Annotated in this window: 53 protein-coding genes and 1 riboswitch (1 of these 54 running past the window's edge); of the genes, 32 read left to right on the plus strand and 21 right to left on the minus strand. The window is 71.7% G+C overall.

Features of this window, described 5'->3' with window-relative positions; all coding sequences use genetic code 11:
- Positions 1-138: 138 nt before the first annotated feature.
- The gene (locus AB0F29_RS33275) at positions 139-564 is read right to left on the minus strand and encodes a secondary thiamine-phosphate synthase enzyme YjbQ (protein ID WP_361880106.1); all 426 of its coding nucleotides are present in this window, start codon (positions 562-564) and stop codon (positions 139-141) included.
- Between the two features lie 92 nt (positions 565-656).
- Here AB0F29_RS33275 and AB0F29_RS33280 point away from each other — a divergent pair, with 92 nt between their 5' ends.
- The 6 genes from AB0F29_RS33280 (at position 657) to AB0F29_RS33305 (ending at position 6,361) form a co-directional block, all read left to right on the plus strand.
- Entirely contained in the window at positions 657-740 is an 84-nt protein-coding gene (locus AB0F29_RS33280) for a putative leader peptide (RefSeq protein WP_311307964.1), read from the plus strand.
- Positions 741-1,086: 346 nt separating this feature from the next.
- Entirely contained in the window at positions 1,087-1,977 is an 891-nt protein-coding gene (locus tag AB0F29_RS33285) for an ABC transporter permease (RefSeq protein ID WP_361880108.1), read from the plus strand.
- Positions 1,950-2,870 carry an ABC transporter ATP-binding protein gene (locus AB0F29_RS33290; protein WP_361880111.1) on the plus strand — a complete coding sequence of 307 codons (921 nt, stop codon included), beginning with the start codon at positions 1,950-1,952 and terminating at the stop codon, positions 2,868-2,870. The genes AB0F29_RS33285 and AB0F29_RS33290 overlap by 28 nt, the downstream gene beginning before the upstream one ends.
- Positions 2,867-3,895, plus strand: coding sequence for an ABC transporter substrate-binding protein (locus AB0F29_RS33295; RefSeq protein WP_361880114.1), 1,029 nt, complete (start codon positions 2,867-2,869; stop codon positions 3,893-3,895). The genes AB0F29_RS33290 and AB0F29_RS33295 overlap by 4 nt, the downstream gene beginning before the upstream one ends.
- Positions 3,892-5,100, plus strand: coding sequence for an LLM class flavin-dependent oxidoreductase (locus tag AB0F29_RS33300; RefSeq protein ID WP_361880117.1), 1,209 nt, complete (start codon positions 3,892-3,894; stop codon positions 5,098-5,100). The genes AB0F29_RS33295 and AB0F29_RS33300 overlap by 4 nt, the downstream gene beginning before the upstream one ends.
- Before the next feature lie 79 nt (positions 5,101-5,179).
- The gene (locus tag AB0F29_RS33305; RefSeq protein WP_361880120.1) at positions 5,180-6,361 is read left to right on the plus strand and encodes an NAD(P)-binding domain-containing protein; all 1,182 of its coding nucleotides are present in this window, start codon (positions 5,180-5,182) and stop codon (positions 6,359-6,361) included.
- Between the two features lie 22 nt (positions 6,362-6,383).
- Here AB0F29_RS33305 and mltG read toward each other — a convergent pair whose 3' ends face one another.
- The 3 genes from mltG to AB0F29_RS33320 form a co-directional block, all read right to left on the minus strand.
- Positions 6,384-7,244: an endolytic transglycosylase MltG gene (gene mltG, locus AB0F29_RS33310; protein WP_361880123.1), complete on the minus strand. Its 861-nt coding sequence runs from the start codon at positions 7,242-7,244 to the stop codon at positions 6,384-6,386.
- A 406-nt stretch (positions 7,245-7,650) separates the two neighbouring features.
- On the minus strand, positions 7,651-8,262 hold the full coding sequence (locus tag AB0F29_RS33315) for a hypothetical protein (RefSeq protein WP_361880126.1): 612 nt from the start codon (positions 8,260-8,262) through the stop codon (positions 7,651-7,653).
- Positions 8,263-8,353: 91 nt separating this feature from the next.
- A complete protein-coding gene (locus AB0F29_RS33320; protein ID WP_361880129.1) occupies positions 8,354-10,189 on the minus strand; it encodes an ABC transporter ATP-binding protein in 1,836 nt (611 codons plus the stop codon).
- Positions 10,190-10,303: 114 nt separating this feature from the next.
- On the opposite strand from AB0F29_RS33320, the gene AB0F29_RS33325 reads away from it, so the two are divergent.
- The 5 genes from AB0F29_RS33325 to AB0F29_RS33345 all read left to right on the plus strand — a co-directional run bounded on the left by AB0F29_RS33325 (position 10,304) and on the right by AB0F29_RS33345 (position 19,305).
- Positions 10,304-10,801 carry a MarR family transcriptional regulator gene (locus tag AB0F29_RS33325; protein WP_361880132.1) on the plus strand — a complete coding sequence of 166 codons (498 nt, stop codon included), beginning with the start codon at positions 10,304-10,306 and terminating at the stop codon, positions 10,799-10,801.
- Positions 10,802-10,835: 34 nt separating this feature from the next.
- A complete protein-coding gene (locus AB0F29_RS33330) occupies positions 10,836-13,781 on the plus strand; it encodes an FAD-binding and (Fe-S)-binding domain-containing protein (RefSeq protein ID WP_361880424.1) in 2,946 nt (981 codons plus the stop codon).
- Between the two features lie 262 nt (positions 13,782-14,043).
- On the plus strand, positions 14,044-15,528 hold the full coding sequence (locus AB0F29_RS33335) for a Gfo/Idh/MocA family oxidoreductase (RefSeq protein WP_361880135.1): 1,485 nt from the start codon (positions 14,044-14,046) through the stop codon (positions 15,526-15,528).
- Positions 15,529-15,688: 160 nt separating this feature from the next.
- Positions 15,689-17,527, plus strand: a complete 1,839-nt coding sequence (locus tag AB0F29_RS33340; protein WP_361880138.1) for an ABC transporter ATP-binding protein — start codon at positions 15,689-15,691, stop codon at positions 17,525-17,527.
- Positions 17,524-19,305, plus strand: a complete 1,782-nt coding sequence (locus AB0F29_RS33345) for an ABC transporter ATP-binding protein (RefSeq protein ID WP_361880141.1) — start codon at positions 17,524-17,526, stop codon at positions 19,303-19,305. Before AB0F29_RS33340 ends, AB0F29_RS33345 begins: the two co-directional genes overlap by 4 nt.
- Positions 19,306-19,329: 24 nt before the next feature.
- On the opposite strand, the gene AB0F29_RS33350 is transcribed toward AB0F29_RS33345, so the two are convergent.
- Complete coding sequence (locus tag AB0F29_RS33350) at positions 19,330-20,892, minus strand: fused MFS/spermidine synthase (RefSeq protein ID WP_361880144.1); 1,563 nt, start codon at positions 20,890-20,892, stop codon at positions 19,330-19,332.
- Positions 20,893-21,075: 183 nt separating this feature from the next.
- On the opposite strand from AB0F29_RS33350, the gene AB0F29_RS33355 reads away from it, so the two are divergent.
- Positions 21,076-22,104, plus strand: coding sequence for a phosphotransferase (locus tag AB0F29_RS33355; protein ID WP_361880147.1), 1,029 nt, complete (start codon positions 21,076-21,078; stop codon positions 22,102-22,104).
- Positions 22,105-22,229: 125 nt separating this feature from the next.
- Positions 22,230-23,591, plus strand: a complete 1,362-nt coding sequence (locus AB0F29_RS33360; protein WP_361880150.1) for an NAD(P)/FAD-dependent oxidoreductase — start codon at positions 22,230-22,232, stop codon at positions 23,589-23,591.
- Between the two features lie 36 nt (positions 23,592-23,627).
- Here the strand turns inward: AB0F29_RS33360 and AB0F29_RS33365 are convergent, their stop codons facing one another.
- Together AB0F29_RS33365 and AB0F29_RS33370 are read right to left on the minus strand one after the other, a co-directional pair.
- Positions 23,628-25,163 (minus strand): ATP-dependent DNA ligase, encoded by a 1,536-nt coding sequence (locus AB0F29_RS33365; RefSeq protein ID WP_361880153.1) that lies wholly within the window; start codon positions 25,161-25,163, stop codon positions 23,628-23,630.
- A gap of 56 nt (positions 25,164-25,219) precedes the next feature.
- Entirely contained in the window at positions 25,220-26,011 is a 792-nt protein-coding gene (locus AB0F29_RS33370; RefSeq protein WP_361880155.1) for a metal-dependent hydrolase, read from the minus strand.
- A 138-nt stretch (positions 26,012-26,149) separates the two neighbouring features.
- Between AB0F29_RS33370 and AB0F29_RS33375 the strand changes: the two genes are divergently transcribed.
- Positions 26,150-28,663: a DUF3516 domain-containing protein gene (locus AB0F29_RS33375; protein ID WP_361880158.1), complete on the plus strand. Its 2,514-nt coding sequence runs from the start codon at positions 26,150-26,152 to the stop codon at positions 28,661-28,663.
- 46 nt (positions 28,664-28,709) lie between these two features.
- Positions 28,710-29,576, plus strand: a complete 867-nt coding sequence (locus tag AB0F29_RS33380) for an acyl-CoA thioesterase II (protein WP_361880161.1) — start codon at positions 28,710-28,712, stop codon at positions 29,574-29,576.
- Between the two features lie 11 nt (positions 29,577-29,587).
- Here AB0F29_RS33380 and AB0F29_RS33385 read toward each other — a convergent pair whose 3' ends face one another.
- The gene (locus AB0F29_RS33385; protein ID WP_361880164.1) at positions 29,588-29,842 is read right to left on the minus strand and encodes a DUF6011 domain-containing protein; all 255 of its coding nucleotides are present in this window, start codon (positions 29,840-29,842) and stop codon (positions 29,588-29,590) included.
- A 338-nt stretch (positions 29,843-30,180) separates the two neighbouring features.
- Between AB0F29_RS33385 and AB0F29_RS33390 the strand changes: the two genes are divergently transcribed.
- From AB0F29_RS33390 to AB0F29_RS33400, 3 genes are all read left to right on the plus strand, one after another.
- Complete coding sequence (locus tag AB0F29_RS33390) at positions 30,181-31,146, plus strand: DUF389 domain-containing protein (RefSeq protein ID WP_361880167.1); 966 nt, start codon at positions 30,181-30,183, stop codon at positions 31,144-31,146.
- 187 nt (positions 31,147-31,333) lie between these two features.
- The gene (locus AB0F29_RS33395) at positions 31,334-31,858 is read left to right on the plus strand and encodes a GNAT family N-acetyltransferase (RefSeq protein WP_361880170.1); all 525 of its coding nucleotides are present in this window, start codon (positions 31,334-31,336) and stop codon (positions 31,856-31,858) included.
- Between the two features lie 50 nt (positions 31,859-31,908).
- Positions 31,909-32,397 (plus strand): glutathione peroxidase, encoded by a 489-nt coding sequence (locus AB0F29_RS33400; RefSeq protein WP_361880173.1) that lies wholly within the window; start codon positions 31,909-31,911, stop codon positions 32,395-32,397.
- A 58-nt stretch (positions 32,398-32,455) separates the two neighbouring features.
- Here AB0F29_RS33400 and AB0F29_RS33405 read toward each other — a convergent pair whose 3' ends face one another.
- Positions 32,456-33,682, minus strand: a complete 1,227-nt coding sequence (locus AB0F29_RS33405; RefSeq protein WP_361880176.1) for an acyl-CoA dehydrogenase family protein — start codon at positions 33,680-33,682, stop codon at positions 32,456-32,458.
- A 192-nt stretch (positions 33,683-33,874) separates the two neighbouring features.
- Here AB0F29_RS33405 and AB0F29_RS33410 point away from each other — a divergent pair, with 192 nt between their 5' ends.
- Positions 33,875-34,537 carry a TetR family transcriptional regulator gene (locus AB0F29_RS33410; protein ID WP_361880179.1) on the plus strand — a complete coding sequence of 221 codons (663 nt, stop codon included), beginning with the start codon at positions 33,875-33,877 and terminating at the stop codon, positions 34,535-34,537.
- A 4-nt stretch (positions 34,538-34,541) separates the two neighbouring features.
- Here the strand turns inward: AB0F29_RS33410 and def are convergent, their stop codons facing one another.
- Entirely contained in the window at positions 34,542-35,090 is a 549-nt protein-coding gene (def, locus tag AB0F29_RS33415) for a peptide deformylase (protein ID WP_361880182.1), read from the minus strand.
- 114 nt (positions 35,091-35,204) lie between these two features.
- Here def and AB0F29_RS33420 point away from each other — a divergent pair, with 114 nt between their 5' ends.
- From AB0F29_RS33420 to AB0F29_RS33450, 7 genes are all read left to right on the plus strand, one after another.
- Entirely contained in the window at positions 35,205-36,443 is a 1,239-nt protein-coding gene (locus AB0F29_RS33420) for a MurT ligase domain-containing protein (protein WP_361880185.1), read from the plus strand.
- Positions 36,444-36,477: 34 nt separating this feature from the next.
- Complete coding sequence (locus AB0F29_RS33425) at positions 36,478-37,206, plus strand: glutamine amidotransferase (protein WP_097870965.1); 729 nt, start codon at positions 36,478-36,480, stop codon at positions 37,204-37,206.
- 175 nt (positions 37,207-37,381) lie between these two features.
- On the plus strand, positions 37,382-38,407 hold the full coding sequence (locus AB0F29_RS33430; RefSeq protein WP_361880188.1) for a 6-phosphofructokinase: 1,026 nt from the start codon (positions 37,382-37,384) through the stop codon (positions 38,405-38,407).
- 132 nt (positions 38,408-38,539) lie between these two features.
- Entirely contained in the window at positions 38,540-39,490 is a 951-nt protein-coding gene (locus AB0F29_RS33435) for a cytochrome c oxidase assembly protein (RefSeq protein WP_361880191.1), read from the plus strand.
- A gap of 66 nt (positions 39,491-39,556) precedes the next feature.
- Positions 39,557-39,715 (plus strand): hypothetical protein, encoded by a 159-nt coding sequence (locus AB0F29_RS33440; RefSeq protein WP_003970622.1) that lies wholly within the window; start codon positions 39,557-39,559, stop codon positions 39,713-39,715.
- A 205-nt stretch (positions 39,716-39,920) separates the two neighbouring features.
- The gene (locus AB0F29_RS33445) at positions 39,921-40,637 is read left to right on the plus strand and encodes a lysophospholipid acyltransferase family protein (RefSeq protein ID WP_361880194.1); all 717 of its coding nucleotides are present in this window, start codon (positions 39,921-39,923) and stop codon (positions 40,635-40,637) included.
- Between the two features lie 63 nt (positions 40,638-40,700).
- Complete coding sequence (locus AB0F29_RS33450) at positions 40,701-41,753, plus strand: NAD-dependent epimerase/dehydratase family protein (RefSeq protein WP_361880197.1); 1,053 nt, start codon at positions 40,701-40,703, stop codon at positions 41,751-41,753.
- A 34-nt stretch (positions 41,754-41,787) separates the two neighbouring features.
- Here the strand turns inward: AB0F29_RS33450 and AB0F29_RS33455 are convergent, their stop codons facing one another.
- From AB0F29_RS33455 to AB0F29_RS33490, 8 genes are all read right to left on the minus strand, one after another.
- Positions 41,788-43,305 (minus strand): alpha/beta hydrolase, encoded by a 1,518-nt coding sequence (locus tag AB0F29_RS33455; RefSeq protein WP_361880427.1) that lies wholly within the window; start codon positions 43,303-43,305, stop codon positions 41,788-41,790.
- 285 nt (positions 43,306-43,590) lie between these two features.
- Positions 43,591-44,379: an urease accessory protein UreD gene (locus AB0F29_RS33460; protein ID WP_361880200.1), complete on the minus strand. Its 789-nt coding sequence runs from the start codon at positions 44,377-44,379 to the stop codon at positions 43,591-43,593.
- Positions 44,376-45,053 (minus strand): urease accessory protein UreG, encoded by a 678-nt coding sequence (gene ureG / locus AB0F29_RS33465; protein ID WP_361880203.1) that lies wholly within the window; start codon positions 45,051-45,053, stop codon positions 44,376-44,378. The genes AB0F29_RS33460 and ureG overlap by 4 nt, the downstream gene beginning before the upstream one ends.
- 29 nt (positions 45,054-45,082) lie before the next feature.
- Entirely contained in the window at positions 45,083-45,745 is a 663-nt protein-coding gene (locus AB0F29_RS33470; protein WP_361880205.1) for an urease accessory UreF family protein, read from the minus strand.
- Positions 45,746-45,757: 12 nt separating this feature from the next.
- Entirely contained in the window at positions 45,758-47,479 is a 1,722-nt protein-coding gene (locus tag AB0F29_RS33475; protein ID WP_361880208.1) for an urease subunit alpha, read from the minus strand.
- A complete protein-coding gene (locus AB0F29_RS33480) occupies positions 47,472-47,783 on the minus strand; it encodes an urease subunit beta (protein ID WP_361880430.1) in 312 nt (103 codons plus the stop codon). The genes AB0F29_RS33475 and AB0F29_RS33480 overlap by 8 nt, the downstream gene beginning before the upstream one ends.
- Positions 47,784-47,796: 13 nt before the next feature.
- Positions 47,797-48,099 carry an urease subunit gamma gene (locus tag AB0F29_RS33485; RefSeq protein WP_361880211.1) on the minus strand — a complete coding sequence of 101 codons (303 nt, stop codon included), beginning with the start codon at positions 48,097-48,099 and terminating at the stop codon, positions 47,797-47,799.
- Positions 48,100-48,237: 138 nt separating this feature from the next.
- Positions 48,238-48,858, minus strand: a complete 621-nt coding sequence (locus AB0F29_RS33490; protein WP_361880214.1) for a TetR/AcrR family transcriptional regulator — start codon at positions 48,856-48,858, stop codon at positions 48,238-48,240.
- A 210-nt stretch (positions 48,859-49,068) separates the two neighbouring features.
- On the opposite strand from AB0F29_RS33490, the gene AB0F29_RS33495 reads away from it, so the two are divergent.
- A complete protein-coding gene (locus AB0F29_RS33495) occupies positions 49,069-50,052 on the plus strand; it encodes an ABC transporter permease (RefSeq protein ID WP_361880217.1) in 984 nt (327 codons plus the stop codon).
- A gap of 82 nt (positions 50,053-50,134) precedes the next feature.
- Here AB0F29_RS33495 and AB0F29_RS33500 read toward each other — a convergent pair whose 3' ends face one another.
- Positions 50,135-50,419, minus strand: a complete 285-nt coding sequence (locus AB0F29_RS33500) for a type II toxin-antitoxin system Phd/YefM family antitoxin (RefSeq protein WP_361880220.1) — start codon at positions 50,417-50,419, stop codon at positions 50,135-50,137.
- An 85-nt stretch (positions 50,420-50,504) separates the two neighbouring features.
- Here AB0F29_RS33500 and AB0F29_RS33505 point away from each other — a divergent pair, with 85 nt between their 5' ends.
- The 3 genes from AB0F29_RS33505 to AB0F29_RS33515 all read left to right on the plus strand — a co-directional run bounded on the left by AB0F29_RS33505 (position 50,505) and on the right by AB0F29_RS33515 (position 52,466).
- Entirely contained in the window at positions 50,505-51,110 is a 606-nt protein-coding gene (locus tag AB0F29_RS33505) for an ATP-dependent Clp protease proteolytic subunit (RefSeq protein ID WP_361880222.1), read from the plus strand.
- 37 nt (positions 51,111-51,147) lie between these two features.
- Positions 51,148-51,453 carry a hypothetical protein gene (locus AB0F29_RS33510; RefSeq protein ID WP_018957895.1) on the plus strand — a complete coding sequence of 102 codons (306 nt, stop codon included), beginning with the start codon at positions 51,148-51,150 and terminating at the stop codon, positions 51,451-51,453.
- A gap of 353 nt (positions 51,454-51,806) precedes the next feature.
- A riboswitch (cyclic di-AMP (ydaO/yuaA leader) is annotated at positions 51,807-51,992 on the plus strand.
- A gap of 3 nt (positions 51,993-51,995) precedes the next feature.
- Positions 51,996-52,466 (plus strand): C40 family peptidase, encoded by a 471-nt coding sequence (locus tag AB0F29_RS33515; RefSeq protein WP_361880225.1) that lies wholly within the window; start codon positions 51,996-51,998, stop codon positions 52,464-52,466.
- A gap of 63 nt (positions 52,467-52,529) precedes the next feature.
- Here the strand turns inward: AB0F29_RS33515 and AB0F29_RS33520 are convergent, their stop codons facing one another.
- The gene (locus AB0F29_RS33520) at positions 52,530-53,189 is read right to left on the minus strand and encodes a LysE family translocator (protein WP_361880228.1); all 660 of its coding nucleotides are present in this window, start codon (positions 53,187-53,189) and stop codon (positions 52,530-52,532) included.
- Positions 53,190-53,262: 73 nt separating this feature from the next.
- Between AB0F29_RS33520 and AB0F29_RS33525 the strand changes: the two genes are divergently transcribed.
- Positions 53,263-54,186 carry a LysR family transcriptional regulator gene (locus AB0F29_RS33525; RefSeq protein WP_361880230.1) on the plus strand — a complete coding sequence of 308 codons (924 nt, stop codon included), beginning with the start codon at positions 53,263-53,265 and terminating at the stop codon, positions 54,184-54,186.
- Positions 54,187-54,197: 11 nt separating this feature from the next.
- On the opposite strand, the gene AB0F29_RS33530 is transcribed toward AB0F29_RS33525, so the two are convergent.
- Positions 54,198-54,629, minus strand: coding sequence for an ATP-binding protein (locus tag AB0F29_RS33530; protein ID WP_361880232.1), 432 nt, complete (start codon positions 54,627-54,629; stop codon positions 54,198-54,200).
- Positions 54,630-54,864: 235 nt separating this feature from the next.
- Between AB0F29_RS33530 and AB0F29_RS33535 the strand changes: the two genes are divergently transcribed.
- Positions 54,865-55,328, plus strand: partial view of a helix-turn-helix transcriptional regulator gene (locus tag AB0F29_RS33535; RefSeq protein ID WP_361880235.1) — the 5' portion only. Its footprint extends 391 nt past the window's final position; only the first 464 of its 855 coding nucleotides appear in the window; its start codon is at positions 54,865-54,867; its stop codon lies off the right edge, out of view.

Genomic DNA, 55,328 nt, shown 5'->3' on the forward strand with positions numbered 1-55,328 from the left:
GCCACACACTTATGTGGTTCCTGGTCGCACAGTTCTCACGCCGCATGGACCCATCACACCACTGGCCGCTCACTGATCCGTAAGAAACGGCCTAGTTGGTACGGCCGGAGGATCCCTCTGCAGTCACATCAGAGCAGCTCACTGGCCGAGGAAGCTCAGACGGACGCTGCGGTTGGTGTTGCTCGTGTTTGTATCCACCAGACAGACCGACTGCCAGGTGCCCAGCTCCAGCCTGCCGCCGATCACCGGCAGCGTGGCATGGGGTGGGACCAGGGCGGGGAGCACGTGGTCGCGGCCGTGGCCCGGGCTGCCGTGGCGGTGTTGCCAGCGGTCGTCGGCGGGGAGCAGGTGGTGGAGGGCGGCCAGCAGGTCGTCGTCGCTGCCCGCGCCGGTCTCCAGTACGGCGATGCCGGCCGTGGCGTGGGGGACGAAGACGTTGAGCAGGCCGTCGCGGCCGGGCGCGGTGCGGGTGAGGAACTCTTCGCAGGCGCGCGTCAGGTCCGTGACGCTCTCGGCCGCACCCGTGGTGATGTTCAGGACCGTGGTGGTGAAGGAGGAGGACATGCCTCCATCTTCGCCCCACAGGAGTGAGACGACACGTCCACGCTCCGAGACACCATTGACCGTGTCCCTACCGGATGGCTACGTTCAGCGCCATGTTCCGATCAGCTCTGCTCACTTCGCGCGGTCACATCGACCTGCTGCGAGTGGCTTCCGCCGCGTGTTGTCGCGGCTGCTGACGTTCTCCCAGCGACTTCCGGAGCGTTTCCCACCGCGGTTTCCCACCGTACGGCTATGCCTGCGGTACTCCCTCGTTCGCCCTTCCGTAGTCGTGTCGTCGGTCGCCTAGGCGCATAGTCGCCTCCGGCTCCGTGCCGCCTCGCGTCCGCTGAGGGCGCCGTGGTTGCTCCTTCCTTCCGCCGCCACCGTCGGACCGCCTCCCGGTCGGTCGTGGCGCGTGGGCGCGTGGGTACGGGGTGTCCCGGCATGCCCGCGGCCGCCCCCGTCTCCTCACTTCTTCGCGCCGCTCCCCCTTCCCTCCTCGAACTTTCGCCGCGCATCCGTGCGCCCTTCCGTGGAGCCCTCATGACCGTCAGCCATGCGCCACCACCCCCAGGCCTGTCCGTTGCCCCAAAGAAATCCTCCGCGCCGAGCCGTACGCCGCCCGATCTGGAGGCGGTCGTTCCGGCGTCCGTCCGGCGGTCTCGGCTACGGGCCGCTCCGCGGTGGGTGCGGCGAGCGGTGGGGCCGTTGCTGCTGCTCGCGTTGTGGCAGGTGTCCAGCGCCACCGGGGTGCTGGAGCCCGATGTGCTCGCCTCGCCCGGGACCATCGCCCGGGCGGGCGCCGATCTGGTGGCCGACGGGACGCTCCCCGCCGCGATGGGGGTCTCGCTCCAGCGGGTCGTCGTGGGGCTCCTGCTCGGGGGAGTCGTCGGGACGCTGCTCGCGCTCGTGTCGGGGCTGTCACGGCTCGGTGAGGACCTGGTCGACGCGACCGTGCAGATGCTGCGCACGGTGCCCTGGGTGGGGCTGATCCCGCTGTTCATCATCTGGCTCGGGATCGGCGAGGCACCGAAGGTGGCCCTCATCGCGCTCGGGGTGGCCTTCCATCTGTATCTCAACGTCTATGCGGGAATCCGCGGCGTTGACGCCCAACTCATCGAAGCAGGCGAGTCGTTGGGGCTCGGCCGGTGGGGACTGGTGCGGCACGTGGTGCTGCCGGGTGCGCTGCCCGGGGCCATGACCGGGCTGCGGTATTCGCTGGCGACGGCCTGGCTCGCGCTCGTCTTCGGTGAGTCGATCAACGCCGATGCCGGGATCGGGTTCCTCATGAACCAGGCCCGCGAGTTCTTCCGGACCGACGTGATCGTCGTCTGTCTCGTCGTGTACGCCTTCCTCGGCCTTACCGCCGACGTCATCGTCCGGATCCTCGAAAGGCTGCTGCTGCAATGGCGACCGACCTTCACCGGCCAGTGAAAGACGACCTCGCCCCCGGCCCGCCGACCGCGGCGCCGGACGGCGCTCCGGAGGCCGCTGTGCGGGTCGAAGGGCTCACCCGGGCCTTCGACGGCCGTCCGGTCATCGATGACCTCGATCTCACCCTGAGGGAAGGCGAGTTCACCGCTCTGCTCGGGCGCAGCGGCTGCGGCAAGTCGACGCTGCTGCGGGTGCTCGCCGGGCTCGACCGGGAGATCTCGGGCACCGCCCTGGTGCCGCGCCGGCGCGCGGTCGCGTTCCAGGCCCCACGGTTGATGCCCTGGAAGAAGGTCTGGCGCAACGTACTGCTCGGTCTTCCGGGCAAGCCCGAACGCGGCGTTGCCGAGCGGGCGTTGGCGGAGGTCGGTCTGGCGGAGCGGGCCGGGGCGTGGCCCAGGACGCTGTCCGGCGGTGAGGCGCAGCGCGCTTCGCTGGCCAGAGCCCTGGTGCGCGAGCCCGATCTGCTGCTGCTCGACGAGCCCTTCGGCGCGCTGGACGCCCTGACCCGGATCAAGGCCCAGCAGCTCGTCGCGGAGCTCTGGCAGCGGCGCGGCTGCGCCGTACTGCTGGTCACCCATGACGTGGACGAGGCCCTGCTGCTGGCCGACCGGGCGCTGGTGATGCGGGACGGGCGGATCGCGTACGACACGCCTGTCGCGCTGGACCGGCCCCGCGGGGTCGGCTCCCCCGGCTTCACCGACCTGCGCTCCCGCCTGCTGACCGAACTGGGTGTCGGGAGCGGTGGCGGCGTCGAAGGGGAGGGCCCTGGCCGCGGTGAGCCGGACGCCACCGCCGGTGCGGAGCCGTCCGTGACCGCCGCCCCGCCCGGACCCGGACCGACGAAGCGCCCCGCCGCATCATCCGCGCATACCCGCCATGGAGAGGCCTCATGAAACGCCGTGCCCTGCCTGCCCTGCTCCTCCCGCTCGCCCTGCTCCTGTCCGCGTGCGGCGGTTCCTCCTCCGCGAACTCGGGTGGCAGCACGGACGGAACGGGCAGCCTTACGCTCAACGTCGGCGATCAGAAGGGTGGTTACGAGGCGATCCTGCGGGCCTCCGGGGAGCTCGACGACCTCGGCTACCGCATCGAGTGGTCCACCTTCACCTCGGGCCCGCCCCTGCTGGAGGCCGTGAGCGCCGGTGCGGTGGACATCGGGGGCGTCGGCAACACGCCGCCCGTCTTCGCCGCGGGGGCCGACTCGAACATCGCCGTCGTCGGCGCCACGCACGGCTCGTCGGCCGGTGAGGTCATCGTCGTGCCCGAGGACTCGCCGCTGGAGAGGCCCGCCCAGCTCAAGGGCGCGTCCATCGCCGTGGCACAGGGCAGTTCGGCCCACTTCCAGCTGGTCGCCTCGCTCAAGAAGGCCGGCCTCGGGATAGCGGACGTGAGGTTGAACTACCTTCAGCCCGCCGACGCACTCGCCGCGTTCAGCCGGGGCAAGGTCGACGCCTGGGCGATCTGGGACCCGTACACCTCGCAGGTCCTGCGCACGGCGGACGCCCGGGTCCTCACCACCGGCGAAGGCGTCGTCAACGGCCTCGGCTTTCAGGTCGCCTCACCCGTGTCGCTCAAGGACGGGAAGAAGTCGCAGGCCATCGGCGACCTGCTCGTCCGGCTGGAGCGGGCCCAGAAGTGGGTCTTCGAGCACCCGGAGGAGTGGGCGAAGGTCTGGGCGAAGGAGACCGGGCTGCCCTACGAGGTGGCGTTGGACGCCGTGAAGCTCAGTTACGGCACTCGTGTCCCGGTCGCGATCGACGCCGCGGCCATCGCCTCCGAGCAGGAGATCGCCGACACCTTCGCCGAGCTGAGGCTGATTCCCCGGCGGTTCGACTTCGAGGACTACGTCGACACCCGGTTCAACCGCGACCTCCCCGCTTCCTCCACCGCACCGCGCTCCTACGGAAAGGCCTCATCGTGAACGTCCATCTGCACTGGTTCCTGCCCACCGGTGGCGACGGCCGGACGCTCGTCGACCGGCACGCCTACACCGACGGCGGTATCAAACGTGACCGGATCACCCCGGTGAGCGGGGTGCGGGCCCCGGACATCGAGTATCTGGTCCAGATCGCCAAGGCGGCCGAGCAGTTGGGCTTCGAGGCCGTGCTGACGCCCACGGGCACCTGGTGCGAGGACGCCTGGCTGACCACGGTGGCGCTCGCCCAGCACACCGAGCGGCTGAAGTTCCTCGTGGCGTTCCGGCCGGGGGTCATCTCCCCGGTGCTCGCCGCTCAGATGGCCTCCACGTATCAGCGGATCACCCGGGGGCGGCTGCTGCTCAACGTGGTGACCGGGGGCGATTCCACGGAGCAGCGGCGGTTCGGGGACCACCTGGACCACGACCGGCGCTATGCGCGGACCGCGGAGTTCCTGTCGGTGGTGCGGGGCGTCTGGAGTGGGCAGCCGTACGACTTCGACGGTGCGCACTACCAGGTGGAGGGCGGTCTGACCGCGCTGCCGCCGGACCCGCTGCCGGAGATCTTCTTCGGCGGGTCCTCGGCCGCCGCGGGGCCGGTGGCCGCGGCCCATTCCGATGTCTACCTGACCTGGGGCGAGCCGCCGGCCGCGGTGAAGGAGAAGATCGACTGGATTCGCGACCTGGCGGAGGCGCAGGGTCGCACGGTCCGGTTCGGCATCCGGCTGCACACCATTTCGCGGGATTCGTCGGCCGAGGCGTGGGCCACCGCCGACCGGCTGCTGGGCGACCTCGACCCGGAGACGATCGCGGCGGCGCAGCAGGCGCTGGGGCGGAGCGAGTCGGTCGGTCAGCAGCGGATGCTGGCCCTGCACGGCGGTTCGCGGAACGACCTGGAGATCGCGCCGAATCTCTGGGCGGGGGTCGGTCTGGTGCGCGGCGGGGCCGGGACCGCACTGGTGGGCAGCCATGCCGAGGTCGCGGACCGGATCGAGGAGTACCACGCGCTGGGCGTGGAGCACTTCGTGCTCTCCGGGTATCCGCATCTGGAGGAGGCGTACTGGTTCGGCGAGGGGGTCACCCCCGAGCTGGCCCGGCGCGGACTGCTGTCGACCGTGCCCCCGTCCCCGCTGCTGAGTGCGAACGGCGCCGGGCCCCGGCCCGCCACGGCTTCGGGTGGAGCACCCCTGCTGGTCGCCGGGGGGCGCTGAGCCTCGCGGTGCTGCTGGTCGGGGGCCCGGGAAGATCCCGGACCCCCGACGAGTTAGTAGAAGCGTGAACATTTCTGGGGTGCGTGAGCTGGACGTGGTCGTGATCGGCGCGGGTCAGGCGGGGCTGTCCGCCGCCCACCACCTGCGCCGCGTCGGACTGGAGCCGGACGTCGGCTTCGTCGTGCTGGACCACGCGCCCCGGCCGGGCGGCGCGTGGCAGTTCCGCTGGCCCTCGCTGACGTACGGCAAGGTCCACGGGATGCACGCGCTGCCGGGCATGGAACTGACCGGAGCCGACCCCGACCGGCCCTCGTCGGAGGTGATCGGCGCGTATTTCGCCGCGTACGAGGAGCGCTTCGGCCTGCGGGTCCACCGCCCGGTGGAGGTGAGCGCCGTACGGGAGGGGAGCCGCGGGCGGCTGCTGGTGGAGACGTCCGAGGGGGCATACGCCCCGCGGGCCGTGATCAACGCGACCGGCACCTGGGACCGGCCTTTCTGGCCGCGCTACCCGGGCCAGGAGACCTTCCGGGGGCGGCAGTTGCACACGGCGAACTACCCGGGGCCGGAGGAGTTCGCGGGCCTGCGCGTCATCGTCGTCGGGGGCGGCGCCTCCGGTACGCAGCATCTGATGGAGATCGCCGGGCACGCGGCCGACACCTTCTGGGTGACCCGGAGCGAACCGGTCTTCCGCGAGGGGCCGTTCACCGAGGAGTGGGGGCGGGCGGCCGTGGCGATGGTGGAGGAGCGGGTGCGCAAGGGGCTGCCGCCTCGGAGCGTGGTCAGCGTGACCGGGCTGCCGATGACCGATGCGGTGCGGCGGGCCCGGGAGCAGGGGGTGCTGGACCGGCTGCCGATGTTCGACCGGATCACCCCGAGCGGCGTGGCCTGGGACGACGGTCGGGTCGTCGAGGCCGATGTGATCCTGTGGGCCACCGGGTTCCGGCCCGCCGTGGACCACCTGGCACCGCTGAAGCTGCGCGAGCCGGGCGGCGGCATCCGGGCTGAGGACACCCGCGCCGTACGCGACGGGCGCGTCCATCTCGTCGGGTACGGCCCGTCCGCCAGCACCATCGGCGCGAACCGCGCGGGGCGGGCGGCGGTCCGGTCGGTCATGCGGCTGCTGAAGGAGACGGGCGAGAAGAGCGGCGACGAGCGGCCGGGCCGGGAGGCCGACGGCGGGCAGACCGACCGGGAAGCCGACGGCGGACGGGCGGGCCGGGAAGCAGGGGCGGTCGTCGCCGTTCCGGTCTCCGGGGGCTGAGCGCTCCGCGGGCGGAGGCCCGTCAGCTCGTGGCGGCGGACGCGCGGGTGCGGTTGAACTCCTCGACGTTCTTCTGCTGTTCGTCGTAGCTGTCGGTGAACCGGGTGTCGCCGGGGCCGACCGTGACGAAGTACAGCCAGGGTCCGGGCGTGGGGCTGACGGCCGCGCGCAGGGCCTCCTCCCCCGGGTTGCCGATGGGCGTCGGCGGCAGCCCCTTGGTCCGGTAACTGTTGTACGGGCTGTCCAGCTGGGTGTCGGCGGTCGTCGTGTCCAGGGTGGAGCGCTTCAGGGCGTAGTTGATGGTGGAGTCCATCTGCAACGGCATGTCCTTGAGCAGCCGGTTGTAGACGACCCGGGCCACCTTGCCCATGTCGGACGCGGTGTCGGCCTCTGCCTGGACGATGCTGGCGATCGTGATCGTGTCGTAGACGGAGACGTTGTTGCGCTGGGCTCCCGCCGTGACATGGTCCGCTCCGAAGTGCTTGCGGGCGGTGTCCGCCATGTACCGCAGCAGGCCCGCGGGCTCGGTCGCGGCGTCGAGCGGATAGGTGGCCGGGAAGAGGTACCCCTCGGGGTTGCCCTCGGCCTGGGCCGGCAGAGCGAGGTCCACCGTCGTCGCGGCCTTCCGCGTGCTGCCGGGCTTCAGCCCGAGCGCCTGGTCGACGGCCTCGTACACCTGCGAGGCACGACGGCCCTCGGGGATCATCAAGGTGCCCCGCGGGCGCGCCTTCTCCGGCCCGCCCTCGTCCGATCCCGTCAGGGACAGCGGGATCAGGACGGCGGCCGACACGACGAGCAGGGCGACGGCGGCCAGGACGACCTTTCCGCGGCGGGTCGGGCGGAGTCTGCGACGGGGCCGGGCGTCCGGGGACTCGTTCACCATGCGGGCACGTTAACCCGGGGCGTCGGCCACGGCCGGTAGCTCGGCCACGGCGTCGGCTCCGGCGACACGAACGCCGTACCGGGCGGACCAGAACGCATGACACACAGAACACACGAACAGGGGATCGGGTGTTCGCTGGAACGTGTGACCGTCAGGGGATTCGTTGGCTTTCACCCGTCCGGGGGGTGAAGATTGCAGAGCGCAGTCAACGGGCTGCAGACCGCTACTGCGCAGTCCCACAGATGCACCACGCACAAGGAGAAAGACCAGATGAACTTCCTGACCAACCTGCTTGCCGGCGTCGTCCACTTCGTGGGTTGGCTCGTCTGACCATCGCTCCGCCCGGCGCCGTCGCTCCCCGTCCCACGGGAGCGGCGGCGCCGCCGTGTGTGCGGCGCCGGCCGGCTCAGCCGTTCGCCGCCGCCGGCCCGGTGAAGGGCGGCAGTGCGGTGAACCCGGGATCCACGGTCACCGCCGCCGCGAGGGTGTCGAGCGTCCGGCGGACCCGGGTGAGCGGATGGTCCGGGAATTCCGCGTCCCATCGGGCGTGGTCCGCCGCGTGGAAGGGCAGCCCGCCCTGGACCTCGGGGGCGTAGGGGTGCGGCCGGAAGTACTGGTCGGGGCCGAGCTTCGCCATGACCACGGCTTCCCGCATGCCCGTCATGCCGCGCTCCGCCGCCTGGATCTTCACCACGGTGCTGCACCCGGCGCGCGGCACGGTGAAACTGCCGATGAAAGCCTGTCCGCTGCGCTGTCCCGGCAGCGGCAGTTTGAGTATCTGGCGCAGGGCGGGCAGCTCACACAGCCGCTTCACCGACGCCTCGATGAGTCCGCCGCCCGCCCGGGCGGTGAAGTGGGTCAGACCGTGGCGCAGGGCGGGGCCGTCGTCCAGCGCGGCTGGCAGATCCGGCGGCAGGTCGAAGAAGTGCAGTGACAGCACATCACCGTGGTCGTTCAGCCAGGTGTCGGTGTCCACGGTTCGGTAGCCGGGGAGTTCCACCCCGAGGAGAGCTCTCATGCGCGGCGATCATGCCGTACGCGCGTCGCGCCGGTGGCCTCAGGGCTGTCTCATCGCCCTGACGCCGTGGCCCGCGGTCCTGTCCGGGCGGTCAGGACGCCGGAACCGGGGCCGGTTGGGTGTCCCGGCGGATCAGGGCGGCGTAGCGGCCGTCGCGGTCGAGCAGCTCCTCGTGCGTGCCGCGCTCGGCGGCCCGGCCGTTCTCCAGGACGACGATCTGGTCCGCGTCGCGGACGGTGGAGAGGCGGTGCGCGATGGTGAGCGTGGTGCGTCCGGCGGAGAGGGCGTCGATCGCTTGCTGCACGGCCTGTTCCGTACGGGTGTCCAGCGCGCTGGTCGCCTCGTCGAGGATCAGCACCGGCGGGTCGCGCAGGATCGTGCGGGCGATGGCGAGGCGCTGCTTCTCACCGCCCGAGAAGCGGTAGCCGCGCTCACCGACCAGGGTGTCGTAGCCGTCGGGCAGGGAGGCGATGTGGTCGTGGATCTGCGCCGCGCGGGCCGCGGCCTCGATCTCCGCCTCGGTGGCGTCCGGCTTGGCGAAGCGCAGGTTGTCGGCGACCGAGGCGTGGAAGAGATAGGTCTCCTGGGAGACGACGCCGACCGCTCGGGCGAGGGTGTCGAAGTCCAGATCGCGGACGTCGACACCGTCGAGCGTGACCCGGCCGCCGGTGACGTCGTACAGCCGGGGCACGAGGTAGCTCAGAGTGGACTTGCCGGAACCGGTGGATCCGACGACCGCGAGGCTGCCGCCGGCGGGAACGGTCACGTCGATGCCGGTCAGCGTCGGGCCATTCGTCTCGTCGTAGCTGAAGTCGACGTCCTCGAAGGCGATCTCGCCGCGGATCTTCTCCAGCCGGACCGGCTTCTCCGGTTCGGTGATGTCCACCGTGAGGTCGAGGTACTCGAAGATGCGCTGGAAGAGGGCGAGGGAGGTCTGCATCTGCACACCGGTGGAGAGCAGGCTGACCGCCGGGCGGAAGAGTCCCTGCTGAAGCGTGACGAAGGCGACCAGTGTGCCGATGGAGACGGCGGCCGCTCCGGACGCGAAGGTGAGACCTGCCGCCCAGTAGATGACGGCGGGCATGGCGGCCATCACGATGCCGATCGTCGACATCCGCCAGCGGCCGGCCATGCTGGAGCGCACTTCGAGGTCGACCAGGCGCTCGGACTCCTCGGCGAAGCCCCGGGTGAGGGAGTCGGAGCGGCCCATCGTGCGGCCGAGGAGGATGCCGCTGACCGAGAGGGACTCGGTGACCGTGGCGGCCATCGCGGCCATCTGCTTCTGGCGCTGGGTGGTAATCCTCTTCCGCTCCCGGCCGACACGCCGGCTGATCGCGACGAAGACCGGCAGCAGGAGCAGGGAGACGACGGTGAGCCGCCAGTCGAGGGCGAGCATGGCGACGACGGTCGCGATGACGGCCGTGAGGTTGGAGACCAGCGAGGTCGCGGTGGAGGTGACCGTCGCCTGCATACCGCCGATGTCATTGGCGATGCGGGACTGGACCTCGCCCGTGCGGGTGCGGGTGAAGAAGGCGAGCGGCATCCGCTGGAGCTGGGTGTAGACGGCGGTGCGCAGGTCATGCATGACGCGCTGACCGACGGTGGTCGAGATCAGGGTCTGGAGCACGCCGAAGACGCTGGTCATCACGGCGGTGAGGATCATGCCGAGCGCCAGCAGGGTCAGCAGGCCCGTGCGCCCCTGCGGGATCGCGGTGTCCAGGATCTCGCGCAGCAGGAACGGGGAGGCGACCGACACCAGGGAGGACGCGCCGACCAGCAGGCCGACGACGGCCAGGCGGCCGCGGTAGGGGTGGAAGAGGCGGAGGATGCGGCGCACCTCGGCGGGCGGCCGGTCGGCGGCGGCGGCGGTGTGTGCGGCGGTGTCGGCATCGGGTGGGGGCGCCCACGTGGGCTCGTCGTGCTTCATGGGCTCCTTCGTCGGGCGTGAGGCGTGACCGGGCGGACCCGGCCCTCGCACATGGAGAGCTTAGCTCATTGTTACCTATACTCACAATGAACAAGGTCCTGATATTGTTCCCGTATGGACGCCCCCGATTCCCCCGGTCCGCCCGGCTCCTCCCACTCCTCCCGCTCAACCGGCTCACCCGACACCGACGGCATGCTCGCCGAGCAGTTGCTGCGGCTGACCCGCCGGCTGCACCGCATCCAGAGCCGCCAGCTGGAGCCGATCGACATCACTCCGGCCCAGTTCCGGCTGCTGCGGACGGTCGCGAGCTACGAGGCGGCCCCCCGGATGGCGGATCTCGCCCGGCGCCTGGACGTCGTTCCGCGCGCCGTGACGACGCTGGTCGACGCCCTGGAGACGAGCGGCCGCGTGCGCCGCGCACCGGATCCCGACAGCCGCCGGGTGGTCCGCGTCGAGATCACGGACGAGGGGCGCGCCACGCTGCGGTCCCTGCGCAGCGCGCGCCGGGCCGCCGCAGAGGAGATCCTGGCCCCATTGACCGCCGATCAGCGCGAGGTCCTCGGCGGGCTGCTGTCCGCCCTGGTCGACGGCATGCCGGAACGCCACTGCTGAACACCGCGCCTTAGCCGCCGAGGAGATGGCCGACATGCCGCTGCTGGAGCCCGACCCGGAAGCCCTGCGCCCCGGAACCGCACGGGAACCCGCCCCCGACCGGGTCACCGACCGCAGTGCGGGCGGCACCCCGGAGCCGCTGCGCGGCGAGCTGACGGCCCTGCTCGGCGCCGACAAGGTGCTCTGGAAGATCTCCGACCTCGTGCGGTACGCCTCCGACGCCAGCCCCTACCGCTTCCTCCCCCGGGTCGTACTGGTCCCCGAGGACCTCGACGAAGTCTCCGCGATCCTGTCGTACGCCCACGGCAAGGGCCGTCACGTGGTCTTCCGGGCCGCGGGCACCAGCCTCAACGGCCAGGCGCAGGGCGAGGACATCCTCGTCGACGTACGCCGCCACTGGACCGGCGTCGAGGTGCTGGACGACGGGGCGCGGGCCCGGATCGGGCCGGGGACGACCGTGATGCGGGCCAACATCGCCCTCGCCCGGTACGGCAGGCTGCTGGGCCCCGACCCGGCCAGCGCCATCGCCTGCACCGTCGGCGGGGTCGTCGCCAACAACGCCTCGGGCATGACCGCGGGGACCACCCGCAACAGCTACCGGACGCTCGCCTCGCTCACGTTCGTCCTGCCGGGCGGCACCGTCGTCGACACCGCCGATCCGGCCGCCGACGAGGAGCTGGCCCGCGCCGAACCGGAGCTGTGCGCGGGGCTGATGGAGCTGAAGGCGGAGATCGAGGCGGCCGAGGAGCTGACCGCCCGCATCCGCGCCAAGTACACGATCAAGAACACCAACGGCTACCGCCTGGACTCCTTCCTCGACGGGGCGACGCCGGTGGAGATCCTGCGGGGGCTGATGGTCGGCTCCGAGGGCACGTTCGGCTTCATCTCCGAGGTCGTCTTCGACACCCTGCCGCTCGACCGGCGGATCTCCAGCGCCCTGCTGTTCTTCCCCTCCCTCACCGCCGCCGCGGCCGCCGTGCCCCGGTTCAACGAGGCGGGGGCCATCGCCGTGGAGCTGATGGACGGCAACACCCTGCGCGCCTCCGTCAGCGTGCCGGGCGTTCCGGCGGACTGGGCTGCGCTGCCCCGGACCACGACCGCGCTGCTGGTGGAGTTCCGTGCGGCCGACGAGGCGGGCCAGGAGGCGTTCGAGCGGGCGGCCGACGCCGTCGTCGCCGACCTGGACCTGGTCGTTCCGGCGGTGTCGGTGACCAACGCCTTCACCCGGGACGCCGGGACGATCGCCGGGTACTGGAAGGCGCGCAAGGCGTTCGTCACGGCGGTCGGCGGGTCCCGGCCCTCGGGCACCACCCTGATCACGGAGGACTTCGCGGTGCCGCCCGCACGGCTGGCCGACGCCTGCGAGGCGCTGCTGGAGCTCCAGTCGCGCCACGGCTTCGACGCCGCCGTGGCCGGTCACGCCGCGCACGGCAATCTGCACTTCCTGCTCGCGTTCGACGCGGCCAAGCCGGCCGACGTCGAGCGGTACGACGCCTTCATGCAGGAGTTCTGCGCGCTGGTGGTGGACCGCTTCGACGGGTCGCTCAAGGCGGAGCACGCCACCGGACGCAATATCGCGCCCTTCCTGGAGCGGGAGTGGGGGCCGCGCGCCACGGAATTGATGTGGCGGACGAAGCAGGTCATCGACCCCGCCGGGGTGCTCGCGCCGCGCATCGTCCTGGACCGGGATCCGCGGGCCCATCTGCGGGGTCTGAAGACCATTCCGAAGGTGGAGGCGGTCGCCGATCCGTGCATCGAGTGCGGCTTCTGCGAACCGACCTGTCCCAGCGAGGATCTGACGACCACTCCGCGTCAACGGATCGTGCTGCGCCGGGAGATGATGCGTCAGGCCGACGGCTCGCCGGTCGAGGCCGGTCTGCTGGACGCCTATGGGTACGACGCCGTGGACACCTGCGCCGGGGACTCCACCTGCAAGCTCGCCTGTCCGGTCGGCATCGACACCGGGGCGATGATGAAGGGCTTCCGGCACCGCAGGCACACGCCGCGTGAGGAGCGGATCGCCGCGCTGACCGCGAAGAACTTCCCGGTGGTGGAGGCCTCGGCGCGGCTGGCCGTGGCGGTGGCCGACGCCGTCGGCGACCGGGTGGGCGACGGCCCGCTCGGGGCCGTGACGCGGCTCGCCCGCAAGGCCGTCAGCCCCGATCTCGTACCGGAGTGGCTGCCCCAGATCCCCGGGGCGGCGGCCCGGCGGCTGCCGCGTACGGACCGGGTCGGGGCGAGCGCGGTCTACTACCCGGCCTGCGTCAACCGCATCTTCGCCGGCCCGGACGGCCGCCCGGGCCTCTCCCTCGCCGAGGCGGTGGTCGCCGTGTCGGGGCGGGCCGGCAAGCCGGTGTGGATCCCCGAGGACGTCGCGGGCACGTGCTGCGCGACGATCTGGCACTCCAAGGGGTACGACGCGGGCAACAGGATCATGGCGAACCGCATCGTGGAGGCCGCCTGGGGCTGGACGGCGGGCGGAAAGCTGCCGCTGGTCGTGGACGCTTCCTCGTGCACGCTCGGCATCGCCGAGGAGGTGGTGCCCTACCTCAGCGAGGACAACCGGGCCCTGCACCGTGAACTGACCGTCGTGGACTCACTGGTGTGGGCGGCCGACGAACTGCTGCCGGAGCTGACGGTGTTCCGCACCGTCGGGTCGGCCGTCGTGCATCCGACCTGTTCGATGGAACACCTGGGTGACGTGGGGCAGTTGCGCGCGCTGGCCGAGGCATGCGCGGACGAGGTCGTGGTGCCGGACGATGCGGGGTGCTGCGCGTTCGCGGGTGACCGCGGGATGCTGCACAAGGAGTTGACCGATTCGGCGACGGCCAAGGAGGCGGCCGAGGTCGGGCTCCGCGACTACGACACCTATCTGTCGGCGAACCGGATGTGCGAGATCGGCATGGAACGGGCCACCGGAAAACCCTACCGCTCGGCGCTGATCGAGCTGGAGCACGCCACCCGGCCGACCCTCGGCTGAGCATCCGACGTCGGGCCTCAACACCCCTCCCGACGTGCACATGTGAGCGTTTCCGGGCCCCGATTGGTTGCACCAGTCGGGGCTTCGGCGTGCCGTGAAGAAAGTCCATGGTTTGAGGACGAGAGTCCAAATACCTCTCTTGCGCACCATCAGCCTCACCCTCCAGGGTCCTTACCGAGACCCGGTCCCCGCACTCGTCATCCGTACGGGGACCGGACGCGCTCGCGCACCGTCTGAACCCCCAACCCCACCTGGAGGCTCGATGAACGACGACGCCCGGCCCGCACCGGAACCGCAGGACCTGCCCCCGCACGGCGGCGCGGCCGACGAGGCGGCGCGGCAGGATCCCAGCCGCCGGTCGGTGCTGTGGACCACGGCGGGTGTGGCCGGCGCCGGACTCGGCCTCGGCGCACTGGGCACGGGGAGCGCGTCGGCCACCGAGGCGACCGCCCCGCAGGCCCTCTCCGCCGCGGAGGCGGCCGCCGCCGCTCCCGCCCGGCAGGGCCGCACCATGGCGGGCGTCCGCTTCGAGGGGCGCTCCACGATCCGGGTCGGCATCGTGGGCCTCGGCAACCGGGGCGGCAGCATGATCGACCTGTTCCTCGCCGTACCGGGCGTCCAGGTGAAGGCGGTCTGCGACCCGGTCCGGGACAAGGCGGAGAAGGCCGCGGCCAAGGTGACGGCCGCCGGTCAGCCCGCACCCACCGTCTACGCCAAGGGCGAGGACGACTACGAGAACCTCTGCAAGCGCGGGGACCTCGACTTCGTCTATGTGGCGACGCCCTGGGAACTCCACTTCCCGATGGCGAAGGCGGCGATGCTGAACGGCAAGCACGTCGGCGTGGAGTGCCCGATCGCCATGCGGCTGGAAGAGCTCTGGCAGCTGGTGGACCTCTCCGAGCGCACCCGGCGGCACTGCATGCAGCTGGAGAACTGTTGCTACGGCAAGAACGAGATGCGGGTGCTGCGCATGGCGCACGCGGGTCTCTTCGGCGATCTGCTGCACGGGGCGGGCGCCTACAACCACGATCTGCGCGAGCTGATGTTCGACCCCGACTACTACGAGGGCCCCTGGCGCCGGCTGTGGCACACCCGGCTGCGCGGTGACCTCTACCCCAACCACGGTTTCGGTCCGGTCGCCAACTACATGGACGTCAACCGGGGCGACCGGGCCGTGAGCATCACGAGCATCGGCACCCCGGCCCTGTCGCTCGCCGAGTACCGAAAGGAGCACATGCCGGCCGGCGACCCCAGCTGGAAGGAGTCGTACATCGGGGCCGACCGGACGATCAGCCTCGTCCAGACGGCCAAGGGCCGGGTGATCCGGCTGGAGCACGACGTGTCGAGCCCGCACCCGTACTCCCGTATCAACAGCCTCGGCGGTACGCGGGGCGTGTTCGAGGACTACCCGGAGCGCATCTACCTGGAGCCCACGAACACGAACCACCGGTGGGACGACTTCAAGAAGTACGCCGAGTGGGACCACTGGCTCTGGAAGGAGCACGCGAACCCGCCGGGCGGGCACGGCGGCATGGACTACATGATGATTTTCCGCCTGATGCAGTGCATGCGGCTCGGTCTGGTCCCCGACTTCGACGTGTACGACGCGGCAACCTGGACGGCCCCCGTGCCGCTGAGCCATCTCTCCATCAAGGCCAAGGGCGCGCCGCTGCCGATCCCGGACTTCACCCGGGGCGAGTGGCGGAAGGCCCGGTCCGGCATGGACTCCGAGAAGCCCGCGGAGTGACCGCCCCCGGGGTCCCCGGCCGAGTCGGCCCGGGGCCCCGCAGGGCGGCGGAGAAGGCCGGAAAACCGGTTGCCCCGGACCGGGACGAACAGGGAACCTTGCACGTCACCCCGTTCTTCGAGGTCCGTCCGGATCTCCGTTTCACAAGCCCTGGGACCTCATGCAGATTCGCGACCTTCCGTATTCGGATCCCGGCGACCCCGATGTCCGTTCAGGCCCACGATTCCTGTACTGGCTCGGGCGCAACCAGCTCGCGGGACAGCTGAAGGCCCTCTCCTGGGGGCTGCTGCACCAGCTGGGCATCGCCGGTCTCCCGGTCACCGTGGGACTCGCCGTCCAGGCCGTCATCGACCGCTCCGGGGGGCGGCTCGCCCTGGCCGGCGGTCTCATCGTCGCCCTCGGCGTCCTGATCGCCGTCGGCGACACCATGCTCCACCGGGCCGCCGTGACCAACTGGATCACCGCCGCCGCCCGGGTCCAGCAACTGCTCGCCCGCAAGACCGCCGAGCTGGGCTCGGCGCTGACACGGCGGGTCGCGGCCGGTGAGGTCGTCGCCGTCTCGACCGGCGACGTGGAGAAGATCGGCTGGTTCGTCGAGGCGCTCTCCCGCTTCGCGGCCGCCGCCACCGCCCTCGTGGGGATCTGCGTCTGGCTGGCGTTCTACCTCCCGTCCCTCGGTCTGATGGTGGCGATCTCCATGCCGGTGCTCGCCCTGGCCGTGCTGCCGTTGCTGCCGCGCGCCACCCGGCGCGCGGACGAGCAGCGCGAGAAGGCGGGCAAGGCCACCGAGCTGGCCTCGGACACCGTCGCCGGGCTGCGCGTGCTGCGCGGTATCGGCGGTGAGGAGCTGTTCCTCGGCCGCTACCGCCGAGCCTCTCAGGAGGTTCGCGGGGCGGCGGTGCGCTCGGCCCGGATGTGGGCGCTGATCTCGGCGGTGCAGGTGCTGCTGCCGGGGATCCTGCTGATCTCCCTGGTCTGGTACGGGGCGACGCTGGCCCGGGACGGCCGTATCGACGTCGGCCAGCTGGTCACCGTCTACAGCGCGGTCACGCTGATGCTGTTCCCGCTGCGGCACTTCGAGGAGATCGCGATGGCGTACTCCTTCTCACGGCCGTCCGCCCAGCGTGCGGTGCGCGTGCTGTCGCTGCGCCGCAGCGCGCGGGAGGCCACCGTAAAGGGTGTGACGCCCTCCGGTGATCTGTACGACCCGGCGACCGGGCTGATGGCCCCTCGGGGGCAGTTCACCGCCGTCGTCTGCGGCGACCCGGACGAGGCCGGCCGGCTGGCGGAACGGCTCGGCGGGCACGCGGAGACCGGCGAGGAGGACACGGAGGCTTCGGCGAAGGCTCCGTCGGTGCTGCTCGGCGGAGTCGCCCTGGACGAGATCCCGCTGGACGCGGCACGGGCCGCGGTGCTGGTCCAGGACAAGGACCCGGTGCTGCTGTCCGGCACGCTCCAGGAGCTGCTGGACATTCCGGCATCGGGCCTGGTCACCGCCGAGACGGCGTTGGAGGCGGCCCAGTGCGGTGACGTGCTGAGCGCCTTGGCGCAGGCCTCCACCGACAACGGCGGGGACCCGATGCGGACCCGGATCACCGAGCGCGGCCGGTCCCTGTCCGGCGGTCAGCGCCAGCGTCTCGCGCTGGCCCGGTCGCTGGTCACCGACCCGGAGGCGCTGGTGCTGGACGAGCCGACCTCCGCGGTCGACTCGCACACCGAGGCCCGGGTCGCCGCCGGGATCGCGAAGCTGCGCCGGGGCCGTACGACGGTGGCGTTCGCCTCGTCCCCGCTGCTGCTCGACGCCGCCGACCGGGTGGTGCTCGTCCACGAGGGCACGGTCGTCGCCGTGGGAACCCACCGCGACCTGCTGCGCACCGAACCCCGCTACCGGGCGGTCGTCACCCGGGAGACCGACGAGGCGGCCGCCGCGAGCGTGCTGAACGGCGTCGGCGACGTCCCCGCCATGAAGAGCACCCAGGAAATCGAGGAGAGGGCATGATCGGCGTCGCACCCCCGGCGTACGACCCCGCGGCCCCGGAGTCGGCGACGACGCTGCCCGTGGGCACGCCGACGACCGTGCGGAGTTACGTACGGAGTCTGCTGCGCCGGCACCGCAGGGCGTTCGCCGTCCTGATCACGGTCAACGCGGTGGCGGTGGTCGCCTCGATCACCGGGCCGTATCTGCTGGGCGGGCTGGTGGAGGACCTGTCCAACGGCGTCACCGACCTGCACCTGGAGCGCACCGCCGCGATCTTCGCGGTCGCGCTGGTCATCCAGGTCCTGTTCACGCGCAGCATGCGGCTGCGCGGGGCGATGCTGGGCGAGGAGATGCTCGCCGACCTGCGCGAGGACTTCCTCGTACGGTCCGTCGGGCTGCCGCCCGGGGTGCTGGAGCGGGCCGGGACCGGCGATCTGCTGGCCCGGATCACCACGGACATCGACCGGCTGGCGAACGCGATGCGCGAGGCCGTGCCGCAGTTGGCGATCGGCGTCGTCTGGGCCGGTCTGCTGATCGGCGCGATGACCGTGACCGCTCCCCCGCTGGCGCTGGCCGTGCTGGTCGCGCTGCCGGTGCTGATCGTGGGCTGCCGCTGGTACTTCCGCCGTGCCCCCTCGGCGTACCGCTCGGAGGCCGCCGGTTACGCGGCTGTCGCCGGGATCCTCGCGGAGACCGTCGACGCCGGGCGGACGGTGGAGGCGCACCGCCTCGGCGACCGCCGGGTGGCGCTGTCGGACCGGCGGATCACGGAGTGGACGGCCTGGGAGCGGTACACGCTGTTCCTGCGTTCGGTGCTGTTCCCCGTCATCAACGCGACGTACGTGACGATCCTCGGCGCGGTGCTGCTGCTGGGCGGCTGGTTCGTGCTGGAGGGCTGGATCACGGTCGGGCAGCTGACGACGGGCGCGCTGCTGGCCCAGATGATGGTCGACCCGATCGGTCTGATCCTGCGCTGGTACGACGAGCTCCAGGTGGCCCAGGTGTCGCTGGCCCGGCTGGTCGGCGTCCGGGAGATCGAGCCGGACGCGGGCGACGCCGGAGTCGGTCCGGACGGCCGGGAGGTACGGGCGGACGACGTCCGCTTCGGGTACCGGGAGGGCGTCGACGTGCTGCACAAGGTGTCGCTCGACGTTGCTCCGGGCACCCGGATCGCCCTGGTCGGCCCGTCCGGCGCGGGCAAGTCCACGCTGGGCCGACTGCTGGCGGGGATCTACGCGCCGCGCACCGGGGAGGTGACGCTCGGCGGGGCGGAGCTGTCGCGGATGACGGCGGAGCGGGTCCGCGAGCATGTGGCCCTGGTCAACCAGGAGCACCATGTCTTCGTCGGCTCGCTCCGGGACAACCTCCTGCTGGCCCGCGACGGGGCGAAGGACGCGGAGCTGTGGGCGTCGCTGGCCGCGGTCGACGCGGACGGCTGGGCGAAGGCCCTGGAGAAGGGGCTGGACACCGAGGTCGGCTCGGGCGGGTTCGCGCTGACCCCGGCGCAGGCCCAGCAGATCGCGCTGGCCCGGCTCGTGCTGGCCGATCCGCACACGCTGGTGCTGGACGAGGCGACCTCGCTGCTGGACCCGCGGGCCGCCCGCCATCTGGAGCGTTCGCTGGCCCGGGTGCTGGAGGGCCGCACGGTGGTGGCGATCGCGCACCGGCTGCACACCGCGCACGACGCGGATGTGATCGCGGTGGTGGAGGAGGGCCGGATCAGCGAGCTGGGCAGCCACGACGAGCTGGTGGCGGCGGACGGCGCGTACGCGTCCCTGTGGCGGTCCTGGCACGGGTGAGCCGCCCGGCGGACGGCCCGGGGATCACCGGGCCGTCCGGGTGCGGTCGGGCTGGAGGAGCTGGTCGACGGGCGCGTGGTCGTCGGTGAGGATCCGGGCGTCCCCGGTCCAGGTGGCGAGGGCGTCGCCGGTGGTGATCTTCCAGCCGACGTCCCGGGCGTCCAGGGCTTCCTGGATCGCGGGGGCGTCGACGGGGCGGCCGGAGGCGACCACCACCAGGTTGCCGCCCACGGTGGACGCGGTCGGGTCCAGCCCGATGTCCGCGGGCTTCCCGAGAAGGGCGACGTGCTCGAAGGTCGCGGCGAGGGTGGCGGCCTCGGCGCGGGCGAAGGCCAGCTCGCCGTGGTCGATGAGGTTGGCGACGTACAGGCCGTCCTCGTCGAGCGCCCGGCGGACGTCTCCCAGGGCCTGCGACGTCGTGAGGTGCCACGGCACGCTGACGCCCCCGAAGGCGTCGCCCACCACCAGGTCGTGGCTGCCCTCCTCCAGCCTGCGCAGGCCCAGTCGGCCGTCCTCCACGGTCACGTCGATGCCGGTGGCGGTAGACGGCCCCAGGCCGAGCCGGTCACGGTCGATGCGCACGACTCCGCCGTCGATCTCGGAGACGGTGCTGCGGGTCCCGGGTCGTGAGGCGGCGAGGTAGCGGGGGAAGGTGAGGCCGCCGCCCCCGATGTGGTGGGCGGTCAGCGGCTCCCCCGCGGGGAAAGCCGTGTCGACCACCGACGCGATGGCGCGCACGTACGCGAACTTCAGGTGCGTCGGGTCCTCGACGTCGACGTAGGAGTGGCTCAGGCCGTCGAGGACGAGGGTGCGGCCGCTGTCCCGGTCGGGGTCCATGACGACCTGTGCGCAGTGGTAGCGGGTCTCCGCGTCGCAGCCGCCGGGGGCGAACGCGGTGGCGAGGGAGCCCGCGAGGACGGTGGCGAGCGCGACGGCCGAGGCGCGCCGCCGGCGGCGGGCCCGCCATCCGACCAGTGCGGCGCCGAGCACCAGCAGTGTGCCGAGGCCGATCAGGATGGAGCTGACGGGCAGCCGCGAGACCAGGACGAACCCGGTGAGGACGGTGCCGACGATGGCGCCGAAGGTGCCCACGCCCGACAGCCGCCCGACGACCGTGCCGGTCTCGGCGAGGCTGGTGAGCCGCAGTTTCGTCACGAACGGGGTCACAGCCGAGAGCAGGGCGCCGGGCACCAGGAGAGTCGCCGATGCGACCAGCAGGAGCAGCGCCGGCGACCACTGGGCGGTGGTACGCAGGAGGAGCGGGGTGAACGCGACGACCACGCCCGACACCCCGAGCGCCGGGGCGATGAGCCGGAGCGGGTCGACCTGGTCCGCGACGCGCCCGCCCAGCCAGGAGCCCAGCGCGATGGCGGTGAGGGCGATGCCGATCACCATCGTGCTGGTTTCCAGGGTGAGGCCGAGGTACGGGGCCAGCAGCCGCAGGGCGACGATCTCGACCACCAGGACCGCGGCCGACGATCCGAACACGAGGACCGAGGCGGCGCGGGGGCCCAGGCCGTGATCGTGGGGCGGGGCGTCCGCCGCAGGGGAGTCGTCGGCCACGGGCGAGGGGGGCGAGGTGGTCACCACAGCATCCTCGCACGGGGTGCGGCTGCACCGAACTCCCGCTGTTCCAGCGGGCGGAGGGACAGATCCACCGGTCGGGCGGGACGGGAACGGGTCTTCCCGGAAATCGCGGTACGTCCGCGCCGGGACGGATGGTCCCATGAACCGGTGCGCGGAGATGACGGAACCACGACCGACGAGACCATGACCGACGATGCCACGGCCGACGTGCCCACGGCCGTGGACCGGGGGCGCTTCCCGGACGCCGTGAGCCCCTGGGAGGACCCGGCCTGGCGGGCGGAGGCCCTCGCCTGGGTGACCGAGGGCCTCGCCGCCCACGGGCTGCGGGAGACCGGCCCGCGAACGGTGCGCCTGCGCCCCTGGTCGGTACTGGTACGGCTGACCGTCGCGGGGGCGGCGCCCGTGTGGTTCAAGGCCGTGCCGCCCACCGCGGCGTTCGAGGCCGGGCTCTCCGAGGCCCTGGCGCGCTGGGTCCCGGAGCGGGTGCTGACCCCGTTCGCCGTCGAGGCTGCACGCGGCTGGCTGCTCACCCCGGACGGCGGCCCGGTGCTGTGGGATGTGCTGGAAGGGCTCGAAGGAGGCGCCGTCGACCCCCGGTACTGGGAGGAGCCGCTGCGCCAGTACGCCTCGATGCAGCGGGCGCTGACCCCGTACGCGGACGCGATCGAGGCGCTCGGTGTGCCGGCGGCCCGGCCGCGCGCGCTGCCGGCGCTGTTCGACCGGCTGATCGCGGAGAACGCCGTGCTGACCCGGGAGGACCGGGCGGCGCTGGAGGCGCTGCGGCCCCGGGTGGCGGACTGGTGCGAGGAGCTGGCGTCGTCGGGGGTGGCGGACTCGCTGGACCACGCCGATCTGCACGAGAAGCAGCTGTTCGCGCCCGTGGGCGGCCGGTACGCGTTCTTCGACTGGGGCGACGCACTGGTCGGGCATCCGTTCTCCAGCCTGCTGGTGCCCGCCCTCGCGGCCCGTGAGCGCTGCGGCCCCGAGGTGCTGCCCCGGCTCCGGGACGCCTATCTGGAGCCGTGGACCGGCGGGGGCGTCACGACGGCCGGGCTGCGGCGTTCGGTGAGCCTGGCATGGCGGCTGGCGGCGCTCGGCCGGGCCGCGTCGTGGGGGCGGATGTTCCCCGTGCCGCAGGGTGGGCCGGCCGTGGCCGGGGGTGCCGAGGCCGCCCACTGGCTGCGGGAGCTGGCGGTCGCCCCACCCCTGTGAGCGGCCCCGTTCACCCCTGCCAGGAGGCGGACGCGGGGGCATCCGGTTAAGGATGAGAGGTGAATCACCCGGTAAACGGGGCAGGCGAGCGCAGAACCACGCAAGCCCGAGAAGGGACGCAGACCGTGGCACCACCCAGGATTCTCGTCGTCGGCGCCGGCTTCGCAGGCGTCGAGTGCGTACGCCGCCTGGAGCGCAGGCTCGCTCCGGGAGAGGCCCAGATCACGCTCGTCACACCGTTCTCCTACCAGCTGTATCTGCCGCTGCTCCCTCAGGTGGCCTCCGGGGTGCTCACACCTCAGTCCGTCGCGGTGTCGCTGCGCCGCAGCCGCCGACACCGGACCCGGATCGTGCCGGGCGGGGCGATCGGCGTGGACACGCAAGCGAAGGTCTGTGTGATCCGGAAGATCACGGACGAGATCGTGAACGAGCCGTACGACTACATCGTGCTGGCGGCGGGCAGCGTCACCCGGACCTTCGACATCCCGGGGCTGCTGGACAACGCCCGTGGGATGAAGACGCTGGCCGAGGCCGCGTACGTCCGGGACCACGTCATCGCCCAGCTGGATCTGGCGGACGCCAGTCACGACGAGGCCGAGCGGGCCTCCCGGCTCCAGTTCGTGGTGGTCGGCGGCGGCTACGCGGGCACCGAGACGGCCGCCTGCCTCCAGCGCCTGACCACCAGCGCGGTCCGGCACTACCCGCGGCTGGACCCGCGGCTGATCAAGTGGCATCTGATCGACATCGCGCCCAAGCTGATGCCGGAGCTGGGCGACAAGCTGGGGCAGGCCGCCCTGGAGGTGCTCCGCAAGCGGAACATCGAGGTGTCGCTCGGGGTCTCGATCGCGAAGGCGGGGCCGGAGGAGGTCACGTTCACCGACGGCCGGGTGCTGCCCTGCCGGACCCTGATCTGGACCGCCGGAGTGGCCGCCAGCCCGCTGATCGCCACCCTCGGCGCGGAGACCGTACGCGGTCGGCTCGCGGTGACCCCACAGCTGAACCTGCCGGGCGCGGAAGGGGTGTTCTCGCTCGGCGACGCGGCCGCGGTGCCCGACCTCGCGAAGGGCGACGGGGCGGTCTGCCCGCCCACCGCGCAGCACGCGATGCGGCAGGGAAAGGTGCTGGCGGACAACCTGATCGCCTCGCTTCGTCATCAGCCGCTGAGCGACTACGTGCACAAGGACCTGGGGCTCGTCGTGGACCTCGGCGGCAAGGACGCCGTGTCCAAGCCGCTGGGCATCGAGCTGCGCGGGCTGCCCGCGCAGGCGGTGGCGCGCGGCTACCACTGGTCGGCGCTGCGGACGAACGTCGCCAGGACCCGGGTGATGACGAACTGGATGCTGAACGCGGTCGCCGGCGACGACTTCGTACGGACCGGGTTCCAGTCCCGCAAGCCGGCGACTCTGCGGGACTTCGAGTACACGGATGTCTATCTGACGCCGGAGCAGATCAAGGAGCACACGGCGGCGACGGTCATCAAGCACTGAGCGGTCGACGGGCGCGCCCTGTTCGCACGGGCGCGCTCACGGCTGCCGGGACAGGACCGTCTCCACGGTGTCCGCCTCCCGCGCGGTCTTGTCCTCCCGGTAGCGCAGGACGCGGGCGAACCGGAGGGCGACCCCGGCGGGGTAGCGGGTGGAGCGCTGGAGTCCGTCGTAGGCGATCTCCACGACGAGTTCCGGGCGTACGGTGACGACGTGGCCGTCGTCGTCGGTCGCCAGCTCCCCCAGCCGCTCGGTCTGCCAGTCCAGCAGGGCGTCCGTGAGCCCTTTGAAGGTCTTGCCGAGCATCGCGAACGTACCGTCGGGTCGGCGGGCGCCCAGGTGCAGGTTGGAGAGCTTGCCGGTGCGCCGGCCGCTGCCCCACTCCACGGCCAGGACCACCAGGTCCAGGGTGTGCACGGGTTTCACCTTAAGCCAGGACGCGCCTCGGCGGCCCGCGCTGTAGACGGCGGTCAGGTCCTTGACGACGACGCCCTCGTGGCCGCGCTCCAGGGTCTCCGCCAAGAACGCGTCGGCCGCCGCGCGGGCCTCGGGCTCGTCCGGATCGGCGACGAGGGTGCGCCGGACCCGCAGGCTCTCGGGGAGCAGCCGGGCCAGGGCCGCGTGGCGGTCGGCGAAGGGCCGGTCGAGCAGGTCTTCGTCGTCGACGAGAAGGGCGTCGAAGAAGACGGGGACGACGGGCACATGCGACGCGGCTGTGGCCACGTCCCGCCGTGAACCCACCCGGGAGGCGATCTCCTGGAACGGCCGGGGCCTGCCGTCCTCCCCCAGGGCGATCAGCTCGCCGTCGAGGACGAAGCGGCGCGCTTCGAGCGCGGCGACGGCGGTGACCAGTTCGGGCAGCCGGTCGGTGATGTCGTCGAGGGTCCGGGTGTACGCGCGGATCCGGTCGCCGTCCCGGTGGACCTGCACCCGGATCCCGTCGAGCTTCTCCTCGACCGCGCACGGGCCCAGCTTGTCGATGGCCTCGCCCACCGAGGCGGCGCTCCGCGCGAGCATCGGCTGGACGGGCCGCCCGACGGTGAGACGGAAGCCGGCGAGCGCCCCGGGTCCGTCGGCGAGGAGGATTTCGGCGACCTCCTGGAGGGACCCGGCGAGCATCACGGCGCGCCGGACGTCGGCGGGCGGTGCTCCGGCGGCGTGGGCCAGGGCGTCGGCGGCGACGGCGTCCAGGGCCCCCTGGCGTACCTCGCCGGTGAGCAGGGCCCGCAGGAAGCGCTGCTCGTCGGCGGTGGCGGCGGCGAACAGGGCGCGCAGGCGTTCGCGGCGCAGGGTCTGGGAGCCGGGGCCGGAGGTGGCGGCCAGGGCGGTCAGCTCGGTGTCGACGCCGGTGACGGTGAGGGTCGGCCCGGAGGCCGGTTCCACCGGGTCCCCGAGGCTCCGCCAACCGACGCCGATGCGGCCCTGGGGCAGCCGTCCGGCGAGGTACGGGATGACGACGGGGACATCTTCGGGTGCGGCGTCCCGGAAGAGGCCGGCGAGGAGCGCCGTCTTGCGGGACCGGGCGGAGGTGGCGGCGACCTCCAGGGAGACCTGGGCGAGCTCGGCGAGCAGCATGCTGCCATGGTGCTACGGGGCGGAGCGCGTCGCCCGCCCGCGCGAGCGGCGACCGGTCATATGAAGTTGAGGGCGGCGGCCCCGCCCACTCCCCCGAGGACCATGAAGGCCGGCATCAGTACCTTGATCTCCACCCAGCTGCCGGCCCGGAACCGCATGAACTTCGGAGGGCCGAGCGGGTACCAGCGCTTCCCGGCGATCGGAAGCGGCCACAGGATCGGGCACCCCGAGACGGTCAGCGCGTCCCCGACGTCGTGGACCAGGGCGCCGAGCACGATGGGCAGGCCGAGCCACATGTACTCCTGGCCGGGGGCGTCGAAGAGCCAGCCGGCCCCGTTGCCCGGCTGGTCCACCACTCCGGCGAGAATCCAGGCGCTGGTGGCCCCGAGCAGCCAGACGAGGACGTCGCTGGAGACCCGGGCTGCCCGCCAGAGCAGGCCCTCGACGGCGAGCACCAGGTGGACGAAGAGAATCGCGAGGACCGCCCAGCGGCCGCCGGTGATCGCGGCGAAGGAGCAGCCGCCGCCCATCAGGACGGCGAAGAACCAGGTGTGGGTGAGGGTACGGTGCCCGCCGGTGCGACGGGGGTCGGCCTTGCTCTTGGTGGCCTTGTAGACGGCGTACGAGAGCTTGTCGGCTATCTCGCAGAGCCCCTTGGAGAGCGGGCCGAAGGCGCGCGAGATGGTCGCGGACTTGTGGTCGAGGTCGGGGGCGAGCGCGGCTCCCGCGCAGATCAGCGCCCCGACGACGAGGACGGGCCAGGGCATCGTGTGGCCCGCGGCGGCGGCCGCCGCGCCCACCCCCAGCCAGGCCGCTGCCCCCGACAGGGAGTGTGCCGGTCCCATCATGGTCTTTTCCCGCCCCCAGCGCTGCGTACGCCCATCACCGGTACGGCGCGGGCAGGTTGAGACCGCAGCGTATCGTCCGTGATCTTCGTGCCGTCCGCCGGTTCCCTCATCCGGGCCGAAGACAGGCAAGATGGGGGCGTGACCCTCATCGACCAGCTGCCCAAGACACCCGACCCGGACGCCCTCTTCGAGGCCTTCTCCTCATGGACCGAGACCCAGGGCATCACCCTTTATCCGGCTCAGGAGGAGGCGCTGATCGAGGTGGTCTCCGGGGCGAACGTGATCCTTTCCACCCCGACCGGCTCGGGTAAGAGCCTGGTGGCGGCGGCCGCGCACTTCACGGCGCTGGCGCAGGACAAGGTCACCTTCTACACGGCGCCGATCAAGGCGCTGGTGTCGGAGAAGTTCTTCGACCTGTGCAAGCTCTTCGGCACCGAGAACGTCGGCATGCTCACCGGCGACGCCTCGGTCAACGCGGACGCCCCGGTGATCTGCTGTACGGCCGAGGTGCTGGCCTCCATCGCGCTGCGCGACGGCAAGTACGCCGACATCGGCCAGGTCGTGATGGACGAGTTCCACTTCTACGCCGAGCCGGACCGGGGCTGGGCGTGGCAGATCCCGCTGCTGGAGCTTCCGCAGGCCCAGTTCGTGCTGATGTCGGCGACGCTCGGCGACGTCGCGATGTTCGAGAAGGACCTGACCCGGCGTACCGGCCGGCCCACCTCCGTGGTGCGCTCCGCGACCCGTCCGGTGCCGCTCAGCTACGAGTACCGCTTCACGCCGATCACCGAGACGCTGACCGAGCTGCTGGACACCCGGCAGTCGCCGGTCTACATCGTGCACTTCACGCAGGCGGCGGCCGTCGAGCGGGCACAGTCGCTGATGAGCATCAACATGTGCACGAAGGAGGAGAAGGAGAAGATCGCCGACATGATCGGCGGCTTCCGCTTCACCACCAAGTTCGGCCAGAACCTCTCCCGGTACGTACGCCACGGCATCGGGGTGCACCACGCGGGGATGCTGCCGAAGTACCGCCGCCTGGTGGAGAAGCTGGCCCAGGCGGGTCTGCTGAAGGTGATCTGCGGGACGGACACGCTCGGCGTCGGGGTCAACGTGCCCATCCGCACAGTGCTGTTCACGGCGCTCACCAAGTACGACGGCACCCGGGTGCGGACCCTGCGCGCGCGGGAGTTCCACCAGATCGCGGGGCGGGCCGGCCGGGCCGGTTTCGACACGGCCGGCTTCGTCGTGGCGCAGGCCCCCGAGCACGTCATCGAGAACGAGAAGGCCGTCAAGAAGGCGGGCGACGACCCGAAGAAGAAGCGCAAGGTGGTGCGCAAGAAGGCCCCGGAGGGCTTCGTCGCCTGGTCGGAGACCACCTTCGACAAGCTGATCACCTCCGATCCCGAGCCGCTGAGCTCCCGCTTCCGGGTGACCCACACGATGCTGCTCGCGGTCATCGCCCGGCCGGGCAACGCGTTCGCGGCGATGCGGCATCTGCTGGAGGACAACCACGAGCCGCGCCGGGCGCAGCTGCGGCACATCCGGCGGGCCATCGCCATCTACCGCTCGCTGCTGGACGGCGGGGTGGTGGAGCGGTTGGAGACGCCGGACGCAGAGGGCCGGATCGTCCGGCTGACGGTCGATCTCCAGCAGGACTTCGCGCTGAACCAGCCGCTCTCGACGTTCGCGCTGGCCGCGTTCGACCTGCTGGACGCCGAGTCCCCCTCGTACGCGCTGGACATGGTCTCGGTCGTCGAGTCGACGCTGGACGATCCGCGCCAGATCCTGGCCGCCCAGCAGAACAAGGCGCGCGGCGAGGCCGTGGGGCAGATGAAGGCGGACGGGGTCGAGTACGAGGAGCGGATGGAGCGGCTCCAGGACGTCACGTACCCGAAGCCGCTGAGCGAGCTGCTGTGGCACGCCTACGACGTGTACCGCACGAGCCACCCGTGGGTGAACGACCACCCGGTGTCGCCGAAGTCGGTGATCCGGGACATGTACGAACGCGCCATGACCTTCACGGAGTTCACCTCGCACTACGAGCTGGCCCGGACCGAGGGCATCGTGCTGCGGTATCTGGCGAGCGCGTACAAGGCGCTGGAGCACACGATCCCCGACGACGTGAAGTCGGAGGACCTCCAGGACCTGATCTCCTGGCTCGGCGAGATGGTGCGTCAGGTGGACTCCAGTCTGCTGGACGAGTGGGAGCAGCTGGCCAACCCCGAGGTGGAGACAGCCGAGCAGGCCCAGGAGAAGGCGGACGAGGTCAAGCCGGTCACGGCCAACACCCGCGCCTTCCGGGTGCTGGTGCGCAACGCGATGTTCCGCCGGGTGGAGCTGGCCGCGCTGGACCGGGTACGGGACCTGGGCGAGCTGGACGGCGACGCCGGGTGGGACGAGGACGCCTGGGGCGAGGCGATGGACGCCTACTGGGACGCGCACGAAGAGATCGGGACCGGTCCGGACGCGCGCGGTCCGAAGCTGCTGAAGGTCGAGGAGGAACCCGAGCACGGGCTGTGGCGGGTCTGGCAGGCGTTCGCCGACCCGGCGGGCGATCACGACTGGGGCATCAAGGCCGAGGTGGATCTCGCGGCGTCCGACGAGGAGGGCCGGGCGGTCGTCCGGGTCACCGAGGTCGGGCAGCTGTGAGGAGTTCTCCGGCGAGCAAGCGGACACCCGAGTGGAGAGGTACGGCATGACGAACCCGGCCGAGCACCTGGTCGGTCTTCTCGACCTGGAGCGGATCGAGGTCAACATCTTCCGTGGCCGCAGCCCCGAGGAGTCCCTGCAACGGGTCTTCGGCGGGCAGGTCGCGGGCCAGGCGCTGGTGGCGGCGGGCCGGACCACCGACGGGGACCGGCCGGTGCACTCGCTGCACGCCTATTTCCTGCGGCCGGGCCGTCCCGGAGTGCCGATCGTGTACCAGGTGGAGCGGGTGCGGGACGGCCGGTCGTTCACCACCCGGCGGGTGACGGCGGTCCAGGAGGGCCGGACGATCTTCAACCTGACGGCGTCGTTCCACCGCCCCGAGGAGGCGGGCTTCGAGCACCAGCTGCCGCCGGCCCGGATCGTCCCGGACCCCGAGGAGCTGCCGACGGTGGCCGAGGAGGTGCGCGAGCACCTGGGCGTGCTGCCGGAGGCGCTGGAGCGGATGGCCCGGCGGCAGCCCTTCGACATCCGTTACGTCGACCGGCTGCGCTGGACGAAGGACGACATCAAGGACGCGGACCCGCGGAGCGCGGTGTGGATGCGGGCGGTGGGCCCGTTGGGCGACGACCCGCTGGTGCACACCTGCGCGCTGACGTACGCGAGCGACATGACGCTGCTGGACGCGGTCCGCATCCCGGTGGAGCCGCTGTGGGGTCCGCGCGGTTTCGACATGGCCTCGCTCGACCACGCGATGTGGTTCCACCGGCCGTTCCGGGCGGACGAGTGGTTCCTGTACGACCAGGAGTCGCCGATCGCCACGGGCGGCCGGGGACTGGCACGGGGCCGGATCTACGACCGTTCGGGTCAGCTGCTGGTGTCGGTGGTGCAGGAGGGGCTGTTCCGGCGGCTCTAGCCGGGCCCGTGTCAGATGCCGGGCAGCGGGTCCTGGTCGACCTCGTGGCGGCGGGTGCGGATGTCCGGCGGCGCCGGGTGCAGCTTGGCGTCGCAGGACGGTCCGAGGCCGGCCCGGCGCGAGCCGGTCCCGGTGAGGGGGCGGCCGCAGAGGCGGCAGCGGACGAGACGGCGGCCCCGGTGCTGCTCGCCTTCGGCGGCGGGGTCCCGGGCGACGGCTCCGGCGGCTCCGGGCAGCGGTTCGGGAAGGGCATCGGGAATCTCCACACGCCGATCCTGCCAGTACGGCGGCCTCGGCCGCCGCGAGGGCCCCTCGTGTGGATCATGCCGGGCTCGCGGGGTCCGACCTGATCCGAAGGGAAGACCCCAGGAGCCCGTGGTCGGCGATCGGCGGGTACCGGTCCAGGCGCCTTCCTCCCGGTCGGGCCCCGTCCCCTCGCTGTCCGGCACTGCCGCCCGGGTGCGCGGCACACGTCCGGGCGCCGGGGCCGGGACAGCGCCCCGTTTGCCGAACGGGGGCGGGGCCGCGTTACTGGAGTGAGCCCCGGGGCTACCGGCCTGGTGGCGCGCCGTGCGAGGGGGCCGGGAGCCGCGGAGGTGCCGGGATGGACCTGATCCACATCCGAGCGGTGAGCCCGCCGGACCTGACGGAGGAGGTCGTCGGCCTGCTCTCGGGTGACCCCTGCGTGCTCAACCTCATCGTGCAGCGCGACGCCGCGCGCCGTCCCGACGGCGACTCCATCGCCTGTGACGTGCTGACGGGGGCGGCGAACGACGTACTGCGCCGCTTGCGCGCCGTCCGGCTGGACCAGCGTGGGTCCCTCGTCATCGAACCGGTCGACATGGCCTTCTCCGGCGCCGCCACCGAAGGGGGACAGCGCGAGCTGGGGCCGCTGAGCCGGGCTCCGGTCTGGGAGCAGGTCGAGGCGCGCATCAGATCCGGCGGGCGGTACCCGCCGAGCTTCTTCCTCTATCTGGTCGTCGCCGGGCTGATCGGTTCGGTCGGCATCGTCACCAACTCGCAGATCCTGATCGTGGCGGCGATGGTCGTCGGGCCGGAGTACGGCGCCATCGTCAGCGTGGCGCTGGGGATCGACCGGGGCCGTCGGGCCATGGTGCGCGCCGGGCTGGCCGCCATGGGGACCGGTTTCCTCCTCACTGTCGTCGTCACGTTCCTCTTCGCCCTCCTCATCCGCGGTTTCGGGTTGCAGTCGGAGGCCTTCGACCGGGGGTTGCGCCCCGTTGCCAATCTCATCAACACGCCGAACTTCTTCTCGGTCGCCGTCGCGACCCTGGCCGGGATCGTCGGGATCGTGTCGCTCACCGAGGCCAGGACCAGCGCTCTGCTCGGCGTGTTCATCTCCGTGACGACGATCCCGGCCGCGGCGGACATCGCCGTCTCCACGGCGTTCACCAGCTGGTCCGACGTGCGGGGATCCGCCATCCAGCTCGTGGTGAACATCCTGGTGCTGATCGTGGTGGGCACGGCCACGCTCAAGGCCCAGCGGGCGATCTGGCGACGGGTCGGACTCCGGCGTGACCGTGACCGCCGGATCGCCGAAGAGGCCTGACGGACCGGTGAAGAGGCGGGTGACCTCACGCGCGCCCGGTGCCGGGCGGCGCATCCGGGTAGGGGATGGGCGGCACCGTGGGGAATGACGTCGCCGGGGTGGAGCACCCGTGCACCCTGGAGGAGAGAGCCTCCGCCGCGGGCCGTACGGTTCCTTGCGACCCTGCCCTGTGAAAGGACCCCCGCGCATGACCGAGATCGTCCACGTGTCCGCTCCCGAGTTGGTGACGTACGCCGACGAGCTGGCCGGCCTCCTGGCCGAGACCGTCGCCGAGGGGTCCTCGGTGGGCTTCCTAGCCCCGTTGGACCGGGAGACGGCCGCCGCCTGGTGGCGTGAGCGGGCCGCCGACGTGGAGGCGGGGCGGATCGGCACCTGGATCGCCCGTGAGGGCGGGCGGGTCTCGGGGACGATCGCCCTGGTCCGTGCTCCGCTGCCGAACGCCCGGCACCGCGCGGAGGTCGCCAAGCTGATGGTCCGGCCCTCGGCGCGCGGCCAGGGGCTCGGCGGGGCTCTGCTGGCAGCGGTCGAGGCGTACGCGGCGACCGAGGGCATCACGCTGCTGATCCTGGACACCGAGAGCGGCAGCCTGGCCGAGCAGGTCTACCGCAAGGCGGGCTGGACGAAGGTCGGGAGCGTACCGGGATACGCGGCGGATCCGGCGGGCAGCCTCAAGCCGACCACTTTCTACTACAGGGAGCTCGCCGCTCCGTGAGCGGCGGGCGGCACCATGGGCACCACCACGCAACGATCAGGGAGAGTTTCATGACGCTGCACGACATTCCGCTGCGCACCCTCGCGGGCGAGCCGACCACGCTGGGCGCGTACAGCGGCCGGGCCGTCCTCTTGGTGAACGTGGCCTCCAAGTGCGGGCTCACCCCGCAGTACGAGGGCCTGGAGCGGCTGCAGCAGAACTACGGGGACCGGGGCCTGACCGTGCTCGGTGTCCCGTGCAACCAGTTCGCCGGGCAGGAGCCGGGCAGCGCGGAGGAGATCCAGAGCTTCTGCTCGACGACGTACGGGGTCACCTTCCCCCTGTTGGAGAAGATCGACGTCAACGGCGCGGACCGGCATCCGCTGTACGTGGAGCTGACGAAGCTGGCGGACGCGGAGGGAGAGGCCGGGGACGTCCAGTGGAACTTCGAGAAGTTCCTCATCTCGCCGGCCGGTGAGCCCGTCGCGCGGCTCCGGCCGCGCGCCGAGCCCGAGGCCACGGAGGTCGTGGCGGCGATCGAGGCGCAGCTGCCCGGCTGAGTACGCCGGAAGGGGGCGGTCCGGTACGCGTGTCCCGGACCGCCCCCTTCTGTCGCCGTCAGCGGATCGGCATGCCCGACAGCGTGCGGGCGATCACCAGGCGCTGGATCTCGCTGGTGCCCTCGAAGATGGTGTAGATGGCCGCGTCGCGGTGCATGCGCTCGACCGGGTACTCCCGGGTGAAGCCGTTGCCGCCGAGGATCTGGATCGCCTGCGCGGTGACGTCCCGGGCGGTCTCGCTCGCGTACAGCTTGGACATGGAGCCCTCGGCCGAGGTGAACGGCTTGCCGGTGGTGGCCATCCAGGAGGCGCGCCAGACCAGGAGCCGGGCGGCGTCGATCCGGGTGCGCATGTCGGCGAGCTGGAAGGCGATGCCCTGGTTGTCGATGATCGGGCGGCCGAACTGGCTGCGGGTCTTCGCATAGTCGAGGGCGACCTCGTAGGCGGCGCGGGCGGTGCCCACGGCCATCGCGCCGACGGCCGGGCGGGACGCCTCGAAGGTGGCCATCGCCGCGTTCTTGACCCTCTCGCCGCCGGACTTGGCGCGCTCCCGGGCGCGGGCGAGGCGCTCGTCGAGCTTCTCCTTACCGCCGAGCAGGCAGTGTCCGGGGACGCGGACGTCCTCCAGGACCACCTCGGCGGTGTGCGAGGCGCGGATGCCGTGCTTCTTGAACTTCTGGCCCTGGGAGAGGCCGGGGGTGTTCGGCGGCACGATGAAGGAGGCGTGTCCCTTGGAGCCGATGTCGGGGTCGACGACGGCGACGACCACATGCACGTTGGCTATGCCACCGTTGGTCGCCCAGGTCTTGGTGCCGTTGAGTACCCACTCGTCCTTGGCCTCGTCGTAGACGGCCCGGGTGCGCATCGAGGCGACGTCCGATCCGGCGTCGGGCTCGGACGAGCAGAAGGCGGCGACCTTCACGTCGGCGGCGTCGCCGTACATCTGCGGGATCCAGGTGCCGATCTGCTTCTCGGTGCCGTTGGCGAGGACGCCGACGGCCGCCAGACCCGTACCGACGATCGACAGGGCGATGCCCGCGTCGCCCCAGAAGAGCTCTTCCATGGCCATGGGGATGCCGAGACCCGTAGGGTCGAAGAACTGCTGGGCGTAGAAGTCCAGGGAGTAGATGCCGATCTTGGCCGCTTCCTGGATGACAGGCCAGGGCGTTTCCTCACGCTCGTCCCACTCCGAGGCGGCGGGGCGGATGACATCCGCCGCGAAGCCGTGGAGCCACTCCTTGACCTGCTTCTGGTCGTCGTTGAGATCGAGCGTGAACTCGGCCATGTTCTGTTCCCCTCCAGGCACTGCGGCGAAAACCTTGTGTTACTTCCGGTAACCACAGTCTGTTACCGGCAAGTAGGCACTGTCAACCGCCACGGAGCCGATCAGGCGCCCGCCCTGCGGAGTGTTACGTTGCGCGGGCGTGCAGAGGCGATGCGACGGCATCGCGTGGCCAGGGGTGGGAGAAGAGACGACATGGAGACCGCACGAAGCGCCGAGCGACAGCGGACCGCGGCCGAGCGCCGTCGCCGCGAGTTGCTGGAAGCGGCGGACCGGGTGGTGCTCAGGGACGGACCGCAGGCCTCGATGAACGCCATCGCCGCCGAGGCCGGGATCACCAAACCCATCCTCTACCGCCACTTCGGGGACAAGGGCGGCCTCTACCGCGCCCTCGCCAAGCGCCACACCGACGCGCTGCTCAGCGCCCTGCGGGCCGCCCTGGACGCACCCGCCGACCGGCGTGAGCGGGTGGAGTCGACGCTCGACACCTATCTCGCCGCGATCGAGGCCCGCCCCCAGGTCTATCGCTTCCTGATGCATCCCGCCGACGGTGCCGCCACCGACACCGCCCCCTCCCCCGAGCAGGGCTTCGACGTCGGCCGGCACTCCGCCCCGCTGCTGCGCCGCCTCGGCGAGGAGCTGGGCCAGGTGATCGCCGAGCGCGTCGACCTGGGCCCGGACAGCGAGCAGATGGCCCGCATCTGGGGACACGGGATCGTCGGCATGATGCACGCGGCGGGCGACTGGTGGCTCGGCGACCGGCCCTGCTCCCGCGAACGGCTGGTGAGCAGCCTCGCCGATCTGCTGTGGGGCAGGCTCGCGGAGGCGGGCGACCTCCAGGGCGGCCCGGGGTTCTGACCGCTCAGCCCTTCCGCGCCGCCCAGGGCGCGCGGCGCGCCGCACGCAGCGCCCGGGTGCGCCGCAGCCCGGTCAGCCGGTCAGTGTAGACCGTGCCCTCCAGGTGGTCGCACTCGTGCTGGAGGCACCGGGCGAACCATCCCGTCCCGGCGATCCGGACCGGCTCGCCCGTCATCGTGAGGCCCTCGACGACCGCGTGGTCGAAGCGATCCGTGCCCGCTTCCAGACCGGGAAGTGACAGACAGCCCTCCGGTCCGCGTACGGTGAGTCCGTCCGCCTCGACCAGTTCGGGATTGACCACGTGTCCCAGATGGCGGACATCGTCGTCGTCCGGGCAGTCGTAGACGAACACCTTGAGCGGGACGCCGACCTGATTGGCGGCGAGCCCGACACCCTGCGCGGCGTACATCGTCGCGAACATGTCCTCGACCAGCCGCGCCAGCGACGGGCCGAAGTCCGTGACGTCCTCGCAGGCGCGGTGGAGCAACGGGTCGCCGAGCAGACTCATCTCACGGACCAGTCCGGAGCTGCCGGGGATCGGGCGGTTTCGCATGGCGGCAAGGTTACGTTCCGCCGGGGGCGGGGAGTTCCCGTGGTGCCGCGGTGCGGTCGCCGCGCCGGACATCGATAGGCTGGGCGCGGACCGATGCAAGGAGGATCTAGGACGATGGCAGGCAACACGGAGCCGTTGTCGCCGCGGGCCAAACTGGCCGTGACGGCGGGCAAGGCCGCGGCGGCGGTGTCACGCGCCGCGGGGCGGGGCAGCGGATCGGTGATCGGCGGCCGGGTGGCGCTCAAACTCGACCCCGACCTGCTGGGGCGGCTGGCGCAGCACCTGGACGTGATCCTCGTGTCGGCGACGAACGGCAAGACGACCACCACACGGCTGATCGCCGAGGCGCTGCGGGCCGCCGGGCCCGTCGTGTCGAACGCTCTCGGCGCGAACATGCCCGCGGGCATCACCTCGGCGCTGGCCGGCGGATCGGACGCGAAGTTCGGTGTGATCGAGGTCGACGAGAAGTATCTGGCGGGTGTCGCGCGCGACACCACGCCCAAGGCGATCGCCCTGCTCAACCTCTCGCGCGACCAGCTGGACCGCGCGGCGGAGACCCGGATGATGGCCGAGCACTGGCGCGAGGGCCTCTCCGGCTCGAAGGCCGTGGTCATCGCGAACGCGGACGACCCGCTGGTCGTCTGGGCGGCCTCCTCCTCGGCCAACGTGGTCTGGGTGGCGGCCGGCCAGGCGTGGAAGGACGACGCGTGGTCCTGCCCGTCCTGCGGCGGTGTGATGCAGCGCCCGGGCGACGACTGGTTCTGCGGGCAGTGCGGCTTCCGCCGCCCCGCCCCGAGCTGGGCGCTGAACGGCGACTACGTCCTGGACCCGCACGGTTCGGCCTGGCCGATCCACCTCCAGCTGCCGGGCCGGGCGAACAAGGCGAACGCCACCAGTTCCGCCGCCGTCGCCGCCGTCTTCGGCGTGCCGCCGCAGGTCGCGCTGGAGCGGATGTACCAGGTGCAGGCGGTGGCCGGACGCTATGACGTCGTCACCTTCCAGAACCGTGAGCTGCGTCTGCTGCTGGCGAAGAACCCGGCCGGCTGGCTGGAGACCTTCTCGCTGATCGACCCGCCGCCGACGCCCGTGATCCTCTCGGTGAACGCGCGCGGCGCGGACGGCACGGACACCTCCTGGCTGTGGGACGTGGACTACACGCAGCTGGCGGGTCACCCGATCTTCGTGCTCGGCGACCGGAAGCTGGACCTCGCGGTCCGCCTCGAAGTGGCCGGTCTCGACTTCCGGGTCTGCGAGACGCTCGACGAGGCCGTGCAGTACGCACCCCCCGGCCGCATCGAGGTCATCGCCAACTACACCGCCTTCCAGGATCTGCGCCGTCGTGTCGGCAACTGACCCCGGCCCCGGCCACCTCCGGAGAGGACGAAGCATGAGCAACAACGGTCTGCGTCTGGTCTGGGTCTACCCCGACCTGCTCAGCACCTACGGCGACCAGGGCAACGCCCTGGTCGTGGAGCGGCGTGCCCGACAGCGCGGTCTGGACGTGCAGCGCGTCGACGTGCGCAGCGACCAGCCGGTGCCGACGTCCGGCGACATCTATCTGATCGGCGGCGGTGAGGACCGGCCCCAGCGCCTGGCGGCCGAGCGGCTGCGCCGCGACGGCGGGCTGAGCCGGGCCGCGTCCAACGGCGCGATCATCTTCTCGGTCTGCGCGGGCTACCAGATCCTCGGGCACGAGTTCGTCAACGACCTCGGAGAGCGCGAGGCCGGTCTCGGGCTGCTCGACGTGGTCTCCACCCGCGGCGAGGGCGCGCGGTGCGTCGGCGACGTACTGGCGGACATCGACCCGCACCTCGGGCTGCCGCCGCTGACCGGGTTCGAGAACCACCAGGGCGTCACCCATCTCGGCCCGACGGCACGGCCGCTGGCCCGGGTGCAGTTCGGGCGGGGCAACGGCACCGGGGACGGCACGGAGGGCGCGTACAACGACACGGTCTTCGGGACGTACATGCACGGCCCCGTGATGGCCCGCAACCCGCAGATCGCCGATCTGCTGCTGAAGCTGGCCCTCGACGTGAACGCGCTGCCGCCCACCGACGACCGCTGGTACGACGCGCTGCGAGCCGAGCGGATCGCCTCGGCGACCCAGCCCGCCTGAGACACTTTCCGCTCGCCTGAGCAGTGTCCGCCTGAGGCGTTTTCCGCTCGGTTGAGCGGAGTCCAGCAGGCGGACGGCCGGTTCGGTCCCGCCACCCTGCGCCGGTAGGGTGGCGGGGATCCAACCGGACGACGTGGTCCGGTCGTCGACTCAACGTTGCAAAGGTTCCCGGGCCATGCGCATTGGCGTACTCACCTCCGGCGGCGACTGCCCCGGCCTCAACGCCGTCATCCGTTCCGTCGTGCACCGCGCGGTGGTGGACCACGGCGACGAGGTCATCGGCTTCCACGACGGCTGGAAGGGCCTGCTGGAGTGCGACTACCGCACGCTCGACCTTGACGCGGTGGGCGGCATCCTGGCCCGCGGCGGCACGATCCTCGGTTCCTCCCGGGTCCAGCCCGCGCATCTGCGCGACGGCGTGGAGCGCGCCCGCGGCCACGTCGCGGACCTCGGCCTGGACGCCATCATCCCGATCGGCGGCGAGGGCACCCTCAAGGCCGCGAACCTCCTCTCCGAGGCCGGTCTCCCGATCGTCGGCGTCCCCAAGACCATCGACAACGACATCGCCTCCACCGATGTCACCTTCGGCTTCGACACCGCCGTCGGCGTCGCCACCGAGGCCCTGGACCGGCTGAAGACCACCGCCGAGTCGCACCAGCGAGTGCTGATCGTCGAGGTCATGGGCCGTCACACCGGCTGGATCGCGCTGCACTCGGGCATGGCCGCCGGCGCCCACGCCATCGTGGTGCCCGAGCGCCCCTTCGACATCGACGAGCTGACCGAGCTGGTCGGCAAGCGCTTCTCGGCGGGCAAGAAGTTCGCCATCGTGGTGGTCGCCGAGGGCGCCAAGCCCCGTGAGGGCTCCATGCAGTTCGAGCAGGGCGTCAAGGACATCTACGGTCACGAGCGGTTCGCCGGGGTGGCCACCCAGCTCTCCGGGGAGCTGGAGCAGCGGCTCGGCAAGGAGGCCCGCCCGGTCATCCTCGGCCACGTCCAGCGCGGCGGCACGCCCACCGCGTACGACCGGGTCCTGGCGACCCGGTTCGGCTGGCACGCGGTGGAAGCGGCACACCGGGGCGAGTTCGGGATGCTGACGGCGCTGCGCGGCACCGACATCGTGATGGTCCCGCTGGGCGAGGCCGTCGAGACGCTGAAGACGGTGCCCGCCGAGCGGTACGCCGAGGCGGAGTGCGTGCTCTAGAACACCCCGTCCACCGCGTCAGGACACGTGGTCCCAGAACTGCCCCCGGCCGCAACCGCGACCGGGGGCAGTTCTACTCTGGACCGGACAACCGGCACGAAACGGGGACGTGTCCCCATCGGGAGTGAACAGATGGATCACAGCGGGCACGGCATGAACATGGATCTGCCGCCGTTCACGCTGGGGCGGGGGCTGGAACTCTCCGTCGACCCGTTCTTCCTGACCGGCTGCGTCCTGGCGCTCGCCCTGTACGGGTACGGCGTGGTGCGGCTGCGTCGGCGCGGGGACGGCTGGCCGGTGAACCGGATCGTGTTCTTCACCGTGGGCGTGCTGAGCATCGCGCTGGTGATGTGCACCAAGCTCAACGACTACGGCATGGTCATGTTCAGCGTGCACATGGTGCAGCACATGGTGATCAGCATGCTGTCGCCGATCCTTCTGCTGCTGGGCGCCCCGGTGACGCTGGCACTGCGCGCGCTGCCGCCGGCCGGGCGGGGGCGGACCGGGCCGCGCGAGTTGCTGCTGAAGCTGCTGCACAGCCGGTACATGAAGATCATCTCGCATCCGGTGTTCACGATCCCGCTGTTCATCGCGAGCCTCTACGCGCTGTACTTCACGCCGATCTTCGACTTCCTGATGAGCTCGAAGCCCGGCCACATCGGGATGATGGTGCACTTCCTCGCGGTCGGCCTGGTCTTCTTCTGGCCGATCATGGGCGTGGACCCGGGCCCGCACCGGCCCGGCTATCTGATGCGGATGCTGGAGCTGTTCGCCGGGATGCCGTTCCACGCGTTCTTCGGCATCGCGCTGATGATGGCATCGACGCCGATGGTCAAGACGTACGAGAACCCGCCGGCCTCGCTCGGCATCGACGCCCTGAGCGACCAGAACTGGGCGGGCGGCATCGCCTGGGCGTTCAGCGAGATCCCCTCCGTGCTGGTGCTGATCGCGCTCGTCTTCCAGTGGTACCGCTCCGAGCAGCGCACCGCGCGGCGCACCGACCGGGCGGCGGACCGCGACGGTGACAAGGAGCTGGCGGCGTACAACGCCTATCTCGCGTCTTTGCAGGCGCGCGGACAGTAGCGCGGAGGGCGCATACGGGGTGACCATGGGGACAACGGCCGCGCGGCCGACGAGGAGCGTGCGCGCATGTCCGGATCGACGAAGACCATGGGATACATGACCGGCGGGGCCCTGATCGCGGTGACCGCGTACACGGTGGCGCTGGGCAGCAGTGGCTGGCTCTGGTTCGGCTGGGTCGTGCTGGGTCTGTGCACCCTCGGCATGCTGGCCACGCAGGACACCTGAGCCCGCGGGACGGTCTCAGCAGCGGGTGAGCATGCCTGACGGACCCCGAGGCGGGTACGAGCCGGGAGACCGGTTCGCTACGGTCGCACGGTGGTGCCGGGGCCTACGCTTTGGTCGCGGCACCACCGTGACCTGGTAGTACGCAGCCCTGAACCCGGCAGTACAGCCCTGACGCCGACCCGGCAGAGCGAGGTGCACCCGCAAGGTGTTCTATTACGTCCTGAAATATGTCGTGCTGGGGCCCGTACTGCGGCTGTTGTTCCGGCCCCGGATCGAGGGTCTGGAGCACCTTCCCGAGGACGGCGCGGCGATCGTCGCGGGCAACCACCTCTCCTTCTCCGACCATTTCCTGATGCCGGCGATCATCAAGCGCCGCATCACCTTCCTGGCGAAGGCCGAGTACTTCACGGGCCCGGGCATCAAGGGACGGCTCACCGCGGCCTTCTTCCGCAGCGCGGGCCAGATCCCGGTGGACCGGTCCGGCAAGGACGCCGGGCAGGCTGCCATCCGTGAAGGGCTCGGCGTGCTGAGCAAGGGCGAGCTGCTGGGGATCTACCCGGAGGGCACCCGCTCGCACGACGGCCGGCTCTACAAGGGCAAGGTCGGGGTCGCGGTGATGGCGATCACCGCGCAGGTGCCGGTGATTCCCTGCGCCATGGTCGGCACCTTCGAGATCCAGCCGCCCGGCCAGGTCATGCCGAAGATCAAACGGGTCGCGATCCGCTTCGGCGAACCGCTGGACTTCTCCCGCTACGCGGGCATGGAGAACCAGAAGGCCGCGATCCGGGCCGTGACGGACGAGATCATGTACGCGATCCTCGTACTCTCCGGCCAGGAGTACGTGGACGAGTACGCGGCCAAGGTGAAGGCCGCCGAGCAGGAGGCCGCGCCGCCGAGGAAGTTCCCCAAGCTGCGACGCTGAGCGCGAATACGCCACCGGCAGAGCGCCCTCGCCCCGGTGGGTCGGCTCCCCTAGCGTCGGGTCATGAGCAGAGGACACGCATGGGTGCTGGGAGCGACGGGCCAGATCGGGCGGGCCGCGGTGCGGGCGCTGACCGGGGACGGCTGGGAGGTCACCGCGGCCTCGCGGGGTGGCGGCCGGGACGAGGGATGGGACGCCGGGGTCCGGGCGGTGGCGCTCGACCGTGACGAGGAGGGGGCGCTGGAGAAGGCGCTGGGCGAGAGCTGCGACGTACTGGTCGACATGGTGGCGTTCGACGGGGCGCACGCCCGGCAGCTGACGGGGCTGGCCGGCCGGATCGGATCGGCCGTCGTGATCTCCAGCGGGGCGGTGTACGAGGACGAGCAGGGCCGCAGCTTCGACACGCAGGCTTCGGTCGACGGATTCCCCCGCTTCCCGGTGCCGCTGCCGGAGACCTGGCGCACGGTGGCACCGGGTGACGCCTCGTACGCGACGCGGAAGGTCCTGCTGGAGCGGGAGCTGCTGGCGGCGGGCGAGGAGCTGCCGGTGACGCTGTTGCGCGCGGGCGCGGTCCACGGCCCGTACTGCCGCACACCGCGCGAGCTGTATGTGGTGAAGCGGCTGCTCGACGGGCGTCGGCGCCGGGTGTTCGTGTACGGCGGGGAGAGCCGCTTCCATCCGGTCCATGTGTCCAACGCGGCGGAGTTGATCCGGCTGGCTGCCGGGCAGCCGGAATCCCGTGTGCTGAACGCGGCGGACCCCGATGCGCCCACGGTCGCGGAGATCGCGTCGGCCATCGACGACGTGCTCGGGCGGGAGACGGAGACGGTGCTGGTCGACGGCGCTTCCCCGGAGGGGCATGTCGGGGTGACACCGTGGAGCGGCGCCCACCCCGTGGTCTACGACATGACGGCCGCCGAGGAACAGCTCGGGTACCGCCCGGTGACCGGGTACGTGGAGTCGCTGCCGGAGACGGTCGAGTGGCTCGCCGGGGAGCTGGCGGAGTGCGACTGGCGCGAGGCGTTCCCGAAGATGCTCGCCAACTACGGTGCCTGGCTCTTCGACTACGCGGCGGAGGACGCCTGGCTGGAGGCGTACGACCGGGGACCGCGCTGAGCGGTCCCCGGTCGTACGCCTCCTGGGCGATCTACTACGGCTTCGGTGTGGCGTGCGGGGCGCACGTCACATCGCGCCGGTCGGTCTTCCCGGTGAGCAGGTAGGTGTCCACCCGCTCGTTGACGCAGGGGTTGACCAGTCCGGTGACGCCGTGGGATCCGGCGTCCTTCTCGGTGATGAGCCGTGAGCCCTTGAACCGCTTGTGCAGCTCGACGGCGCCCTGGTAGGGGGTGGCCGCGTCGCGGGTGGACTGCACGATGAGAACCGGCGGCAGGCCCTTGCCGGTCTTCACGTCCAGCGAGGTCTGCTGCTTGGCCGGCCAGGTGGCGCAGGGCAGGTTCATCCAGGCGTTGGCCCACGTCATGAACGGGTACTTCTCGTGCAGCCGGGTGTTGTCCCGGTCCCAGGTGCGCCAGTCGGTGGGCCACTCGGCGTCGGCGCATTCGACGGCGTTGTAGACCGCGTTGCCGTTCTCGGCGGCGGCGTTGCCCGCGAGGTCGCTCATGTCGGGGGCGGCGGCGTCGACCAGGGCCTGGGTGTCACCGGCCCGGTAGGCACTCCAGGTCTTGGCGGTGGGGGCCCAGGCTGAGTCGTAGTACGGCGCGCCCTGGAAGAAGCCGATGAGCTCGGCGGGCCCGACGACGCCCCCGATGGGCTCCTTCTTGGCGGCGGTCCGCAGCTCCAGCCAGGCCTTCTCGACCTTCTGCGGGGTGTCGCCGATGCCGTAGACGGAGTCGTGCCTCGCGACCCAGGCCTTCCAGTCGTCCCAGCGCGTCTGGAAGGCGATGTCCTGGTTGAGGTTCGCCCGGTACCAGATGTTCTTCCGCGACGGGTCGACCACACTGTCGACGACCATGCGCCGGACGTGGGTCGGGAAGAGCGTGCCGTAGACGGCGCCCAGGTAGGTGCCGTAGGAGACGCCGAGGAAGTTGAGCTTCTTCTCGCCGAGCGCGGCCCGGATGACGTCCAGGTCGCGTGCGGTGTTGGGCGTCGTCATGTGCGGCAGCATCGCGCCGCTGCGCTCGCCGCATCCTTCGGCGTACTCGCGGGCCAGCTTGCGCTGGGCGCGCTTGTCGGCCTCGCTGTCGGGGACCGGGTCGGCCTTGGGGGCCTTGACGAACTCCTGCGGGTCGGCGCAGGAGATGGGGGCCGAGTGGCCGACGCCGCGCGGGTCGAAGCCGACGAAGTCGTACGCCTTCGCCGTCTTCGTCCAGAGCGGGTTCTTCGCGGTGATCCGGGCGGGGAAGCGCAGTCCCGAACCGCCGGGTCCGCCCGGGTTGTAGAGCAGTGCGCCCTGGCGCTCGCTCTTCGTGCCGGTGCTGACGTGCCGGTCGACGGCGAGCTGGATCTTCTTGCCGTTCGGCCTGGCGTAGTCGAGCGGCACGGTCACCCAGCCGCACTGGATGGGGGCGGTCAGACCCCAGTCCTCCGGGCAGTCCTTCCAGTCGATCCCGGCGTTCGCCGCCCGGTGCGCCGCGACGGCGACCCCGCGCGCCTCCGCGTCGCCCCGGCCGTGCCGGCTGCCGTCGGCATTGGCGGCGGGTGCGGCCATCGCCGCCGCTATGAGCGTGCCCGCGACGAGAGCCCCGGCAGAACCGAGCACCTTGGTACGTCTCACGTGGAACCTCCCCCTTCATCCGATCCGCCGCCGGAGGCGGCGTGGTCATCGGTACGTCGCGGGGATCCTTTCGCCTGTGGGGCACCCGGGGCCAGGGCGTACACCTGTTTCTTTACCGAACCCATAACCGGTGAAGAAGGTTCGCTGAGCGGACTCCGTCGGCCGGGCGGCCTTCAGCCCGTGTCGTGGTCCGCCTTCAGATCGTGTCGTGGTCCGCCTTCAGCCCGTGTCGTGGTCCGCCTTCAGGCCGTCCAGCAGCTCGCGCATCACCTCGTCCAGGAGCTCGCGCAGCAGGCGGGCGTCGGGGGCCACGGCGGTCACCAGGACGGCGGGGCCGGCGAGCGGGGTGAGGGCGGCGGTGGGCCCGAGGAGGCGTGCGGGGAGCGGGGCGTCCTCGAAGGCCGGGTCGGCGAGGAGGAGTTGGCCGACGGCCCGGTGGCCGCCGAGGACGGCGGGGCCGTCCCAGCCGCCGGGGGCGCCGGGCCCGTAGGTCAGTTGCTGGTCCAGGAGCGGGCGGCCCGCGCGGTGGACGGTGAGCCGGGTAGTGAGCGCGCCGGTGGGCTCGCCGTGCCGGCCGAGGATCTGTTCCTCGCGCAGCAGTAGGCGGGCGGTGGGGGCGAGTCGGACCCGGGTGGTCTGGTGCAGGTCGCTGCCGCGGGCGGAGACCAGCTGTTCGGGCAGCCAGTGCAGCATGGCCCCCTCCCCCACGCTCAGGTCCACGGTGTACGTGGACGGGCCGGTGTCCGCCCGTGGGCCCGGGAGGGCGACGGTGGCCGCCGCCGCGTCCACGGTGAGGCGCGCCCCGTCCGCGATGTCCGCCTCGATCGCCAGCCGGTCGCCGTTGAGCGGGGCGCTCATCGCGCCAACGACGGTGACCCGGGCGTACGCGGCCAGGGGTGAGCGGGTGCGGCGCAGGGCGAGCGGGCCGTCGCTGACCAGGACGGGCAGGGCGGTCCCGCCCCGCCCGTCGGGCTCGGCCCGGAGCCGGGCCGTCGCGCGGACGCTCACGCGGCCCAGGCGGCGAGCTGTGCCCGCACCCAGTCGGCGACCGGCCCGACACCCTCGGCCGAGGTCAACGAGGTGAAGGCGACGGGGAGTTCACCGCGCTGCTGCTTGGCGTCGAGGGCCATCTGCTCCAGGTCGGAGCCGACGTAGGGGGCGAGGTCGGTCTTGTTGACGACCAGGAGGTCGGCGGTGGTGACGCCGGGGCCGCCCTTGCGCGGGATGTCGTCGCCGCCCGCGACGTCGATGACGAAGATCTGCGCGTCGACCAGTCCCTTGGAGAACGTGGCGGTGAGGTTGTCGCCGCCGGACTCGACCAGGATGAGGTCGAGCGGGCCGACCGCGTCCTCCAGGTCCTCGACCGCTTCGAGGTTGGCGGAGATGTCGTCGCGGATCGCGGTGTGCGGGCAGGCGCCGGTCTCGACGGCCTGGATCCGCTCGGGCGGCAGGACCGCGTTGCGCAGCAGGAAGGCGGCGTCCTCCTGGGTGTAGATGTCGTTGGTGACGACGGCGATGGAGAGGCGGTCGCGCAGTTCGCGGCAGAGGGCGGCGACGGTGGCCGTCTTGCCGGAGCCGACGGGGCCGCCGAGGCCGATGCGCAGGGCGCGCCGAGTGCCGTCGGGGCGGGTGGCGTCGGCGCTGATGGCGGCGGGGCCGTCGTGGGAGTGACCGAGGTGCATGAGGGCTCCAGTGGTGGTCAAAAGGGTGGCTACGAAGCGAAGAGGCGGACCGGCCAGGCGGCGTGGGCCTCGGCGGTGATGTCGAGGAGCGGCGCCGAGGCGGTGGGCAGGGCGTCGATGCCCTGCCGGGCGGCCTCGGCGGCCTGGTCGGCGACCCGGTCCAGCTCGGGGGCGAGCCGGGCGAGTACGGCGGTGGCGTGGAAGGGGTCGAGGGAGAGGAGCCGGACGACGGCGGTGGCGGGGCCGCTGACGGTCTCGTACGCGACACAGTCGGCGGCGTCCACGGGGTCGAGACCCGCCGACCGTGCGGTCAGCCCGAGGACGACCGGCTGGTGGGCGCCGCGCGGCCGGGCCGCCGCGAGCGCGTCCAGTTCGGGGCTCGGCCAGGTGGCGCGGGCGGCCCGCATCAGCTGCCGGCCCAGTCTGCGCGCGGTGGCCCGCAGGGCGGGCGAGGGGGTACGGGCGTCGGCGGCCTCGTCCAGGGTGAGCGGGTCGAGGCCGTGGGCCGCCGCCGCGGCGAGGGCGGCGGCGGTGAGACCCGTGGTGTGCAGCCGGCCCCGGCAGAAGTCGGCGAGGGAGTCGGCGTCGAGGACGCGGCCCTCGGCGACGGCCGGTTCGGCGCCGCCGGAGTGGGCGTGTCCTCCGGCGGGGAACCGGCCGTCGGCGAGGACGAGGAGTGCTGCACGTGACATGGCCGGATCCGCTCAGAAGAGGAAGTAGCGCTGGGTCATGGGCAGTTCCGCCGCCGGGGCGGGCTCGACCGGGTCGCCGTCGATCGTGACGGCGAAGCTGTCGGGGTCGACGTGGACCTGCGGCAGGGCGTCGTTCTCCCGCATGTCCGCCTTGGTGACCCCCCGGGTGCTGGTGATCGGCACGAACCGCTTGTGCAGGGCGAGGCGTTCGGGCAGCCCGTCCTCGATCGCGGCGGCGGAGACGAAGTTGAACGATCCCTGGGCGGCCGCTCGTCCCAGGGCGCCGAACATCGGCCGGGGCAGCACCGGTTGGGGCGTCGGGATGGAGGCGTTGGCGTCGCCCATCTGCGCGTACGCGATCTGGCCGCCCTTGATGACGGTCCGGGGCTTCACGCCGAAGAACGCCGGGTCCCAGAGGACGAGGTCGGCGAGCTTCCCGGTCTCCACGGAGCCGATCTCCCGGTCCAATCCCTGCGCGACGGCCGGGTTGATGGTGTATTTGGCGACATACCGACGGACCCGGTGGTTGTCGGCCCGCCCGTCCCCGGGCAGGGCTCCGCGCCGCTTCTTCATGACGTGGGCGGTCTGCCAGGTCCGCAGGATCACCTCGCCGATCCGCCCCATGGCCTGGGAGTCCGAGGAGATGATCGAGATGGCGCCGAGATCGTGCAGGATGTCCTCGGCCGCGATGGTGGAGGGCCGGATCCGGGACTCCGCGAAGGCCAGGTCCTCGGGGACTGCGGGGTTCAGGTGGTGGCAGACCATCAGCATGTCGAGGTGTTCCTCGATCGTGTTGGCGGTGTGCGGCCGGGTGGGGTTGGTCGAGCTGGGCAGGACGTGGGGCTCGGAGACCACGCTGATGATGTCGGGCGCGTGCCCGCCGCCCGCCCCCTCGGTGTGGTAAGCGTGGATCGTCCGGCCGGCGATCGCGGCGAGGGTGTCGGCGACGAACCCGGCCTCGTTGAGGGTGTCCGTGTGGATGGCGAGCTGCGCGCCCGTCCGCTGGCAGACCGTAAGGCAGGCGTCGATGACGGCGGGCGTCGCGCCCCAGTCCTCGTGGATCTTGAATCCCAGCGCCCCGCCACGCAGTTGGGAGTCCATGGCCTCCTGCGACATCGTGTTGCCCTTGCCGAGCAGCCCGATGTTGACCGGGAAGGTCTCCAGCGCCTCGAACATCCTGGCCAGGTGCCAGGGTCCCGGGGTGATGGTGGTGGCCTTGGTGCCCTCGGCGGGGCCTGTGCCGCCGCCGACGAGGGTGGTGATGCCGCTGGAGAGTGCCTGGTCGACGAGGGTGGGAGAGATGAAGTGGACGTGGGCGTCGACCGCTCCGGCCGTGAGCAGCTTCCCGTTGCCCGCGATGATCTCGGTCTCCGGGCCGATCACCAGGTCGGGGTGGACGCCGTCCATGGTGTCCGGGTTCCCGGCCTTGCCGATGCCGGTGATCCGGCCGTCCCGGATGCCGATGTCGGCCTTGACGACGCCCCAGTGGTCGATGACGACGGCCCCGGTGATGACGGTGTCGGGCGCGCCCTCGGCGCGGGTGGTGCGGGCCTGGCCCATCGACTCCCGGATCACCTTGCCGCCTCCGAACACCGCCTCGTCGCCCGCGTGTCCGGGGCCGCCCGAGCGGTCCTCCTCGATCTCGACGAGCAGGTCGGTGTCGGCGAGCCGGATGCGGTCGCCGGTGGTGGGCCCGAACAGGTCGGCGTACACGGCTCTCTTGACGTCAGGCATCGAGGGCACCTCCGGTTTCGCCGCGCAGGCCGGGGACGACGCGGCGGCCGGCGAGGGGGACGAGTTCGACGTCGGCGGGGATCCCGGGTTCGAAGCGGACCGCCGTGCCGGCGGCGATGTTCAGCCGCAGCCCGTGGGCGGCGGCGCGGTCGAAGCGCAGCCCGGGGTTGGCCTCGGCGAAGTGGTAGTGGGAGCCGACCTGGACGGGGCGGTCGGCGGCGTTGAGGACGGTGAGGCGGGTGACCGCACGCCCCGCGTTGAGGGGGATGTCCCCGTCCCCGTACAGGATCTCTCCGGGAATCATCGGCGCGGCCCCGTCAGACGATCGGGTCATGGACGGTGACAAGCTTGGTGCCGTCCATGAAGGTGGCCTCGACCTGGACGTCGTGGAGCATCTCGGGGATGCCTTCCATCACCTCGTCCCGGGTGAGCAACTTACGTCCCGAAGCCATGAGTTCGGCGACCGTGCGGCCGTCCCGGGCGCCTTCCAGCAGATGGGCGGTGATCAGGGCGACGGTCTCGGGGTGATTGAGCCGCAGCCCGCGTGCCCGGCGCTTCTCGGCCACGTCTGCGGCCACATGGATGAGCAGACGTTCCTGCTCGTGCGGGGTCAGTTGCACGCTTCCACCTCATCGTCTTCCGTCCGGCTCCGGCTCCGGACGCAGCGGGACCCTATCCCCGTTCAACAACTCGTTGAACGGGGAACGGTGGCCTCGCGACCAGGTATTGCACGTTAGGGCGGAAGTTTTTCCATTGCGTTAACTGATCTTTTGCGGGTTCATGGACATCAGCCCGCGCAACCCGTTCCTCAGCACTTCGGGGTGTACGTCCCCGAAGAGTGCCTCCTGCACGATGAAGCCCTGCGCTGTCGCGATCATCGTGCGCGCCACATCGTCGCCGGGCACGTCGCTCGCCAGGATCCCGGCGGAACGGTAGGCGTCGACGAGCTTCGCCCAGGCGACGCGCATGGTCGCGTAGCCGTCGTCGACGAGCGCGGCGAGCCGTTCGTCGCGCAGGGTCTCGGACCAGAGCTGGACGACGAGCGCGGCGAAGGCCCGGCGCTCCAGCCGGTGCACCTCCCCCGCGAGCACCCCGCCGAGCACCCGGCCGAGCAGCACGTCCGGGGTGGGCGGCGGCGTCATACGGGAGGCCTCCTCGAAGGCGCCGCGGATGGCGGCGAAGGTCTCCTCCGTGATGGCCGCGATGATGTCCTCCTTGCCGGGGAAGTAGCGGTAGACAGCTCCGGCGGACAGACCCACCTCCCTGAGGACGTCCTGCATGGACGTGCCGTGGAATCCGTTGCGGGCGAAGCAGCGCGCCGCACCGTCGAGGATCTGACGGCGACGGGCGTCGAGGTGTTCCTGGGATACGCGAGCCATGGCACCAACTTAAAACGAACGTTCCTTCTTGACAATCCCGCACGGTGTGCCGACAGTGGGAAACAAGACGTAAAACGAACGATCCTTCTCTCAGACGCCGACGCAGACGCAGACGTAGTTCCAGTTCCAGTTGCAGTTGCAGTTGCAGTTGCAGTTGCAGTTGCAGTTGCAGTTGCAGTTGCTCCACTGCCGCACGAATCGAGGCCTCTCATGTCCACCGCACCCAACCGCCGCGCGGTGGCGGTGATCCTGTTGATCCCCCTGATGGTGACGCTCGCCCTCTGGGCCTTCGCCTGGCCCGCCGCCCGGATCGCACCGCGCGACCTTCCGGCCGGGGTCGCGGGCCCGGCGTCGGCGGCCCAGCAGCTGGAACAGCGCTTCGAGCAGCGCGACGGCGCGTTCGACGTGCACCGCTTCGACGACGAGGCCGCCGCCCGCACCGCGATCGAGGACCGGACCGTATACGGAGCCGTCGTCGTCACCCCTCGGGGACCCCACCTGCTCACCGCCTCGGCGGCGAGCCCCGTCGTCTCCCAACTGCTGCGCGAGGCCGTGACGGCATCCGCCCCCGAGGGCGCCCCCGTCCGGGTCACCGATGTGGTCGCCACGCCACCTGGGGACCCGCGCGGCAGCGCACTCGGCGCGAGCGTCCTGCCGCTGGCCCTGGCGGGCATGGCGGCCGGAGCCGTCGTCACCCTGATGGGGCTCCGCGGGGCACGGGCCGCGGTGACCCTGGTCGGGTCGGCCGCTCTGGTGGGCCTCGCCGCCACGGCCGTGGCGCACAGCTGGCTCGGCGCGATCGCGGGCGACTGGTGGGCGGAGGCGGGAGTGCTCGCGCTCACCGTGCTGGCCATCGGTTCGGCGGTGGCGGGACTCGCCGCCTTGTTCGGGCCGCGCGGCATCGGGCTCGGGGCGCTGCTGATGGTCCTGCTGGGCAACCCCTTCTCCGGCGTCACCAGCGCACCGGAGCTGCTGCCCGAGCCCGTCGGCGTGATCGGCCAGTGGCTTCCGCCGGGCGCGGGCGGTTCGCTGATCCGCTCGGTCGCCTTCTTCGACGGGAGCGCCGCGGGCGGCGCGGTGCTGACGCTCTCGCTATGGTCGCTGTTCGGCCTGGCGGCGGTGCTGTTCGTCCGCCGGGCGCCCACGACGGCCGAGCCGGCCGCACCCGTCCGGGAGCCGGCCCTGACCGGCTGAGCTCCGGATGGCGTCGCCGAGCCGGGCTGTCCCTCCTACGGGAGGGGCGCCCGGCTCCGTGCTGTCCCGGGCAGTCGGGGTCTCAGCCGTCCCGGCCGTCGTGGGGGCGGTGTTCGGCGGCGATGCCGAACCTGCGCCGTTCGCCCTGAGCGGATGGCGCGGAGCCGATCGAGGAGACCGAGCTGATCACCTGCTCCTCAGCAACGGCTTCCTCCGCTTCCAGTCGTTGCAGGTCAGCGGCGGAAACCAGCGCGACGAGCGGCTTGCCGTGACGCGTCACCACAACGCGTTCACCGCCGTAGACAACGCGGTTGATCAGTTCGGCGAGCTCCGCCCGTGCTTGCGTCACCGGAATCTCGTAGGCCATAGTCCCCATCATAACCTTCTGTACGTCCTGTACATTTTTTACGGACGGACAGCAGGTCGGTCAGCTCCAGGAGAGAGGCACCGCCATGATCCGCCCCGCCGCCCGCTACGTACTGCCGTCGTTCACCGAGCGCACCGCGACCGGAACCCGGACGCTGGACCCGTACTCCAAGCTGTTGTCCGAGCGGATCGTCTTCCTCGGGAGCCCGATCGACGACATCGCCGCGAGCGACCTCATCGCCCAGTTCATGTACCTGGAGCACGCCGATCCGGACCGGCCCCTGTCGCTCTACATCAACTCCCCCGGCGGCACGTTCCAGGCGATGGCGGCGGTCTACGACACGATGCGGTTCCTGACCTGCGAGGTGGAGACCTTCTGCCTGGGGCAGGCGGGCTCCTATGCGGCGGCCCTGCTGGCTGCCGGGGCGAAGGGGCGGCGACATGCGCTGCCCGGCGCGCGGGTAGTCATTCAGCAGCCCGCGATGGAGGATCCGATGCGGGGCCAGCTGTCCGACCTGGAGATCCACGCGCGCGAACTGGTGCGCACCCGCGAGATGTTCGCGGCCATGCTGGTCCGGGACACGGGCCGGACCGCGGAGCAGATCACCGCCGACATCGAGCGCGACACCATCCTCGACGCCAGGGCCGCCCTCGCCTACGGGCTGGTCGACCACGTCATGGAGAACCGCTGACTCTCCCGGCCGCCGTACGACGCGAGGTGAAACGCCGATGGAGCCACCCGAGTTCCCGCCCCTGCCCGCACTGACCCGGGCCGAGGGCGAGTTCGTCGACTGCTATCTGGCCGTGCTCGACCAGGTGGGCCGGATCAACCCGGCCCGTGGCAGCGACACCTACAGCGCGCTGCGGGCCGCCCAGGCCCTGGCCTCCCGGGCGGCCGCGCTGCGCGACGCCCTGGCCCTGATGCACGAGCGCGGCGAGTCGCGGATCCACGCCGCCACCCTGGCGCGGGCCCTGCGCGTCCTGGACGGGGAGCGCCGGGCGGGCCGGGTCGCGATGGAGCCGCCCGTGAACTGACCGGCCCCGCGCACGGGGAGCGCCGGACGGGAGCGGACCGGTCGGACCCGGGCACGACACGCCCGGTCCCGGGACCGATTCGTCTCGCTCGTTCGGCGTAGGCGATCACCCGCCCGAGCGACGGCTCAACTTGCGTTCGGCGCTAGGTCCGTACTCGAAATGTGCCCTTTCGTCGCTGGTACGAGGGTGTGCGCCCGGCTCGTGGGCGAGCGCGAATCCGACCTGTCCACCCGAATGGATCAGTGGTGAGGAGACTCACAAACCGCTGTTTCGGCTCGGAAATCCGGCACCGGGTGAGTCAAGATCCCTGGGACGACAAGCCCCCGCCACCGCGGCGGGGCGGTCCGGGCGGACGCCGAGTCCTGCCGCCGCCCGGATGACTGGTCGACAGGAGTGGATCGGCAGGAGTGGAGGACCCGAGCACAACGGGCCGCCCGGGAGACCGGGAAGCCCTCGGGGTGAAGCCGCGACAGCGGCCGGGCAACTTCGCCAGCCCGAACCCGACAGGTCATCCTTCACAGGCGGCTGACGAAGGGTTGCGCATGTCTGCGCAGGTTCATGTCCCGTCTCTGTTCGCCCGGGTCGGTACGGCCTCGGTACTCACCCTGGCCGTGACGTCCTCGATGCTGGCGCCCGGTCTGGTGAGCGATGCCGAGGCCGCCACCCACGCGACGAAGGCCCTGAAGGTCGCCGCGTCGAAGAAGGGGGCCCCCTACAAGTACGGAGCGGCCGGTCCCAGCCGCTTCGACTGTTCGGGGCTGACGGTCTATTCGTTCAAGAAGGCCGGCAAGAAGCTTCCCCGCACGGCACAGCAGCAGTACAACAAGACCCGCCACATCGGGAAGTCGCAGCGCAAACGCGGCGACCTCGTCTTCTTCCATTCGGGGCGCAGCGTCTACCACGTGGGCATCTACGCCGGGGCCGGGAAGATCTGGCACTCCCCCAAATCGGGGGACGTGGTGAGACTGGCCAAGATCTGGTCCAAGAGCGTCTGGTACGGACGGGTCCGCTGACCCGCCGACCGGACGCTCTTTCCGTGCGGACGGCCCGGCCCGTCCGTGACGTACACCGCGCCCTCAGCGCAGCAGGGGGCCGCTGACCAGCGCCAGTCCCAGACCGGTGAGCGCCACACCGCTGCCGCCCTCGATGGCGCGGGCGGTACGCGGGCGGCGCAGCCACCGGCCCAGCCGGTCCACGAGCAGGGCGACGGCCGGGAACCAGATCAGCGCCAGCACGACCACCAGGGCCGCGAGCAGCAGGGTCCTGGGCAGCGGCGGCTGCCCGTGGGGCACGAACTGCGGCAGCAGGCTGAGGAAGAGGACCGGGGCCTTCGGGTTGAGCGCGTTGGTCAGGAACCCCTGGCGCAGCGCGCGTCCGAACTCCCCGGTCACGGGCCGCCCCGGCTCGTCCTCCCGCATACCGGAGGGTGAGCCGGAGCTGTCCTGCGAGGGCCGGCGGCGGATCGCGTACAGCGCGCTGATCCCGAGGTAGAGCACGTACGCGCCGCCGAGCAGCTGGACGGTGCGGAAGAGCACCGGCATGGTCACCAGCACCGCGGCGAGTCCGGCGACCGCGAGCGCGGTGTGCACCAGCAGCCCTCCGGCGACGCCGAGCGCGGTGGCCAGGCCCGCGGTGCGCGAGGCCAGGGCGTTGCGTACGACGACGGTGAAGTCGGCGCCGGGCAGCGCGACCATCCCGGCGGCGACCCCGGTGAAGGCGATCAGTTGTGCGTCCATGGGTCCACCATGGACCGGCGGAGCCTTTAGCATGTACTTGCAATCTTCTGGGTCTGCCTTAAGGAACGCTTTCATGTACGACCCGACACGGCTCGCGGCACTCGTGGCGGTCGCGGAGGCCGGATCGATCACCCGGGCCGCCGCCCGCCTGGGCTACACCGCGCCCGCGCTCTCCCAGCAGCTGGCCAAACTGGAGCGGGAGGCCGGGGCGGCACTGCTGGTGCGCCACCACCGCGGGGCGCGGCTGACGGCGGCGGGCGAGCTGCTGGCGGGCCGGGCCCGGCGGGTCCTGGACGAGCTGGAGCAGGCGCGGCACGAGCTGGCGCAGCTGGCCGGGCTCTCGGGCGGCAGGCTGCGGGTGGGGACGTTCACGACGGCCGGGATCCATCTGCTGCCGCCGGTCCTGAGCGCGTTCCGGCGGGCCCATCCGGAGGTCGAGCTGGCCGTCGCCGAATACGAACCGCCGGGCGGCATCGCCGCGGTGGTCGCGGGCGAGGTGGACCTCGCCCTGACCCACGCCTACGAACCGGCGGCGGCCGAGCCCCCGTCGGCGGGCGTTCTCGTCGAACCCCTGCTGGTCGAGGAGCTGGTGCTGGTCGCCTCGGTGGGCCACCGGCTCTCCGAGGGCACCGGGCGGCTGCCGGTCGGCGAGCTGGCGGGGCGGCCACTGATCAGCAGCGCGCCCACCCACCCGCCCCGGCGCGGGGTCGAGAACGCGCTCGCCGAGGCCGGGGCGACGCCGGCCGTGGTCTGTGAGTCGCCCGGGTACGCGCTGGTGTGCGCGCTGGTCAGCGCGGGGCTCGGGGTGGCGGTGGTGCCGGAGATGGTCGCCTCGATGTCCTCGGCCCCGCTGTCGGTCCGGCGGCTGGAGCCCGCCTCGTTCCGCCGGACCATCTCGGTCGTGCACCGGGGCGACCGGTCGACCGCGGCGGCGGCGACGCTGCTCGCGCTGCTGCGCAGCGGCTTCGGCCGCGGGAGCACGCTCCCCGCGCGATGAGCCTCACCGGGTCAGCCCTGGATCGGGACGACCCAGGGGAGGGCGATCCAGACCGTCTTGCCGCCTTCGGCGGTCGGGGTCACCTGGAGCCGCCCGCCGCGCTCCTTGGCCAGTGCCCGGATGATGACCATGCCCCGGCCGTTGTCCTGCCGTACGGCGGCGGGCAGCCGCTGGGGCCAGCGGGGGTGACTGTCCGTGACGCCGAGGTACAGCTCCTCGTCGCGTTCGAGGCGCAGGTCCACGGTGAAGGTGGGCGACTGGCCGAACGTGTGCTGAACGGCGTTGGTGGCCAGCTCCGAGATGATCAGCCGGATGGTGTCGGCGAACTCGGTGTCGTCGGGCAGGCCCCATTGGGCCAGGGTCCTGGCGACATGTCTGCGGGCCGATGAGACCGAGACCGGATCGGTCGGCAGCGTGACGGTTGCTTCCTGATGATCTGCCATGGCGACGCCGTCCCTTTCCCGCCCTGGCCGACCGGCGGCCGGCCAGGATTGTGCTTCGCGCCAGATTGCCATTGATGCAGCTCCCTGTAACGGCGTTCGGCCAAGATATGCATATATCTGTCGCTCGAAGCGGTGAATTCGGGACCCGTACGGTGTGGGCGGGCGGCACACTGACCTCTCTGCGGGCCGGCCCCGATGACGGACCGGCCCTTTCCGACAGCAGAAGGAGACCGGCATGCTGCACGGCCCCGTCGTCCGACGCCGCAAACTCGGTGAGGAGCTGCGGAGTCTGCGCCACGCCTCCGGGCTGACCAGCCGGGACGCGGCGCGGCTGCTCGGCTGGCACCAGTCGAAGGTGAGCCGTATCGAGACGGGCGCGAGCGGGGTGACGCCCGCCGACGTGTCACGGCTGCTGGACGTCTACGCGGTGCGCGACACCCAGTTGCGTTCCCTGCTCGAAGTCCTCGCGGGGTCGGCGGGCGGCGGCGGTTCGGGCTGGTGGCATGCCTATCGGGGGCTGATCCCGCCGCAGTACCGGGACTTCATCAGCCTGGAGTCGCAGGCCAGTGCGGTCCGGACGCTGGAGACCTCGGTGGTGCCGGGGCTGCTCCAGACCGCCGGATACGCGCGTGCCGTGACCCGCGCCTCACTGGACGGCTTACCCGACGGCCGGCTCGACTCGCTGGTCGAGGTCCGGCT

Source organism: Streptomyces sp. NPDC026589, assembly GCF_040638385.1.
In the GTDB taxonomy this organism is placed as follows: domain Bacteria; phylum Actinomycetota; class Actinomycetes; order Streptomycetales; family Streptomycetaceae; genus Streptomyces.

Coding starts and splice junctions, on each gene's coding strand:
- AB0F29_RS33420 (WP_361880185.1), top strand. CDS start 35,205: ATGGCAGGCAACACGGAGCCGTTGTCGCCGCGGGCCAAACTGGCCGTG.
- AB0F29_RS33395 (WP_361880170.1), top strand. CDS start 31,334: ATGACCGAGATCGTCCACGTGTCCGCTCCCGAGTTGGTGACGTACGCC.
- AB0F29_RS33330 (WP_361880424.1), top strand. CDS start 10,836: ATGCCGCTGCTGGAGCCCGACCCGGAAGCCCTGCGCCCCGGAACCGCA.
- AB0F29_RS33275 (WP_361880106.1), bottom strand. CDS start 564: ATGTCCTCCTCCTTCACCACCACGGTCCTGAACATCACCACGGGTGCG.
- AB0F29_RS33355 (WP_361880147.1), top strand. CDS start 21,076: ATGACCGACGATGCCACGGCCGACGTGCCCACGGCCGTGGACCGGGGG.
- AB0F29_RS33435 (WP_361880191.1), top strand. CDS start 38,540: ATGGATCACAGCGGGCACGGCATGAACATGGATCTGCCGCCGTTCACG.
- AB0F29_RS33410 (WP_361880179.1), top strand. CDS start 33,875: ATGGAGACCGCACGAAGCGCCGAGCGACAGCGGACCGCGGCCGAGCGC.
- AB0F29_RS33380 (WP_361880161.1), top strand. CDS start 28,710: ATGACGAACCCGGCCGAGCACCTGGTCGGTCTTCTCGACCTGGAGCGG.
- AB0F29_RS33335 (WP_361880135.1), top strand. CDS start 14,044: ATGAACGACGACGCCCGGCCCGCACCGGAACCGCAGGACCTGCCCCCG.
- AB0F29_RS33425 (WP_097870965.1), top strand. CDS start 36,478: ATGAGCAACAACGGTCTGCGTCTGGTCTGGGTCTACCCCGACCTGCTC.
- AB0F29_RS33295 (WP_361880114.1), top strand. CDS start 2,867: ATGAAACGCCGTGCCCTGCCTGCCCTGCTCCTCCCGCTCGCCCTGCTC.
- AB0F29_RS33345 (WP_361880141.1), top strand. CDS start 17,524: ATGATCGGCGTCGCACCCCCGGCGTACGACCCCGCGGCCCCGGAGTCG.
- AB0F29_RS33370 (WP_361880155.1), bottom strand. CDS start 26,011: ATGATGGGACCGGCACACTCCCTGTCGGGGGCAGCGGCCTGGCTGGGG.
- AB0F29_RS33475 (WP_361880208.1), bottom strand. CDS start 47,479: ATGCCTGACGTCAAGAGAGCCGTGTACGCCGACCTGTTCGGGCCCACC.
- def (WP_361880182.1), bottom strand. CDS start 35,090: ATGCGAAACCGCCCGATCCCCGGCAGCTCCGGACTGGTCCGTGAGATG.
- AB0F29_RS33450 (WP_361880197.1), top strand. CDS start 40,701: ATGAGCAGAGGACACGCATGGGTGCTGGGAGCGACGGGCCAGATCGGG.
- AB0F29_RS33390 (WP_361880167.1), top strand. CDS start 30,181: ATGGACCTGATCCACATCCGAGCGGTGAGCCCGCCGGACCTGACGGAG.
- AB0F29_RS33490 (WP_361880214.1), bottom strand. CDS start 48,858: ATGGCTCGCGTATCCCAGGAACACCTCGACGCCCGTCGCCGTCAGATC.
- AB0F29_RS33430 (WP_361880188.1), top strand. CDS start 37,382: ATGCGCATTGGCGTACTCACCTCCGGCGGCGACTGCCCCGGCCTCAAC.
- AB0F29_RS33520 (WP_361880228.1), bottom strand. CDS start 53,189: ATGGACGCACAACTGATCGCCTTCACCGGGGTCGCCGCCGGGATGGTC.
- AB0F29_RS33505 (WP_361880222.1), top strand. CDS start 50,505: ATGATCCGCCCCGCCGCCCGCTACGTACTGCCGTCGTTCACCGAGCGC.
- AB0F29_RS33315 (WP_361880126.1), bottom strand. CDS start 8,262: ATGAGAGCTCTCCTCGGGGTGGAACTCCCCGGCTACCGAACCGTGGAC.
- AB0F29_RS33400 (WP_361880173.1), top strand. CDS start 31,909: ATGACGCTGCACGACATTCCGCTGCGCACCCTCGCGGGCGAGCCGACC.
- AB0F29_RS33365 (WP_361880153.1), bottom strand. CDS start 25,163: ATGCTGCTCGCCGAGCTCGCCCAGGTCTCCCTGGAGGTCGCCGCCACC.
- AB0F29_RS33320 (WP_361880129.1), bottom strand. CDS start 10,189: ATGAAGCACGACGAGCCCACGTGGGCGCCCCCACCCGATGCCGACACC.
- AB0F29_RS33285 (WP_361880108.1), top strand. CDS start 1,087: ATGACCGTCAGCCATGCGCCACCACCCCCAGGCCTGTCCGTTGCCCCA.
- AB0F29_RS33440 (WP_003970622.1), top strand. CDS start 39,557: ATGTCCGGATCGACGAAGACCATGGGATACATGACCGGCGGGGCCCTG.
- AB0F29_RS33290 (WP_361880111.1), top strand. CDS start 1,950: ATGGCGACCGACCTTCACCGGCCAGTGAAAGACGACCTCGCCCCCGGC.
- ureG (WP_361880203.1), bottom strand. CDS start 45,053: ATGCACCTCGGTCACTCCCACGACGGCCCCGCCGCCATCAGCGCCGAC.
- AB0F29_RS33495 (WP_361880217.1), top strand. CDS start 49,069: ATGTCCACCGCACCCAACCGCCGCGCGGTGGCGGTGATCCTGTTGATC.
- AB0F29_RS33280 (WP_311307964.1), top strand. CDS start 657: ATGTTCCGATCAGCTCTGCTCACTTCGCGCGGTCACATCGACCTGCTG.
- AB0F29_RS33470 (WP_361880205.1), bottom strand. CDS start 45,745: ATGTCACGTGCAGCACTCCTCGTCCTCGCCGACGGCCGGTTCCCCGCC.
- AB0F29_RS33325 (WP_361880132.1), top strand. CDS start 10,304: ATGGACGCCCCCGATTCCCCCGGTCCGCCCGGCTCCTCCCACTCCTCC.
- AB0F29_RS33455 (WP_361880427.1), bottom strand. CDS start 43,305: ATGGCCGCACCCGCCGCCAATGCCGACGGCAGCCGGCACGGCCGGGGC.
- AB0F29_RS33515 (WP_361880225.1), top strand. CDS start 51,996: ATGTCTGCGCAGGTTCATGTCCCGTCTCTGTTCGCCCGGGTCGGTACG.
- mltG (WP_361880123.1), bottom strand. CDS start 7,244: ATGGTGAACGAGTCCCCGGACGCCCGGCCCCGTCGCAGACTCCGCCCG.
- AB0F29_RS33530 (WP_361880232.1), bottom strand. CDS start 54,629: ATGGCAGATCATCAGGAAGCAACCGTCACGCTGCCGACCGATCCGGTC.
- AB0F29_RS33510 (WP_018957895.1), top strand. CDS start 51,148: ATGGAGCCACCCGAGTTCCCGCCCCTGCCCGCACTGACCCGGGCCGAG.
- AB0F29_RS33480 (WP_361880430.1), bottom strand. CDS start 47,783: ATGATTCCCGGAGAGATCCTGTACGGGGACGGGGACATCCCCCTCAAC.
- AB0F29_RS33500 (WP_361880220.1), bottom strand. CDS start 50,419: ATGGCCTACGAGATTCCGGTGACGCAAGCACGGGCGGAGCTCGCCGAA.
- AB0F29_RS33525 (WP_361880230.1), top strand. CDS start 53,263: ATGTACGACCCGACACGGCTCGCGGCACTCGTGGCGGTCGCGGAGGCC.
- AB0F29_RS33340 (WP_361880138.1), top strand. CDS start 15,689: ATGCAGATTCGCGACCTTCCGTATTCGGATCCCGGCGACCCCGATGTC.
- AB0F29_RS33405 (WP_361880176.1), bottom strand. CDS start 33,682: ATGGCCGAGTTCACGCTCGATCTCAACGACGACCAGAAGCAGGTCAAG.